The organism is Chitinophaga rhizosphaerae (genome assembly GCF_003958645.1).
GTDB lineage: Bacteria > Bacteroidota > Bacteroidia > Chitinophagales > Chitinophagaceae > Chitinophaga > Chitinophaga rhizosphaerae.
This window is the reverse complement of the sequence record NZ_RXLO01000002.1, coordinates 692,059-749,729: the sequence shown is the minus strand read 5'-3', so window position 1 is coordinate 749,729 and position 57,671 is coordinate 692,059. Positions and strand designations below refer to the sequence as shown.

Genomic DNA, 57,671 nt, shown 5'->3' with positions numbered 1-57,671 from the left:
TATCGTGGAACAGGTCGGCCACTTGCTGTGCGCTTTTGTGCATGGCCGGCGTAACGATGTGGTAGGGGGGCTCTTCGTCCAGCTGCTGGATGTATTCGCCCAGGTCCGTTTCTATGCTTTCGATATTATGTTCTTGCAGGAAGTCGTTGAGATGGATTTCTTCCGTGGCCATCGATTTACTTTTCACCACGGATTTGCAGTTCTTGGCCTTGCAGATGGCGAGGATCTCTTCCCGCGCCTGTTCCGCCGTTTCGGCCCAGATCACCTTTCCGCCCCTTTTGATGAAATTCATTTCGAATTCCTCCAGGTGCTTGTCGAGGTTCTCGATGGCGCGCCATTTCACGTTTTTCGCCCGTTCGCGGGCGGTGGTCAGGTCAGCAAACTGCATCTTGCCGTTCTTGACCGCGGCGTTGTATTTGCCGATGTTGAAATTGATCGTATTGCGGTGGCCGAGATCCGCCGCTTTAACTTCACTTTCGTTGAGAAATGTGCTGGCCGTTTTATTCATGGCTGTAAATATAGTCAAAATGTCTACTGCTGGACCCGTTACGCAAAGATTGAGCCTATTGTACAGGTCCTTGCAAAGATGCTATCAAAGTTTCATTCTTCCGTGCTGTACTGACCTGTCGCGATCTGGTCGAGGACGTTGTAAAAATCTTCACCGTACTTTCTGACGAGGGCTTCCTTCAGGAATTTGTAAACCGGTACCTGCAGCTGGTTTCCGAGTTTGCAGGCGGGTTTGCAAATACTCCATTTGTCGTAGTTGACGGCCTCGAAGGATTCGTATTTTGTGATGCGGATGGGATAGAGGTGGCAGGAAATGGGTTTCCGGTAATCGGTGGCGCCGGCTTTCCAGGCTTTTTCGATACCGCATCCCACGTGGCCGTTTTCGTCGATATCGGCGTAGGCGCAGATGGCGCCGTTGACGATGGGCGTAACGTGGCCGTGCTCATCGTCCCAGGTATGAAGGCCTGTGGCTTCGATTTCGCGGATGCCTTCTTCGCGGAGGTACGGTTTGATGGAAGGGTATATGCGACGGAGGGTTTCGAGTTCCGGCTCCTCCAGCGGCGCGCCGCAATCGCCCGCTACGCAGCAGGCGCCTTTGCAGGCGTTCAGGTTGCATACAAAATTTTTCTCGACCACATCATCGCTGATGTATTTGTCATCGATCACTATCATCTTGCTCTCAGTTTGGTCTCCATTTCAAAGTGTTCACGAGGTGCCGCATATCTTCTTCCACGAACCGGGTTACCGGTGCCAGGGAGTCCGCATTCGGCTGGGCGTAAAAATACAACGCTCCGCGCAGAAAATGGTTGCTGGAATCCGTCACGAAAAACTGTTTCGCCGAAGCTGCGTTTCCCGCCACTTCGTAAAACAGGCCCGAAACGCCGTTGGGCGTCGTAATGGCTTCTTCTTCAATGGATTCCGCTTTGTAAGTATGTTTGTAGGTGAGTTTGAACGCGTCGTTCACCAGCTTGTCCAGCGAATTATTTTTACCCACCTGCTTGTAGCTGAGGTAGATTTTACCGTCGAATTGGGGGATTTCGATATTGATCCACCAGGGATTTTCCGCTTTTTCGTCGAAAAACAGGGTGTCTTTCACGATCCGGGCATATGTCGGATACTCGAAAGTATACGGGTATCCAGGCTCATTGAACAGCTGGTAATGCTTTTCGGGAAGATCGATCTGGAAATAGCCCCTCGGTTTGGGCGTGTGGCCGCGTTGCTGGCAAGCTGCGAAAATAAAGGCGAAAGTCAGGAGCGGGAGGAGGCGTTTCATTCCGTTTCGATGTCTGATTTGATGCTGACCTGTACCTTCTGGATGCGCATTTTAGTGACTTCCAGGATGGTGAAATCGAAGTTGCCGTAGCTGATGACGCTGTTCTCTTCCGGGAATTTGCCCGAAAGCTCGAGGATGAGGCCTCCGATGGAATCGCTTTCGCCTTTTACCTGTTCAAAGGTATCGGGCGCGATGTTCAGGATGCGGCACACGTCGTTCAGCATGGTCTTGCCTTCGAACACATAGGTATGGTCGTTGACTTTATTGTAGTTGAATTCTTCTTCGTCGAACTCGTCTTTGATATCCCCGATCACTTCCTCCATGATGTCTTCCAGGGTCACGATGCCGGAAGTGCCGCCGAATTCGTCTACCACCACGGCAAAATGCATGTGGCGGGTCTGGAATTCGTTGAGGAGGTCTTCGATCAGCTTGTGTTCATGGACGAAAAACGGCTGGCGCATCACTTCGTGCCAGTCGAACGAGTCCCCTTTCCCCAGGTGCTGCAGCAGATCTTTGGTGTGGATCACGCCCACGATGGTGTCGAGGTTATTTTTATACACGGGAAGCCGGGAATAATGAAGGTCGGCCACGTGTTTGGTGACTTCGCTGAAAGGGAGGTCGAACTCCAGTCCGTTCACATCGAGCCGTGTGCGCATGATCTGTTTCACGGCGATGTTGCCGAATTTGAGGATGCCGCGGACGATGTTTTTCTCTTCCTGCGACGCGCCTGGCTCCACGCTCATCTCGATCACTTCGTCGATCTCGCGGTAATTGATGGGTTTGGTGTTGCGGTGGAAGAGGCGTGCCTCGATGCTTTCGCTGAGGTTGACGAAGAAATTGCTCACCGGTTCGAACGTGGCGTGGATGAGATGTACCAGCCAGGCGAAATAGGTGGCGAAGCGCATGTTGTTCTGGGTGGCCCACACGCGGGGGAGGATCTGTCCGAAAAAAAGGAGGACCAGGGTGATGATGGCGATGCGGACCACGAAGGAAACCACGGCCAGCTCCTGGAGCGACTCTACCTGGTAAATGAGGTAATTGGCGATGAAGATGAAAGCGATATTGAAAAGGACGTTGGCGATCTGGAGGGATGCCAGCAGCGATTTTGGCTTTTCGAGCAGCCGCGTGATGGTGCGGCCGGCATTGTTCTGCCTGGTTTTGAGGACGTTAAGGTCTTTGTAATTCAGTGAAAAGAAGGCAACTTCTGCGCCAGACACGATGAAGGTGAGCAGGAGCAGAATGAAAATGACCAGCAGGAACACCAGGACATTCACATCGGGGGCGGCGGCCGGCGCCGGGTTTTGCAGGAAAACATTCAGTAACGGTAGCATGCTAGCCGAAAAATAAGCCAAGATGATGAGCTTTGGTCAAAAATAAGGGGAAAGTAATTCAGGTCTTGGAGAGGTGAATCGCTTTCCCGCGTGCAAATATAAAGAATGTCCCGATACGGCAAGGAAAAGGAGCGGGCCTTGCCCCGGGGTGGTTTTTCAAAACGGTAGATCGTCGGCAGCCTCGCCCATGGGCGGGATCTCGATGCCGGGGAAACCTTCGCCATGGTGGCCGGGGCCGCTTTGTTGCGCGGAGGAGGAGCCGGAGCCGTGGGAAATGGCATGGTCGCCATTGCCGACGTCCATCCGCTTGTCGAGCATCACGAGGTTATCGCCCACTACTTCGGTGGCGAATTTCTTGTTGCCTTCCTTGTCTTCCCAGCTACGGGTGCGGAGGCGCCCCTCGATGTACACGAGGCTTCCTTTGTGGAGGTATTTCTGGGCCAGCTCTGCCAGGCCCCTCCAGAGCACGACTGTGTGCCATTCTGTCTGGGAAATCAGCTTGCCGGCGCGGTCTTTGAAAGTTTCCGTAGTGGCCAGTGAGAATTTTGCCACTGCTATGTTGCCTTCCAGGAACTGAACATCGGGGTCTCTGCCAAGATTGCCAATCAGGATTACTTTATTAACACCTCTCATAATTGTAGGTTTTAATTCTGTCCTATGTTTAAAAAATCATCTCACGGTCAACCTTATTAAAGTTAATGTTTTTTCTAATCGGGTACACAAAAAATTATCGGCCGAGGGCACGAATATTTTTTATAAGTCGTTATAAATGAATGGTACCGGAGTGCGGCCCGTTCGTCATCCTTTCAGGAAATCGACGATGATCTTCGGAAAAGCCAGCAGTTCGAGTTCTGCTGCGCTCACGGCGCGGAAGCCTTCGGGGGGCGAAATGGCCTTTTCCGGCCCGATCCGCAGGAAGCGGGCGTGGATGGTTTGATGGGTGAGCTGCTGTTTCCTTTCCGGGAAGGCCTGCTCTATTGTAACGGCGCCGGGGCCTACCAGGGCGCGGAAAGCAGGGGAGGCGAGCAGTTCGGCATCGGTGACGGGTGCGGGGGTCTCGATCATGGGGAATTCGTGGAGGTTTTCCCAGATGTCTTTGCCGGTCCGCTTGCGGACGTACCGCAGTGAGCCTTTGCCTAGCAACAAATAATAGAAATATCTTTTTTTTATGCGTAATTTTTTGGATTTTACAGGAACGAGATCTGTTAATCCTTTTTGAAAAGCTACGCATTGGGAGGATAACCGGCAAGATTTGCAGAGTGGAGTCTGTGGTTTGCAGACGACGGCCCCGAAGTCCATGATCGCCTGATTATAAGTGCCGGCCTGTTGCACGGGAAGTACGTCCTGGGCAAGTTGAGTGAAAAGTTTTTTGCCCGCGGTGGTATCCGTGGGTGTGTCGATACCGAAGAACCGCGCCAGTACGCGGTACACGTTGCCGTCGAGTACGGCGTGCGGGAGGTTGTACGCGAAAGAGGCGATGGCGGCGGCGGTGTAGGCGCCTACGCCTTTGAGTGCGGAGATGCCTTCGTAGGTGTCGGGGAAGCGGCCGTTCTGGTCGCGGGCCACGGTGCGGGCGGCGGCGAGCATGTTTTTGCAGCGGGCGTAGTATCCGAGGCCTTGCCAGAGGCGGAAAACTTCTTCGTCGGGCGCGTCGGCGAGTTCGGTGATGGAGGGGTAGGCGGAAATGAAGCGTTCGTAGTAGGGGCGGCCCTGTTCCACGCGGGTTTGCTGGAGGATGATCTCGGAGAGCCAGATGCGGTAGGGGTCTTTTTCCTGCTTCCAGGGCATGGACCGGTCGTTCTGCAGCTCATTCCAGGCCAGGATACCCGCGGTAAAAAATTGCTTCATATCGGCCATTTGCACAAAATAATTTATATATGTCGATTGATTTGTATATATTCGCTGTCCCGAAACCTTTGATAGTATTGTGTTGCAATGATTTACGGGTTGGTAAATAACGCAAATAAACGTATTTTTATAACCTGCTATCTATAATAAAAAATATTAAATTTTATTTGCTTGAAAATAGAGCGATTAAAATTTTTTATTTAACTTTGAAAACAAGTAATCCTCCGCTTCATTATGAGAAAAGCTGATTTGATTAACAACATTGCTGAAAAAACCGGCATCCCGAAAGTAGATGTGTTAGTAACACTCGAAGCCATGTTCAAGGAAGTGAAGGAGGCGTTAGCGAATGGCGAACATATCTACATCCGCGGATTTGGCAGCTTTATTACCAAGAAAAGGGCTGCTAAAATCGGGCGCAACATCAAGAAGAATGTGGCCGTGGAGATCCCCGAGCACTACATTCCGGCGTTTAAACCGTCGAAAGAATTTGTTGCAGAGGTAAAGAAGCTTAAAAGTTCATAGATTTGCATCCTAATATTGGAATAGGGTGCAAAGAAATCAACTATTGCTGATTGGCCTCGGCGTTGCCGCAGTTATCGCTTTGTTCGCGTTCGGCCGAATTTCGCCGAAGGTGCATGATCACGACCATGCCGCTACCGGCATGGCTATGCCACAAGGAAATGCCGCTACTGCAGCGGATTTCAAGGACTTATTGCAGAAGGCCAAGGAACGGGTTCCTGCCGAAAGGCTGGGAGAGATCTCCCGGCTGGAAAATGCTGTAGTGCGCGGAGACGTGCAGACGCAGCAGATCAATGCCTACCGCCAGCTTTACCTCCTCTGGGACGGCCTCAACGAGGCGCCCATCGCCGCACATTATGCCGGAGAAGCAGCCAAGTTGGAAAATTCCGGAAAAAATCTCACCTTTGCAGCCAATTTATTTTTAGAGCACCTTTCACACACCCAGGACCCTGCGGTGAAATTGTGGGAAGTTTCATCCGCGCTTGAATTGCTCGACCGGGCCATCGCCCTGGAACCCGGCAACGATACGCTGAAACTGAGAAAAGGAGCCCTCATCGTGGATTATACCGGCGAGCCCATGAAAGGCATCGGCATCCTCCGCGAAGTGGCAGAAAAGAACCCGGATTTCCTGGACGCTCAGCTCACCCTGGCAAATTTCTCCATCAAATCCGGCCAGTTCGATAAGGCGATCGAAAGAATGGACAAAGTCCTCGAACGCACGCCCAACGAACCCAAAGCCCTTTTCCTCCAGGCGGTAGCCTACCAGAGCAAAGGGGAAAACGAAAAAGCGGTAGACCTGCTCCGGCAGTGCCGCAAAATGATCAAAGACCCCGCTTTGGCGGCCGAGATCGACGAATACATAAAAAGTATTAAATAGTATTTTATAAAACATTAAAAAAATTACAAGCGTATGCCCTGCGGAAAGAAAAGAAAGAGACATAAAATCGCAACCCACAAGCGTAAGAAAAGACTGAGAAAGAACCGCCACAAGAAAGGCAAGAAATAATTCTCCTGTTTCCCCGCCATTTATACTAAGCATATAGATAGCCGGAGGGGCTGCGCGATAAATTTTTTAATGCAATCCTGCATGATGTTAGCATTAATCATTAAATTGCTAGTGTCATGCAGGTTGTTTTCGTAGTCAGCCCCGCAGACACCACGGATACCTGTATATCACTGAACCCTTTGCAATCCCCTCTAGACGACGTGTAAGCCGCCAACCACCGGCTACAACCGGGAATGCTGTACCCCCTTGTCAACCCACAGAGCACCGAGAGGATGGCATAAAGTGAAAGTATTTATGGATAAAAATTTGACGCTTGAATAAGGAATTGATTATAAATGCAGCACCGTCCGGTGTTGAAATTGCATTGCTGGAAGATAAGAAGTTGGTAGAGCTGCATCACGAAAGCGGCAATCCAAATTTTGCAGTGGGGGACCTTTATTTAGGCAAAGTAAAAAAACTCATCCCAGGCCTGAACGCGGCTTTCGTAGACGTAGGGTTCGAAAAAGACGCCTTCCTCCATTACACCGACCTCAGCCCGTACATCCGATCCATCCTGAAGTTCACCAACCAGGCCATCTCCGATAAATCCGGCGCTTTCGACTTCGGCAAATTCAAAAATGAACCCGAAATCATCAAAACCGGTAAAATCACGGAAGTCCTCGGCGGAAAACCCAACATCCTCGTACAGATCCTAAAAGAGCCCATTTCATCAAAAGGCCCGCGCCTCAGCTGCGAAATCTCCCTCCCGGGCAGATTCATCGTCATCACCCCGTTCAACAATATCGTGGCCGTCTCCAAAAAGATCCACTCCTCCGAAGAACGGAAAAGGCTCCAGAAGATCGTCGAAGCCATCAAACCGCCCAATTTCGGCGTTATCGTCCGCACCGCCGCCGAAGGCAAGAAAACCGCCGAGCTCCACGAAGACCTCACCACCCTGGTGAACACCTGGCAAACCATCCAGGAAAACCTCCGGAACGGTCAGGCCCCGCAAAAAATCCTCAGCGAACAGACCAAAACCACCAGCATCCTCCGCGATCTGCTGAACGAATCCTTCAACAGGATCGTCATCAATGATAAAAATATTTACACCGACACAAAAACGTATATCCAGAAGATAGCGCCCGAAAAGCAGGACATCGTCACCTACTACCACAACGGCGCCCCCATCTTCGACCACTTCGGCGTCACCCGGCAGGTAAAAGCCTCCTTCGGCAAAACCGTCAACCTCGACTCCGGCGTGTATCTCATCATCGAAGCCACGGAAGCACTCCACGTCATAGACGTGAACTCGGGCTACAAAAGCTCCAGCAACAACCAGGAACAAAACGCCCTCGCGTCCAACCTGGAAGCCGCAGCGGAAATCGCCCGGCAGCTGCGCCTCCGCGACCTCGGCGGCATCATCATCATCGATTTCATCGATATGAAACTGCCGGAGAACAAAAAGAACGTATACGAAGCCATGGAGAAATTCATGGCGCCAGACAGGGCCAAACACACCATTTTGCCCATCTCCAAGTTCGGTCTCATGCAAATCACCCGCCAACGGGTGAAACCGGAAATCACCATTTCCGTCGCCGAAGACTGCCCCACCTGCAAAGGCACCGGCAAAATCGGCGCTTCCATGCTCATCGTGGAAGATATCGAGAAGAACCTCCAGTATCTCCTCAACCACCAGCACAAAGGTCTCACCATCCGCGTGCACCCCATCCTCTACGCTTACCTCACCAAAGGATGGCTCCGCAGCCGCCAGTGGAAATGGTACTTCGCGTACAGGAAATGGATCAAGCTCCGTGCAGATTCCAACTACCATCTCACGGAATACCACTTCTTCGATAACAACGACGAAGAAATCAAGCTCTGATATTCGAAAAGGGCGCACCCGGCCGGTTGCGCCCTTTTTTTCCTCCGCCCGCATTCCGGCCCCCGCTTTGCAACATACCCGGCGGAAGATTGTTATACCTCCTAAATGCGACTTCGCTATGCTGAAAAAAATCGTACTGCCCACTTTGCTCGTGGCCCTCGCCGTGGCCTGCCAACAAGGCCAGAAAAGACCCCAGGGCGAAGGCATTAACCGCGACACCACGCACTACACCAAAGAAGAATACATCGCCGAAGCGATGGACAGTAACCTGGTTGTGGCGTTCCTGGACCATCATGCGGAATTTGCACCCTACCGCGAATCCATCCTCGGCTTCTACCGCAAACGCGATTTCCACTTCGCATGGATCGATAGCGCAGGCCTCACCGAACAAGCCGGCGGATTCATGAATATGATGCGGCAAGACGAAGCCTCCGGCATCCGCGATTCCTCGCTCGACAAATCTGCCGCCCTCCGTCTATACGATTCCCTTAGCGCCGAAGGCAGCGAGCTCAGCCGTAAGGATTCACTGTATCGCATCACCGAAATTTCCCTCACCGGGCAATTCTTCGAATACGCCCAGAAAACCTGGGGCGGTATGACCAGCGACAATTCCAAAGACCTGGAGTGGTTCATCCCCCGCAAAAAAATAAACGTAGAAAGCCTCCTCGATTCCGTTATCCGGTACCCGAAAACGGCCATCGCTACCAACGAGCCCGTCAACCGCCAATACAAACTGCTGCGCGATGAGCTGCAACGCCTCGCCAAACTCGCGAAAGATAATCCCGTGCTGGATTCTATCCGGATCGAGAAAAAGAAAACCTACAAATCGGGAGACGATTCCAACGTCATCGCCGCCGTGAAAAAAAGACTGCGGATGTATGGCGATTTCAAGGACAACGATACCACTTCCCGTTTCACGCCGCAACTCGACAGCGCCGTCCGCAACTACCAGGCGCGTTTCGGGCAGAAGGAAGACGGCGTTATCCGCGAAAGCACCGTGGCGTCGCTGAACCGGCCGCTGGAGCACTACATGCAACAGATCCTCCTCAACATGGAACGTATCCGCTGGGTGCCGGTGGAAGTAAATACCGATTACCTGCTCGTGAACATCCCGGAATTCCGGCTGCACGCATACGAAGACGGCAAGCTGGCCTGGAGCTGCAACGTGGTGGTGGGCACGCAGGGCAACAGCACCGTGATCTTCAGCAAAGATTTGAAATACGTCGTGTTCAGTCCTTACTGGAACGTACCCCCGGGCATCCTGAGGAAAGAAGTGCTGCCGGGCATACGGAAGAGCGGAAAAGCTTACCTGGCGCGGCATAACATGGAAATGTCGGGCAGTGGGAACAGCATTTCGGTAAGGCAGAAACCCGGGCCCAGCAACTCGCTCGGCAAAGTGAAATTCCTTTTCCCCAACGAATACAACATTTACCTGCACGACACACCGTCGAAAGGATTGTTCAACGAAACGAAGCGATCCTTCTCGCACGGATGCATCCGCGTTTCCGAACCGAAAAAACTGGCGGAATGGGTGCTGCGGAAAGATTCCAGCTGGACGGCCGCCAAGATCGACGCGGCCATGAACGCCAACAAGGAAAAATATGTTACGGTGAAAGAGAAGATCCCCGTGTTTATCGGGTATTTCACGGCGTGGGTCGACAGCCAGGGGCGCCTCAATTTCCGGGACGACGTGTATGGCCACGATAAGAAACTGGCGGCTTTACTGTTCGGAAAATAATTCAGACGGAACGTTCCGTATGCAGAAGCGGTTTCCCGGGAAGGGGGGCCGCTTTTGCCGTTGATTTGGGGGGAGAAATGCGTAGGAGGAGGAAGTAACCCGCGATGAGGGCGCCTGCGCAGCCGGCTACCATCATATAATACATCACGGGCGAATGCTGGATGAAATGATGGCTGCCCACATTGAGCAGGAGCGCGGAAGCGCCGTTGTAAGCCACGTGTATGAGCATCGACGGACAAAGATCGCGGAAGCGGAGGTAGAACGCGCCGGTCACGAGCCCCAGGAGAAAGGCGCCGGGCATTTGCGAAGGGTCGGGATGTGCGAGCATATACAGCAGCGCGCTCTGCACGAGCGCAACGCCGGGAGAGTAGCGGTGGAGGAGGGCTTCCATGATGATGCCCCGGAACAGTATTTCTTCCATCATCGCCATGAGCATGACCGTGCAAATGATGGAAAACGGCGAGCCGATGCGGATCGAAGTAAAACTCATGTCCGACCAAACCGGCAACGGCAGGATGCTGCCCAACCCGTCTTTCACCATCACCAGCGCGATGGCCATGGAAACGCACAGCAGGAAAAGCTCGCCGGTCATGTACAACCGGGGCATGAACTGGAAATTATCGCGCTTGCGGACGAGTGCGCAAGCGATGACGCTCACTCCGCCCAGGGTGTATAACCAGGATAGCAGTTCGGGAAATTGCAGGAGGTTGATGCCAGATACCAGGAACACGATCGCGCAGGGAATGATCCATCCGGCAAATAGTGCGATCTGCATTTGCCATGCGCCATTCAATGACAGACCATGCCTTGTTTTGACATACATATTAGTGCAGCTAAATTTTCTTCGGGTAGTTGACTAGTCTCGGTTGATACGTTCTGCTAATATAAGCATTTTTGCAGGCGCAAAACCTTATTTTTGCGGCATATGGAAAAACAAATCATCAACTCCACCAATGCGCCGGCACCGATCGGTCCGTACAACCAGGCCGTGCAGGCAGGCAACATGCTGTTCATCTCCGGCCAGATCGCGCTGAACCCGGAAAGCGGGCAGATGGAGCAAGACGATATCATCGCCGAAACCCATCGCGTGATGCAGAACCTCCGCAACATCCTTTCCGAGGCGGGTATGGATTTTTCCGATGTCGTGAAAAGCACCATTTTCATCATGAACATGGGTGATTTCGGGAAGATCAACGAAGTGTACGGGAAATATTTCACCGGTTATTTCCCCGCCCGCGAAACCGTGCAGGTAGCCGCATTGCCCAAAGGCGCCAATGTGGAAATTTCCATGATCGCCGTTAAATAACCGCCGATGGATATTCTCGTAACCGGCGACAGGCAACGGTGGGAAGCTTTTCGCCAGTCCAGGAGCACCGGTGCGCACCACGTTTTGTACCAACCGGAATTGCAGCCGCTGGAAGGCGGGGCAGACCTGGTGATCGACCTTTCGCTCGACGAGCGGCCGGAAAACCTCATGATCTACGCGCTGCGCCCCGAATTGCCCGTGCTGGGCTGCCTCGTGAAAACGCCGGCAGTGGCCTGGGAGGAATACCGGCGCATATATGCCGTGAACTGGCTGCCCGGTTTTTACGGGATGCCGCGGCTGGAAGTAGGCATCCCCGCGGATGGGGACGCCGAAACGCTGCAATCGGTCATGGCCGAACTCGGGTGGGAATACGACACGGTGAAAGCCGCCGCAGGCCTCGTTACGCCGCGGACCATCGCCATGATCGTCAACGAAGCCTATTTCACGGCGGAGGAAGGGACCGCTTCGCGGGAAGACATAGACATATCCATGAAACTGGGCACCAATTATCCTTTCGGTCCGTTCGAATGGTGCCGGCGCATCGGCATCCGCAACATTTACGAAGTGCTTCGCGCCGTGCATGCCGAAACGGGCAACGAACGTTACCGCATCTGCGATACGCTCGAACAGGAATACCATTCATTTATCCAACAACCCGACTAATTCCGGACATTGGCACAGATCCTCCATATCGACACTGCAACCTCCATCGGCTCCGTATGCCTCGCGCGCAACGGGCAAGTGGTGGAAACGATCCATAATACCGACCAGCGCGAACATGCCGCTACCATTACCCGGAACATCGGGGAGCTGATGAAGCGCCATGGCGTGGCGCATACCGACATCGACGCCATCGCGGTGAGCGCGGGGCCGGGGTCGTATACGGGGCTCCGTGTGGGAACGGCCACCGCGAAAGGGTTGTGTTACACCTGGAAGAAGCCGCTCATCGCCATCTCGACGTTACAGATGATGGCGGCGGGGATGCAGGCGCAGCGGCCTTCCGAAGATGTGTTGTACGCCCCCATGATCGATGCGCGAAGGATGGAGGTGTTCACCGCCGTGTTCGATCAAAATCTGGAAGCACTGTTGCCGCCCCAGGCGATGGTGCTGGAACCTCACTCGCTCGACAACTTTATTGCACAGAAAACCGTCATTTTCTTCGGGGACGGCGCCCCGAAATGGCGGCAATTGTTAGGTGAGCCAACCAATACGCTTTTTCCATCCTACGAAATATCGGCCGGACATATGGTCGGCCTTGCCGCGAAAGCCTTTGCGGATAAGGATTTCCAGGATGTGGCCTACTTCGCTCCACACTACCTCAAAGCCTTCTTCCATCCCGGCAAAAAGTAACATCCGTTGATTTTTTAGCAGATTTTTAGCATTTCCCGGCATCATATTACGCATAGAATTACGTTTATATCTGAAAGGATGTCGGCGGACGGCAAATAGCGCCCGGAAGTGTCATGAAAGCGTCAAATTGTGGAAAAAGTAGGGATATTCCGGGCTATATATTAAAAAAGAAGGTATAGAAATTTTTTTTATTGTGACAGATATTATAATTTTGTCTAATCAATATCCGCGATTATTGTCTAATAGTCCCGTTTTACTGTCCGTTGATCCCTGTCATTTCATTATTTTTTAAAACTATTTTGCGATGGAAAAACAATTATTAACTACCTCTTCTAATACTCTTATTATTTCTAGAGGTAACAATGAAAAAGATCAGATCAAATTGGATTACATTGCCGTTAAGAAAGCCGCGATGGTGTTGAGAGCGATCAACCACAAGCTCCGCCAGCAGATGATTAAGCTGCTGGAGGACCATAAGCGCATGACTGTAACGGAGATTTATGTGAAACTGCGCCTGGAACAGTCGGTAGCCTCCCAGCATCTCGCCATCCTGCGCCGTGCCGGGATCGTGATTACCGAAAGAGACGGCAAGTTTATCCATTATACCATCAACAAGCAGCGTATTGCCGAAGTGGCAAAATTCGTGGAAGAACTGGTGGGATAAGCCACACATCTTTCTTTTTCATAACCGTGCCCTGCCCTGGGCCACCTACGATACTCAAAAGACCGCCCCTGAAGGCGGTCTTTTGTTTTTTCGTATTTTTGCCCAAATCAAAAACCACTATGTACATTAAGCAGTTGTATACCGGGTGCTTATCGGAAGCCGCCTATTATATCGAGTCGGAGGGTGAGGCAGCCATCATCGACCCCCTGCGCGACATCGAGCCCTATCTTGAACTGGCCCACGAAAGAAATGCCGCCATTAAATATATTTTCGAGACGCACTTTCATGCCGATTTCGTTTCCGGTCACCTCGACCTGGCCGCTGCCACCCATGCGCCGATCGTTTACGGTCCTGAAACAAAAACCGGGTTCCCGGTGCATATCGCCAAAGACGGGGAAGAATTCCGCATCGGTAAATTGACCGTTCGCGCCCTTCACACCCCCGGCCACACATTGGAAAGCACCTGCTATCTCCTGCTCGACGAAGCCGGCGAACCGAACGCCATTTTTACGGGAGACACCCTCTTTGTAGGAGATGTTGGCCGTCCGGACCTGTTCAGCGGCAACCTCACCAAGGAGCAACTCGCCGGCATGCTGTTCGAATCCCTCAACACGAAAATCAAAGCCCTGCCGGATGGCGTGATCGTGTATCCCGCGCACGGCCCGGGCTCGTCTTGCGGAAAAAACCTCGGTCCCAATACTTCTTCCACCATCGGCGAGCAGAAACGCGACAACTACGCCCTCCTCGCGGATAACAAAGACGAATTCATCCGCCAGGTGACAGAAGGTCTCAGCACCCCGCCGCAATATTTCCCCATCAACGCACAAATCAACAAGGAAGGGTACGACGCCATGAACAAAGTCATGGAGCGCAGCCTGCAACCTTTATCCATAGCCGCTTTCAAGGAGAAAGTGGAACATGGCGCCGTTATCCTCGACACGCGCCACGCCACCACTTTCACCGAAGGCTTCGTGCCCGGCTCCATCAGCATCGGGCTGGAAGGCCGTTTCGCCGAATGGGCGGGCAGCCTCTTGCCGTTCGATAAATCCATGATCCTCGTAACCGCGCCCGGCCAGGAAGAAGAAACGATCGTCCGCCTCGCACGCGTAGGTTTCGACAAAGTCGAAGGTTACCTCGAAGGCGGATTCGACGCCTGGAAGAACGCCGGCGAAAAGATCGATATGATCATTTCCGTGGACCCCGACGAGCTGGTGATGGACATCCCGCACGACGAAAACCTCCAGGTGATCGACGTCCGCAAACCGGCAGAATTCGCCGACGGGCATGTGAAAGACGCGGTGAACCTTACGCTCAGCGAGCTCACAGACCCCGGTACCATGGCCCATCTCGATGAGCACCTCAACCTTTACGTACATTGCCAGGGCGGCTACCGCAGCGTGATCGCCTGCTCGCTCATGAAGCGCGAAGGCATCCATAACCTCCGCAACGTAAACGGCGGATATGCGAAAATGAAGGACGAGAAAGGGATCGAAATCGAGAAAGAAAAGAACGTACTCAACTAGGTTTAACAAACTTTTGCCAGGAGCCGGGGCCCGAGGGTCCCGGCTTTTTCATATCTGGCAGGAGTTTTGCGCGTCAAGCGTACATCGCCCCGTATGCCCGAAACGTTCCAGATCCCCCGGGAAATCGTATCCCTTTTCAATCACACGAGCTGCCGGCCCGCAAGCCTGCAGCTGGAAGACTTTTTCCGGGGCGGAAACCTTTCGCAGCAGGAGATCCTGAACCGGCAGGCGATCCTGAAAACGTTTATCCGCCACTGGGACCACCTCAAAAATTTTACATATTCCCGGTACGATTTCCACGAAGTCAACGAATTCACCCTGCAGGCCGATTACTTTACATATGATGTGCCTGGTCCGCTCGCGGCGCTTTTCCCTTCGGCCACCCGGCAATCTGCCCGCAGCAAGTGTGTACAGCTGCTTTTTTTCTTCGAACATCTCGACGCGTTTTATTTCCCGCTGCCTGCATCCATCGAATTTCCGGAAGCGTTCCGGGAAAAAATCGAACGCATCCAGGGGTTCCTGTCCGTCATGAACATCAGAAAAGGGGTGAAGGCCGTGCACCAGGACCGGTTCGGCGATGGACTCGCGTCTGTTATGCTGCAGATACTGGCGAATATGAAGCAGCGTCAGCAGTTGGAAGCGTTCTGGGAGTCGTTCCACGAATTCGAAATGTATTGGTCGCTGGCGAAAGGGATCATTGCGCTGGGGCTGAAGTTCCCGGAATTCGGCGATGGGCCGGTGCATCTGGAAGGATTTTACCATCCGCTGTTGCCGAAAGCGGTCAGGAATGATTTTACGGGCGGTTCGAATATCGTTTTGCTGACGGGGCCGAACATGGGCGGGAAGTCGACCGTCATGAAAAGTATCGGGCTTTGCGTGATGCTGGGGCACCTGGGGCTGGCGGTTCCTGCGGAGGCATGCAAGCTCCCGGTGTTTGAGGCATTCCTCTCCGCTGTGAATGTGACGGACGATATCTCATCCGGACTGAGCCATTACATGCAGGAAGTGGTGCATTTGAAGGCTGTGGTGGAAGCCGCGCTGGCGGGGAAACGATGCTTCGCGATGTTCGATGAACTGTTCAGCGGCACCAACACGGAAGAGGCGGTGTCGTTACTGGTGCAGACGGTCCGCGGGCTGGGGAGGTTTTCGTCCGGACTGTTCGTAATTTCCACCCACCTGCACGAAATCCGTCCCGCGCTGGACGGCATGGCGTACGATGTTTTGTGCCTGGATGCGACCATCGACGAGGGGATTCCCCGTCATACCTACCGGTTGAAACCCGGATGGTCGGAATTGAAGTTCGGGCAATTGCTTTTCGAAAAATCCGGGCTACATGAAATGCTGGGGAAAAGCCCATCAAATTAATTTCCCCAATCTAAACATCTCCGCTACAGCGTTGTTGTACTAAATACCCTGTTTATCCCCCGTCAGTAGCATGCAGATCAGCAGTAGAGAAGATTCCGCCGCCCGCCGGGCGGTTTTGGAAGCGGCGAAATACCTAACGTATTGAATTTTAAATTTTTAATCGGAGGATGGCTTGCAATTCGGCAAGTATTCCTTTCCATTTCTTTAAATTTTAATCGTATGAAAAAATCCAAATCCTGGTTACTCGCCTGCCTGCTTGGGTTCGGCGTATTCCTGTACGCTTGCAAACCGAGCGATGCCAAACTTCAGAAAGAAGTTAACGACAAGCTGGCCGCCACCACTCCCGGCGTGATCGCGGAGGTGAAAGGTGGTGTGGCCACATTGAGTGGCGAAGTCATGGACGATGCCACCAAATCTGCCGCCGAAGCTTCGGCCAAGGAAGTGAAAGGGATCAAGTCGGTCACTAACAACGTGATGATCACTCCGCCCCCGCCTCCTCCTCCGCCGGTGGTGATCAGTCCTGACGATCTGTTGAAATCGAGCGTGGATTCCGTTTTGAACGCCAAAGGCATTTCGGGCGTTACGGCCACTATCGCCAACGGGGAAGTTACGTTGACGGGCACTATCAAGAAATCACAACTGAAAACGGTGATGCAGGCCGCAGCCGAAGCGAAACCAAAAAAGATCAACAACAAGCTGACCCTTCAGTAAGCCCTGATCATCCATTCCATCACTCAAAAAAAAATCGCATTATGGCATTACAGGAAAAATATGCGGAACTGATCCAGGCCGCCAATGGCGGCGGCGTTTCCGGGCTGCAGGTGGCCGAACAGAACGGCGTGCTGTACGTGACCGGTACCGCACCTTCGGGCGCCGTGAAAGATCAGCTCTGGGGCATTTATGAAAAACTCGATCCCGAAATGCGTGCGGGCGACCTCGTGCTCAACATCTCCCTGGCCGAAGGCGCCGAACAGGAATACGAGGTGAAATCGGGCGATAACCTCAGTAAGATCGCGAAGAAATATCCGGGCCTTACCTGGCAGAAAATATACGAAGCCAACAAAGACAAAATCAAGGACCCCGACGTGATACAACCGGGCTGGAAGCTGAAGATCCCTTCGGCATAAAGACCCGCAACATATCAAAAGGGCGCCCCGACCGGGCGCCCTTTTGATATGTTCGTTTATTTCGGCTGCTCGGCTGCATATTCCGGCTTCCACTCGTGCTTCCAGCGGCGGTGGCTCCAAACCCAGACTTCGGGCTGCTCATAGATATTTTTTTCGAGGTAGCGGACGAACGCTTCCGTGATCTCTCCCTCTTTCGTTAACGTAGGATGTTCGAACGCGAGGGTGAGCCGGGCTTCGTAATGTCCGCGTTTCATTTTGCGGATGTCTGCAAATACCACGGGAATATCGTTGCGGCGGGCGCTCATTTCGGGCCCTTTGTAAAACGCCGTCATTTTGTTGAGGAACGGGTACCAGTAACAGCGGCGCGGATTGCCGGGGTTCTGATCGGCCACCAGGGCCAGCAGGTACTGCTTTCCCATCCAGGGCGCCATGCCGTTGCGCATATCGTTTGCGGGGATGAGCACCGTCCCGAACTTCTCGCGGAAATGGCGGAACATCCGGTTAACGGCTTTGGCGGTGAGGGGCATGTACACAACGAGGAAAGGGAACTGGACACCCTGCATGCAAAACAGGTTGGCCCATTCCCAGTTGAAGTTATGCCCCAGGTGCAACTGGCAGCTGCGCCCTTCGTTGTACAGTTTATGCAGCGGGCTGAGGTCGCAGATGAAACGCTTTTGCAGGGAGGCTTTGCTCATGGTGAGCAGCTTGATGGTTTCCACCATCATATCCGTGAGGTTGCGGTAATACTTACGCGCCATCCGCCGGATGTCTGCCTCCGGCTTGTCCGGGAACGCCTGGCGGAGGTTGCCCAGCACCGTTTTCCTGCGGTACCCGAGAATATGGTACACGAACACATACAGCAGGTCGCTGATAAGATACAACAGCCACAGGGGCAGGATGGAAACGCTGTAACAAAATGCCAGTAAAATAAAATACATAACCTCGCTCTCTTTTCTCTACAGTATGATATTCTGAACCAGTTCGCTTTTTGACGGGTAATCGGTGTTGTAATGTAATCCGCGGCTTTCTTTCCGGAAGGCGGCGCCTTTCACGATGAGATAACCGGCGGTGATAAGGTTGCGCAGCTCGCAAAGCTGGGGCGAAACGGCGGTTTCCCGGTAAAGGGCTTCCGTTTCGAGATGCAGCATATCCAGCCGGCGCATGGCCCTTTCCAGGCGGACGTTCGTGCGCACGATGCCCACATAATCGCTCATGATCTGCTTCAGCTCCTTGAGGCTTTGCGTGATGAGGATCATTTCTTTCGGCGCGGTGGTGCCCAGGGTGTTCCAGTCCGGAACATCGGCCCGGATGCCGGTGTGCTCCAGTGCCGTGATGGCATCGAGGTAGCAGCGGTGGGCAAACACCATCGCCTCCAGCAGGGAGTTGGACGCGAGGCGGTTGGCGCCGTGAAGCCCCGTGCTGGCGCATTCCCCGCAGGCATAGAGGTTCAGTATCGACGTACGGCCGTGCTCGTCGGTTTTAATACCGCCGCAGCTGTAATGGGCCGCCGGGGCAACAGGGATCATGTCTTTCGACACATCGATCCCGATCGACTTGCATTTCTGGTAAATATTCGGGAAGTGATGGATAAACTTTTCGATATCCATATGCCGGCAGTCGAGATAGACGTGCTCGGTACCGGTGATCTTCATCTCACTGTCGATCGCGCGGGCCACAATGTCGCGCGGGGCGAGGGAAAGCCGCTGGTCGTACTTATGCATGAAATCCTCGCCGGCCGCGTTCCGCAGAATACCGCCGTCGCCGCGCACGGCTTCGGTGATGAGGAACGATTGCCCGCTCACGCCCACCTGGTATAATGCCGTAGGGTGGAACTGGATGAACTCCATGTTCTCGATCCTTCCCTTGGCGCGGTACACCATCGCTACACCGTCGCCCGTGGCGATGGCGGGATTGGTGGTGGTACGGTATACCTGTCCGTTACCGCCCGTAGCGAGGAGGGTGAGGCGCGACAGGATTTTTTCGATCCGGTTGGTTTTTTGGTTGAGGACGTAAATCCCGAAGCACTCGATGTCTTGTGTGGATTTGGTGACGAGGTAGCCGAGGTGGTGCTGGGTGATGAGGTCCAGCACGAAGCAATGCGTCACGACTTCGATGTTTTTCTGGCTGCGGACCGCATCCAGCAGCGCGCGTTCGATTTCACGGCCGGTCACGTCCTTGTGGTGGACGACGCGGAATTCGGAATGCCCGCCTTCCTTGCCGAGCGCCAGGTCGCCATCGGGCGATTTGTCGAACTGCGCGCCCCAGGCGATCAGTTCGTTCACCCTGTCTGGCCCTTCCTTCACTACGATTTCGACGATCTTCTCGTTACAAAGCCCATCCCCGGCGATCAGCGTGTCTTCAATATGTTTCTCGAAGCTGTCGTTCTCCAGGTCGTTGACCACCGCCACGCCGCCCTGGGCGTACTTGGTATTGGTCTCGTCTTCCCTTGTCTTGGTAATGATGGTCACCTTTTTGTCCGGGAACCGTCCGGCCACTTTCAGCGCATACGTGAGCCCCGCGATGCCGGAGCCCACCACCAGAAAATCTGTTTGATGCATAGGCTCCAAAATTAGTCAATAATCGGATTACTTGGCCTTTGTAAATGGCACCTTCCGCACCCGGCCAGACGTTACCTCGAGCCCGGTTACACGGTTTTGCCCCTCGCGCAGGAAGCGCACCAGCCCCAATTCCGGTCCCGAAAGCATCTTCATACAGCGGTTTGATCGGGGAACGTAGCCCGGGCGGCCTACCTTGATGACCTGGTTTTTGTTATCCAGCCCGGTCGTCCGGCGGGCTTCCGGGTAGAACGGTTTATCGTCGAAGCAGGATTTTCATTAAATCCTGTTTCTCAAATAGTATAAACTCCCCGACACGATGAGCCACTGTGCCACCCCGTATGTGGCCATAACGATGACGCCGCTGAAAGGGAAATCCGCGTAAAAAAGCTGGAATGCCAGCACGGTGTCGGACACCACGAAAAAGAATGCCCCCAGGATGCAGCGCACCCCATACCAGGGCGCTCCGAAGCCGAATGCGCGGATCGACAATATCAGCATCGACGTGATGACGATGGTATAAAAAACGACGGGGACCTTCATCTCGCCCGCCTCCGGGTACAGCACGGAAAGCACGATGACCGCATATCCCAACACTGCTGCCATGGCCATTTTCTCCACGATCCCCATTGTGGGCCGGGGCTTCGACCAGCCGAAGAACCCGATGTACATCAAATGCGCCGTGAGAAAGCTCACGAGCCCGGGCAGGAAATATTGCGGGAACAGTAAAAACACATCGCCCGACCAGGAAAAGATCACCGCGGCGAAAATGAAATTCCGGGAAGAATATTGCAGCTTTCCCGCCAGCACCCATCCGTATACCCCCAGCAGGATCATGAGCAGGGGCTTGGTGATAAAGCGGGCCTGCGGAACGTCGAAGACGATCATCCCGATATCCGCGAGCAACGCGAGGAAATAAACAGTTATCCAATAGGCAGGTCTCATGTGGTGGAATTATACCCTCAACTTACGCCCTTTTTAATTGGTGAGCAATACATAAAAAGTGGTACCCTTTTCGGGGATGCTGCTCAGTTTTAATTGGCCGCCGTGCATCTGGATGATCTGTTGGCTGAGGCTCAGCCCGATCCCGGAGCCGGTTTTTTTAGTGGTAAAGAAGGGGATGAAAATCTTTTCCTGCGCGTCGGGGTCGATGCCGGGGCCATTGTCGGTGATCTCGATGATCACCTGTTGCCCGTTAAACGAGCCTTTTACGGTGATCAGCGGCTCCCCGGTCTGGTCCAGCGCGTCCATGGCGTTTTTGATGAGATTGATGAGCACCATCTGCAGCTGCGTTTCATCGGCGTGTATCTCGATATTGTCGGGCGACACATGCGCCCGGTACCGGATGCCCTTGGTCTTCATATCGGCCAGCAGGAGGTTGCTGACGGAGTTGATGAGCTGTTTCAGGTTGAGGGTGGTGAACTGCGGCTTGGGCAGCGTCGTGTAATCGCGGTAAGCGTTCACGAAGTTCATGATGCCTTTGCTGCGGCTTTCGATGGTTTCGAGCGCTTCGCGGAGGTCGCCCACGGCATCGTTCTGCTCGTCGGTGGCGGCCAGGTCGTACTGCACGATGTCTTGCATGGTGCCGATGAGGCTCACGATGGGCGTTACGGAATTCATGATCTCGTGGCGGAGGATCTTCGTGAGGTTTTGCCAGGCTTCCAGCTCTTTCTGTTGCAGTTCGGCATGGATGTTCTGGAGGGAGATCAGCTTCACGAGGCGCCCCTGCAGCCGCACGCTCGCCGCGTGGATCGAAAGCTGCTGGCCGTTTTGCGTGGCATAGAGCGTTTTCTGGCCGGCGGGCAATGCCAGTAAAAGTTGTGCGAGATCGGGGTGGACGTTCTTCAGTTCATCGATATACCGCAACCGGTAAATGCCCAGCAGCCGGAAAGCCGCGGGGTTGATCAGTTCTATCTTTCCATCGGCGTCGAAAGAAAAAACGCCGATGCTGATATGCTGGATGATGGTATCGATATACTTGAGATTGGCTTCCCTTTCCGCGCGCGTTTGCCGGAAGGCTTCTAGCACTTCGTTGAACTGATGGTTCAGGGCGCTGAAACTCTTGCCCAGCTTATTGTCTGCGCTGAACCGGATGGAAAAGTCCTCGTACCGGATGGCTTCCAGGAACAGGGTAAGTTTCCGGTTCACGCGGTTCAGATAATGGTAAAGCGATACCACCTGCGCAATGAGGAACGGCACCACCAGCCAGATCAGCAGCGGGTAACCGGCCTGCCAAACTGCAAAACCCGCCGCCACTGTCAGGATCAGCACTATGAGGCGCAGCAGGATATTGACGCTGAAACGGTTCATGTCAGAGATTGTATTTTTCCATCCGGCGATACAGCGCTGCACGGCTCAAGCCCAGTTCCCGAGCGGCATCGGTAATATTCCCGTTACATTGTTTCAACGCCTGTGCGATCATGTTCCTTTCCATATCTTCCAGATTGAAGCCGGTGTCCAGTTTCTCGGAAGACGCGGCCGATTTCACGAACACGTCTTTGGGCATGAGGGTTTTGCCCTGGCACAGAATCACCGCCCGTTCGATGGCGTGCTGCAATTCGCGGATGTTGCCCGGCCACTCGTAATTTTCGAGCTGGGTGATGAGGGTTTCGTGGAGGAACGCCACCGGTCGGTTGTATTTCTTGCGGTACATGCCGAGGAAATATTCGGCCAGGGGCACGATGTCTTCCCGCCGCTCGCGCAGGGGCGGCAGGTGCACTTCGATGGTATTGATGCGGTAAAGCAAATCCTGCCGGAACTGACCGGAAGCGGCCAGCTGCTGGATGTTTTTGTTGGTGGCGGAAATCAGCCTGACGTCGATGGGGATCTGCTTGTTGGAGCCCACGCGCGTCACCAGCCGGTTTTGCAGCACGGTAAGCAGTTTTGCCTGGAAAGGGACGGAAATGTTACCGATCTCGTCGAGGAAAATGGTGCCGCCGGCGGCTTCTTCGAACCGGCCGGCGCGGTCGTCGCGCGCGTCGGTGAAGGCGCCTTTGACGTGGCCGAACAGTTCGCTTTCGAAGAGGGTTTCGCTGATGGCGCCGAGGTCTACGGGCACGATGGGCTTTTCTTTCCGCATGCTGAGGGTGTGGATGTGCCGGGCCAGCAAGTCTTTCCCCGTCCCGTTCTCACCGAGGATGAGGATGTTGGCGTCCGTTCCGGCCACGCGGCCCACGGTTTCGAGGACTTCCTGCATGGCCGGACTGTCGCCGATGAGCACATTGCCGGTATGAAGTGTGGCCCCGCCGGCCTTTTTTTCCTGCTTGGCCTGGTTGGTGGCCACGGCGGTTTGCATGGCGGCGAGGAGTTTATCGTTTTCCCAGGGCTTCAGCACGAAGTCGGCCGCTCCGGCCTTGATGGCGCGAACGGCCATTTCCACGTCGCCATAGGCGGTGAAAAGGACCACGGTGGCTTTGGGATTGATATCGAGGATTTTATCGAGCCATTCGAACCCTTCCTTTCCGCTGGAAAGATCGCGGGTAAAGTTCATGTCCAGCAGGATGACGTCGTATTCGAAATTGGAAACGAGATAGGGGATCTTTTGCGGATTTTTTTCGAAATCGACCTGTGCGAAATGTCTTTTAAGGAGAAGCCTGGCAGCGCGGAGCACGTCCACGTCGTCGTCCACGATCAAAATTTTACCTTGCTGGATGCTCATGAATATAGGATTAATGCGTTTGGGTTGAAGACAGCAAAACGTATTCCGGGATAGCGGCCCTGCCTGCGGCGGCGCCCTCTTTTTCGCCGGATAGCCCTGCCGTGGCAATATTAACAAACATTCGGGATGTGCGGAGGATATTTTAAGACGGGCCGGAATGCCCGTCCGGATGTCCGGAAACGGACACTCCTTGTCCGCTTTGGAACAGCCCCCGCAGGGAGGGGTACTTCTCTGTCCGCCATGGTAGCGGGTTTCGGGGTTTGGCATGGCTTGGCATGTGGATTGACTTCTCCTGTCCAGCAATTTTAGTCATGGACAGACAGATCAAAAAGAAATATTGGACCAAACAGCGTCTATTTCTGTACGGCGGCGGCGGAGCGGTAGTGCTCCTCCTGCTTTGGGGCTTCATCTTCGCCGACAAGCGCAGCAAGCTCAACGTCGAAAAGGAAAAAATCACCATTTCCAAGGTTACCCAGGGAACCTTCGACGAGTACATTTCCGTAACGGCGGTGGTGCATCCCCTCAAAACCATCCGGCTGGATGCCATTGAAGGCGGATACGTGGCCCGCAAGTTCCTCGAAGGCGGCAGCCTCGTGAAAGCCGGCGATTCCATCCTCCGGCTGGAGAACCAGCGGCTCATGATGGAATTCGTGAACCGGGAAACGGAAATGTACCGGCTCATCAACGAGCTCCAGAACACCAGGCTCCGCCTCAAACAGGACCGTTTCGCCCTGGAAAAGACCCTCAGCGACCTCGATTACCAGGTAGATCAGGCCAAAGATCTGTTCGACAGGAATCATAAACTCTTCAAAGACAAAGTGGTAGCCGAGCAGGAATACCTCAAAACCAAACGCGAATACGAACGGCTGAGCCGCCAGCGCCAGATCGAAGTTCAGTCGCAGGAATACCAGCTCGACAATGCCAAAACCCAGATCGTTCAGCTCGAAGGTACCATCGCCCGCACCCAGCGCAACCTTTCGCTCATGAAAGACAACCTGGCCAACCTGGTGGTGCGCGCGCCGGTAGACGGGCAGTTGTCTTCCATCAACGTGGAAGTGGGCACCAGCATCCAGGCCGGCCAGAACATCGGGCAGATCGACGATATGGATGGTTTCAAGATGCGCGCGGAAGTGGACGAGCATTACATCAACCGCATTATGACCGGGCTGAAAGCCAATTTCGATTTCAACGGGAAAGCCAATGAAATGGTGATCTCCAAAATATATCCCGAAGTACGGAACGGCAGGTTTGAAGTGGACATGAACTTCGTGCAGGCCGCTCCGGAAGGAATCCGCCGCGGGCAATCCTCTCCTATCCGCCTTGAACTGGGGAAATCCTCCGAAGCCTTACTTTTGCCTGCGGGCGGATTCTTCTCGGACACCGGCGGTTCCTGGGTGTATGTGGTGGAAAACGGCGGCAAGCGCGCCGTGAAACGCAAAATCTCCCTGGGCCGCAAAAACCCGGTGTATTTCGAAGTGCTCGACGGCCTCCGGCCCGGAGAACAAGTCATTACGTCCTCCTACGAAAACTTCGGGAACAAGGAAGTCCTGGAATTCTGACCTGACCCAAAACCATTATCATCAACTTCAATCCGAAACAATGATCAGAACAGTCAACCTGCAGAAATTATTCACCACCGAAGAAGTGGAAACCACCGCGCTCAACGGCATCAACATGGAAATCCAGGACGGCGAATTCGTGGCCATTATGGGCCCTTCCGGTTGCGGAAAATCCACGCTACTCAATATCATCGGCCTGCTCGACAACCCTTCCCACGGCGAATACCATTTCTGGGGGCAGGAAGTGGCGCGCATGAGCGAACGCCAGCGCGCGCAACTCCGCAAAGGCGCCATCGGGTTCGTGTTCCAGAGCTTCAACCTAATCGACGAACTGACTGTTTTCGAAAACGTGGAACTGCCGCTGCTGTACCTCAAAGTGCCCGCCAGCGAAAGAAAGGCAAGGGTGGAAGAAGTGCTGGAGCGCATGAACATCATGCATCGCCGCAATCACTTCCCGCAACAGCTTTCCGGCGGCCAGCAACAACGTGTGGCCATTGCCCGCGCCGTAGTAGCAAAGCCGAAACTGATCCTCGCGGATGAGCCCACGGGTAACCTCGATTCCACCAACGGCGAAGAAGTGATGAAGCTCCTCCAGGAGCTTAACGACGCCGGCACCACGCTCATCATGGTGACGCACTCGCCGTACGACGCCGGTTTCGCGCATCGCATCGTGAACCTGTTCGACGGTAAGGTGGTAACTGAAAACATCAAGGAACAATTCCACGTATAAACCCATCGATCCGCCAATATGATCCGCCGTATTCAAATCGCCTGCAGAACGTTGTCCAATCGCCCGCTTTACGCGCTGTTAAATATCGGCGGCCTCGCCATCGGCCTGGCCGTGAGCGCACTGCTGTTCCTTTGGGTGCAGGATGAACATGGCAATGATGGATTCCATCAGCATGCAGATCATATCTACAAGGTAAACACCTGGTTCGAGTCTGGCGGGAAGAAGGAATATTGGGACGAAGCAGCCGCCGGAGACGGTTTCCAGGCGATGCTCCTGTTGCCGTCTATGCTGCTGCCGCTTTTGCTGGTGCTGCTGGCCGGACTTTTCCTCCTGAACCGGTACCGCCGCCATCTGAGCGGCGGGCCTCAAACGCCAATGAACCTTTAACCGCTTAACGACCATCAACATGCACATGCTTCGAAACCATCTCAAGATCGCCTGGAGAAACCTTTGGAACAATAAGGTGTTCGGCGTCATCAACATCACCGGTCTCACCATCGGGATGACGGCCTGCATGTTCATTTTACTATGGGTAGCCAACGAATACAGCTTTAACCGCTATCACGAAAAGCTGCCCAATATTTACCAGGTGTACGAGCATCAGTATTATTCGCATGGCGATATGCTTACCACCACGGCAACGCCCGGGCCGCTGCTGAACAAGCTCAAAACCGAGGTGCCGGGCGTCCGCACCGCCGCTTCCGTGAGCTGGAACGTCGAAAAGCTGATATCGGCAGGGGAGAAAAACCTCAAGTTCAGCGGCCACAATGTCGATAACGAATTCTTCTCGATATTTTCATTCCCCTTCCTGGAAGGCAATCCTTCCCGCGCGCTCACACAACCGGGCAGCGTGGTGCTGACCGATAAAACCGCCGAAGCCCTCTTCGGTAGCGGGAAATCGCTCGGAAAAATCGTCCGGCTTGATAACGCTAAAGACTATACGGTGACTGGCGTGGTGAAAGCCCCGCCGGAAAACAGTTCCCTCAAATTCGCATTCCTGCTGCCCATGCAGGAGCTGAAGGCGGAAAATCCCTGGCTGGAAAACTGGGGCTCCAACGCACCGCGGACCTACGTGCTGCTTGACGGCAAGGCCGATGTCAACAAAGTGAACGCCAGCGCGAAAGACATCATCAAGCGCAACGCGGAAGGGTCTTCCACCGAAATTTTCCTCTATCCCTATTCCGATATTTACCTGAAAGGTTCGTTCAAAGACGGGAAGTTGTTGCCCGGCCGGATGGAATATGTGCGGTTGTTCATCATCGTAGCGGTGTTCGTATTGCTGATCGCATGCATCAACTTCATGAACCTGTCTACGGCACGGGCGGTACAACGCAGTAAGGAAGTGGGTGTGCGCAAAAGCATCGGGGCGGGACGGTTCTCGCTCGTGTCGCAGTTTTTGGGCGAATCGTTCGCGCTGGTGATGATCGCTTCGGTATTGTCTGTTTTGTTGGTATGGCTGTTGATGCCGGCATTCGAATCGATGGTGAATACCACGATCGGCGTGCCGCTGTTCACCTGGTACAACTTGCTGGCGATCTTCCTGCTGGGGCTCTTCACCGGTTTTGCGGCGGGCAGTTACCCCGCCTTCTATCTTTCTTCCCTGAACCCCGTTTCCACCCTCAAGGGCGGGATGCTGCGATTGAAATCTTCTGCGGTTTGGCTGCGGAAGGGATTGGTCGTTTTCCAGTTCGCGATTTCCACCGTGCTCATCGTGGCGGCGGCGCTCGTGTTCCTGCAAATTCAATTCATCAAAAACCGGAACCTGGGATTGAACAAAGACCAGGTCGTTTACTTCACCCGTGAAGGCGGGTTGGCCGAAAACCTGGAAACGTTCCGCCGCGCGCTGGAAGGCAAGCCCGGTATTATGGCCTCTACGGTTGCCAACCAGTTGCCCATCGATGTGGGGAACAGCGGGCAGGGTGTGTCGTGGCCCGGGAAATCCGCCACGGAAACGGTTTTGTTCGATAAAATTACGGTGGGAGACGGCTTCGGGGAAACCATGCAGCTCGAAATGCTGGAGGGGCGTACCTTCTCGGCAGATCATCCTACGGATAAAGACGCCGTCGTTATCAATGAAACGGCCGCCAAGCTCATGAAGCTGCAAAAGCCCTGGGTAGGGCGCGTTATCACCGTCGAAGATAAGCAAACGCCCATCATCGGCGTGGTGCGCGATTTCGCGAGCTCCCATCTTTCCAAGAAATCCGCCCCCATGATCCTGGAATCCTTCAATGAACCGGGCGGCAAAGTGATGGTGCGCATCAAACCCGGCCAGGCAGACGAGGCTTTGGCCAGCATCGAATCCGTATACAAGGAATTTAACCCGGAATACCCGCTGGAGCTGAAATTCATGGACGTTTTCTTCGAGAGAATGTACAAAAGCGAAGCGGTGATCGGCCGGCTGTCGACCGTTTTTACCATCCTCGCCATCATGATCGCCTGCCTCGGCCTCTTCGGGCTGGCGGCCTTCACGGCGCAGCAGCGGACCAAAGAGATCGGGATCCGGAAAGTGCTTGGCGCTACCGTGGGCCAGATCCTCGTGCTGCTCAGCAAAGACTTCCTGCGGCTGGTGCTCGTTGCCGTTGCCATCGCATTGCCGCTGGCCGCCTATTTCATGCAGGGCTGGCTGGAACAGTTCTCCATGCACATCGAGCTCAGCTGGTGGATTTTCGCAGGAACGGCGCTGCTGTCGCTCGCCCTGGCCATGATGACCGTGAGTTACCAGTCGGTACGCACCGCGCGGATGAACCCGGTCAAATCGCTTCGGGCAGAGTAACACCGAACCTTTAAACCACTATTTTTTATGTGGAGAAATTATATCAAGATCGCATTCCGCAACATCTGGAAAGCCAAACAGGTAACCTTCGTGAACATCGTAGGCCTCTCCGTAGCCATCGCCACCGCGTTGCTGCTGTGTATGACCGTGTACAAAGAGTTCTCGTTCGATAAGTTCCATGAAAACGGCGACAGGATATTCGGCATTTACAAAGATGTGCGCACCGCCGAAAAGGTAACACCCATGAACAATACGCCGCATCCGCTGGCGCCCGCCATCAGGGCGGAAATTCCGGGGGTGAAGGAAGTGGTGCGCCTGGTGAGGAACGGCGTGGCCGTGCGCACGAAAGGCGAACAGCAGGCCATCAACGCCACTTACACCGATCCTTCTTTCTTCTCGATATTCACTTTCCCCCTCCTGAAAGGTGAAACCCGGCTGGGGCTCACCGATATCGTACTGTCCGAAACCACGGCCAAAAACCTTTTCGGGACAGCCGATGTAGTGGGGAAACAGCTGGAGCTGAAGCTGGAAGACACCTGGAGACCCTTTACCGTAACGGGAGTACTGGCCGATCCGCCGGAGAATTCCAGCGTGATGTTTTCTTCCATCGTACGGCTGGAAAATCAGCCCGGCTATCCCGGGAACAAAGACAACTGGTTCAGCTTCAGCCTGGAAACGTTTGTGGAATTGCAGCCCGGCACTTCGCCCGAATCGGTGGCGCGCGCCAGCAAGGCTTTGCTTGAAAAATATTACGGGGAAGACATTGCCCGGCAAAAGAATGCCGGCGCCGCTCCCGGCCCTTACGGAGAATACCAGTTGCTGGGGCTCATCCCCATGCAGGAAGTACACTTTTCGCCGAATTCCAACCTCGGCGGCGAGAAGAAAGGGCTGGTGCTGATGTTGCTCTTTATCGCCGGGTTCCTGCTGTTCATCGCCAGTATCAATTTCGTTAACCTGACCCTCGCCCGCTCGTTCACCCGTGCCCGGGAAGTGGGCATGCGCAAGGTGATGGGCGCGGAGAAATGGCAATTGAGCCTCCAGCTGTGGGGCGAAGCTTTCCTGCTGTTTGTTATTGCATTGCTGACAGGCGGGCTGATCGCATTTTTAATGCTTCCGGCGTATAATTCGCTGTTCCGGTCTGGCGTGAGTTTTTCGCTGCTGCTGGAACCGAAATTCATCGGCGGCATCATACTTACCTTGCTGGTGGTGACGGCCTTCGCCGGCGGATATCCGGCTGCGCTCATGGCCCGCGCGAGCACGTTGCTCGTGCTGAAAGGGAAAATGTCGACCGGGCGGAAAAACTACTTCCGCAATTCGCTCATCGTCACCCAGTTCGTTTTTTCCTGCTTGCTGATCATCGCAACGCTGATCGCCTGGCGGCAGATGAATTACCTGCGGAATAAACCCCTCGGCTACAATACCTCGGAAGTCATCAGCGTGCCCGTAGGCGCCAGGGAAAACGGTTCCGCCCTGCTGGAACGCCTCCGGTCCGACTTGAAAGGCCAGCCCGGCATCCTGTCCGTAACCGGTGCCAACACGAACTTCGGCCGCGGGCTCGACGGTAGCATGAGCACTTCCATCATTTCCTGGGAAAACGGCGGGAAAGACATGCAGGCCCACTGGCAGGGCGTTTCTACCGACTACGTGCAAACCATGAGCCTTCAGCTGACCGGCGGGCGCGATTTTTCCGCGGCCCTCGCCTCGGATTCCAACAGCCTGGTCATCAACGAACAGATGGCGCGGCAGTTCGGCCCCGGGAAAGGGCACGTGGGCTTCCGTTTCAGGATGGACGACCAGGTTGCGGACGCTACGGAATATACCATTATCGGCATCGTAAAAGACTACCATTACAAATCGCTGCATAACCCCATCGAACCGCTCATACTGCATTTGCTGGGGCCGGATCAGCGGCCGGCTTATATTTTTGTACGGGTGGCGCCCGAGGCGCTGTCTACTTCGATGGACAGGCTGGCGGCTTCCTGGAAGCGCGTGGCGCCGGAAACGCCGTTCATCGGTTCGTTCGTGAGCGAGAACACCGAAAGGCAATACCGTGCGGAAGCGACGCTGATGCGGGTTTTCATCAGCGGCGGGGTATTGACCATCATCATTTCCTGCATGGGGCTGTTTGCCATGGCGATGCTCATCATCGGGCAGCGTACCCGCGAGATCGGGATCCGGAAAGTGCTGGGCGCTTCGGCGGCGGGCGTGGCCACGCTCATCTCGCGCGACTTCCTCGTGCTGGTAGGCATCGCGATCCTCATTGCGTCTCCGCTGGCGTGGGTACTGATGCGGCAATGGCTCAAGGAGTTCGCTTACCGGACAGACATCCATTGGAGCATTTTTGTGCTGGCGGGCGGAATGGCGATGCTGGTGGCCGCGCTCACGGTGAGTTTCCAAAGCGTAAGGGCGGCGCTGATGAACCCCGTCAAATCATTGAGAACGGAATAGCATATTTCCAGTACATAAATTTTTTTACATTCAGATCATGATTCAACTGCGTAACATTACAAAGCACTATCCGGTAGGTTTCGGGAAGCACGAGATTTTGAAAGACGTGAACCTGGACATCCAGCAGGGGGAATTTGTGTCGATCATGGGCCCTTCGGGCTCTGGAAAATCGACTTTGCTGCACATCCTGGGGATGTTGGAAGATGCTTCGGAAGGGGAGTACCTGTTCCAGGACGAGCCGGTGCACAAGATGAACGACAAGAAAAGAACGCAGCTGCACCGGGGATCGATCGGGTTTGTATTCCAGGCCTATCATCTTATCGACGAGCTGACCGTATACGAAAACATTGAAACGCCGCTGTTATATAAAAACGTGCCTTCCGGAGAGCGGAAAAGCCGTGTGGCGGATATACTCGACAGGTTTAACATGGTGGCGAAGAAAGATCTTTTCCCCACGCAGCTTTCGGGCGGCCAGCAGCAGCTGGTGGGCATCGCAAGGGCCATCGTGGCGGAACCGGCGGTGATTTTCGCCGACGAGCCTACGGGCAACCTGCATTCCGACCAGGCCCGGCAGATCATGGAACTGTTCGCGGAGCTGAATAAAAAGGACGGCATCACGATCGTCCAGGTAACCCATTCCGACGTCAATGCCGGTTATGGCAACCGGGTCATTCAAATCATGGACGGAAGGATCCAATGACCGGTTGGATATTTTTCCGGAAGCTAAAAACTCATCATATGATGTTTTGCCTTAAATTCGTGGGGCCCCTTGCCGCACGCAGGAAGTTTGTGCCTTTTAATCAGGAAACCGGCATGGTATCACAACATTTCAAATATTTACGACCGGCTATGAAATTTTCGCCCGCTTTTACCGCCCTGATTGTGGCTTTGGTTTTGTCTGTCCGCCCGGCAATGGCGCAGGAAGGGGAGTGGACGTACCAGCGTTGTTACGAGTACGCCCTCAGCCATAACCTGACGCTGCAGCAAAGTGTGCTGAACAAGCGGCTGGCGGAGCTGACCCTGAAGGTAGACCGGATGTCCATGCTGCCCACGCTGTTGGGCAATGGAAGCGCTGGCTATATTTTCGGCCGTTCCATCAACATCACCACCAACCAGTTCGATAACAAGGCCACTTTCAACGCCAGCCTGGGCCTTTCGGCCGGGGCCGACCTGTTCGGCTGGTTCCAGAAACGGAATACGGTGGCTTCTTCCAAATATGAAGTATACGCGCAGAATTACCTGCTGGAAAAAGCGCGGAACGATATGGGGGTGAACGTGGCGAACGCGTTCCTGCAGATTCTCCTGGCCGGAGAACAGGTGAAGATCAGCCGTGCGCAGGTAGACCTGAGCAAGGCGCAGCTGGAAAACACGAAGAAGCTCGTGCTGGCAGGATCCGTGCCGGAAAGCAACCAGGCAGACCTGGAAGCCCAGCTGGCGCGCGACAGTTCCACGCTGGTAACCGCCGAGAATGCCGTCATTTTACGGACACTTCAAATGAAAGCCTTGCTGAACCTGGGTTTTGAAGTGCCTTTCGATACCAAAATTCCTGATAACATCGCCGCCGTTCCCGTGATCAACCTCACGGAAACTTCGCCGGAAATGGTGTTTAGCTCCGCACTTTCGATCCAGCCGCAATACCGGTCAGACGAAATGCGCGTGAAATCGGCAGACAAAACCCTTTCCGCCGCCAAAGGCGCCATGTATCCCCGCCTCCGGGCCAATGCCGGTGCAGATACGCGGCTCGCCGGCGGTATCCGCTACGAACAGTACGGTCCTGATAACTTCGTGACCTATGTTTCCAGCATCGGTTTCCCGAAATCGAACCCCCTCGATACCGTTTTCACCTACGATAAATTCAACAACCGCGCCACCCGGAAATATACCGTGGGTCGCCAGCTGTCGGATAACTTCGGTCAGAATATCGGTATTACCCTCAGCTTCCCTATCTTCAACGGATGGCAGCTGCGCGGACAGGTGGAACGCGCGAAAATAGACCTGGAAAACCGGAAACTGACGCAGGACATCAACCGCCTCCAGCTCCGCCAGGACGTGTATACCGCCCATGCCGATGCGGTGGGCGCTTACCAGAAATACCTGGCGTCCATCACCACGGAACGGGCTTCCCAGAAAGCGTTCGACTTCGCGACGAAACGCTTCGAAGTGGGGCTCATGAACACCGTGGAATACGTCACCACGCAAACGAATCTCTTCAAGGCGCAGATCGAACGCGTTTCCGCCTTGTACGACTATATTTTCAAGGTTAAACTACTGGAATTCTATCGCGATCAGAAAATTACGCTGTAGTGTTCCAAGACACAGTAATACAAAGCGTATATGAAGAAAAGAAAAAAACTTTTTTGGTGGATAGGGGCCCTGGTGGCCCTTATCGTCATTGTAGCCATCGTCCGCGGATCAGGGAACGACGAAGGGTTGAAAGTAGCTATAGACAAGGCTTCCAATAAGGATATCATCGAGATCGTTTCCGCCTCCGGCAAAATTTATCCGGAAGTGGAAGTGAAAGTAAGCTCCGACGTTTCCGGTGAAATTACCAAGCTGCTCGTGAAAGAAGGCGACTCCGTGATGAAAGGACAGACGTTGGCGCACATATACGCAGACATCTACGCCTCCAACCGCGACCGGCAGGTAGCCGCCGTTTCCCAGACGCAGGCGGAACTTGCCAACGCCACCGCGGCGCTCGCGGCATTCAAAGCCCGGCTCGACCAGGCCAAGGCTTCCTACGACCGTAACAACCAGTTGTATAAGGAAAAAGTGATCAGCCGCCAGGAATTCGAAACGGCAGACGCTACCTACAAAGCGGCGCTGTCTGACTACAACGCCGCCAGCCAGCGCATCAACGCCAACAAATTCGCCGTGGCCAGCGCCGAAGCGAACCTGGCCGAAGCGAACAAAAACCTCAGCCGTACCACCATTGCTGCGCCCACAGGCGGCACCGTGAGCCTCCTTTCCGTGGAGGAAGGCGAGCGCGTGGTGGGAACAGGGCAAATGTCCGGCACCGAAATGTTGCGCATCGCCGATATGTCTACCATGGAAGTGCAGGTAGACGTTGGTGAAAACGATATCCCGAAAGTAAAGGTCAGCGATTCCGCGCTCATCGAAGTGGACGCTTACACCGGCCGCAAGTTCAAGGGCCTGGTGACCCAGATCGCCAGCTCCTCCAAAGGCGCGGCAACGGCTTCCGCAACCAGCGCCTCGTCCGCAGAGCAGGTAACGAATTACGTGGTGCGCATCCGCATCCTGGTGTCGTCTTACAAAGATCTGCTCGATCCCAAAAATCCGCGCCGGTTCCCGTTCCGCCCCGGCATGTCTGCCAACGTAGACATCCAGACGCGCACCGAGAAGAGCGTGCTTTCCATCCCCATCAACGCCGTTACCACCCGCGATCTTTCAGACACCACGAAGAAGGATAAATCCGCGAAAAAGGCGCCGAAGGAAAACACCGCCAACACCGCCAACGCCGCCGATCAAGAAGGCGGCGGCACACAGCGGCAAGACTTCCAGGAAGTGGTATTCGTGCTGCAGCCCGATAATACCGTGGTGCTCCGCAAGGTGACCACCGGTATCCAGGACGATAACAATATCCAGATCACCTCCGGCCTCAAAGCGGGCGAAAGCGTCGTGAGCGGCCCGTACACCGCCGTATCGCGCGAGCTGGAAAACGGGAAGAAGGTAAAAGTAGTGCCCCGTTCCGAACTGTTCGAAGCGAAGAAGTAATTATGCCTGAAATATAATGCAGGGGCGGCTTTCACGAGCCGCCCCTTTTATTTTCGCATACATCGCAATACAAGGCACCAGCCAGCCGTAACTTTATATTTTCGTACCTTTGCGCCCAACCAAACGGAACAGAAGCGCATGGCAAACCATATCGGGATCATTGGAAGCGGCAGCTGGTCAACAGCGCTCGCCAAAATACTGACAGACAACAATAATCATATTCACTGGTGGATACGCAACGAAGAAACCATCAAACACATGCAGTTGCGCCATCATAACAAACATTATCTCACTTCCGTTTACTTCGACACGAGCCTGCTTTCACTGAACAGCCGTGCTGCGGAAGTAGTGGCCGCAAGCGATATCGTTATCCTTTCCGTTCCGTCCGCATTCCTCCCCGCCGTGCTCGAGCAGCTCCCGGCCGATGCGTTCGATGGAAAGAAAGTGATATCGGCCATTAAAGGCCTCGTTCCCGTCACCAATCAACTCATCAACGATTACCTCGCCGAACGGTTCAACGTTCCGGCGGAAAAATACTTCACTATCACCGGGCCCTGTCATGCAGAAGAAGTGGCCAACGAAAAGCTGTCGTACCTGACGTTCTCCGGTACGGACCTCGAAGAAGCGGAATCGATCGCCGCGCATTTCACGAACAGCTATCTCCAGACCATCGCCAATACCGACCTCAACGGTGTGCAGCTCGCCGCCGTGCTGAAGAACATTTACGCGATGGGCGCCGGCATTGCGCATGGCCTCGAATACGGCGATAATTTCCTCAGCGTGTTCATCACGAACTGCTTCCGCGAAATGCAGGAATTCCTGGAGCAATACGGCCAATATGAAGCCGGCAGCGGCCGTGAAGCCGTAACCCACAACTACAACGCCAGCGCCTATCTCGGCGATCTGCTGGTAACTTGTTACTCGCTCCACAGCCGCAACCGTACCTTCGGCAACATGATCGGCAAAGGCTACAGCGTAAAGGCCGTGCAGCTGGAACTGAACATGATCGCGGAAGGGTATTATGCGAGCCGCTGCATCGCGGAGATCAACGGGCGCATCGGCGCATACATGCCCATCGCACAGAAAATCTACGCGATACTTTGGGAGCAGCTGCATCCCGAAGAGGCTTTCCTCGAGCTTGAAAAAGGACTGATTTAAAAGAAAAGTGCGGCGGCAATACCGTCGGCAAAGAATTTTCCTTCGCGCGTGAGCGTGAGGCGGTCATCGTTTTGCCGCATCCAGCCTTTGCGGATGAACTCACTGCTGGCGGCGAGGAGCGCTGATTTCTTGTCGGCCCCGAATCGCTCCGCCACGGTTTCCAGCCGGCACCCGGCCTCCGTGCGCAGGGAGATCATGATATGCTCGTTGAGCGCCATGCTCTCGCTGAGCATTTCGATCTCGAACGGCACCGTTTCTTTTTTGATGCTCTGGATGTACAGCGGGTTGTTGGCGATGTTCCACTGCCGCGAGGTGCCGTTGAACGAATGGGCGGAAGGGCCGAGGCCGAGGTAATGTTTCCCTTGCCAGTAACTGCTGTTGTGCTTCGAACGATTGCCGGGCAGCGCGAAGTTGGAAATCTCGTAATGTTCGTATCCCGCAGTTTCCAGGGCTTCCATGAGGATGCCGAAATGTTTGGCGGCACGGTCGGGATCGATGGGCGGGATTTTGTGGTGCTGGATGAAGTGATCGAGCGCGGTGCCGGGCTCCACGGTAAGGGCGTAACAGGAAAGGTGGGGGATGTTCAGCTCCACGGCCTGGCGGATATTGGCCTGCCAGCGCTCGTCGGTAAGGGTAGGGCCGCCGTAAATGAGATCGATGCTGAAGTTGTCGAACCCCGCTGCGCGGGCTTCTTTCAAACAATTGATGGACTGTGCCGCCTGGTGGGCGCGGTTCATCCATTTGAGGTCTTCTTCAAAAAACGACTGCACCCCGATGCTGAGGCGGTTGACGCCCGTTTCCCGGAAAGCGCGGAGGCTTTCGGGCGAAAGATCGTCCGGATTGGCTTCCAGGGTGATTTCCGCGTCGGGGAGGATGTCGTAATGCTGGCGGAGAACGTCCAGCAGGCGTTGAACGGCTTCCGGGCCGATGAGGCTGGGCGTGCCGCCACCAAAGTAGACGGTGCCCACAGGCTGGCCCTGGAGGTAGTTGCGCTGGAGGACCGCTTCGGCCGCGATGCCATCCACCATCTCGCCCCGCAACTGCAGCGAAGTGGAGAAGTGAAAGTTGCAGTAATGGCAAGCCTTTTTGCAAAACGGTATATGGAGATAGATCCCGGCCATGCGCGCTTAGAAAAGTTTTAGGGGATTAATTTGCAAACCTCGAAAATACATGTCAGTTTTGTTGATATTTTTGGAACTGGAAAAGTTAAGTTGCATTATAAAATTTTAGCCGTTGCGAACCTGGATGATGATATGGATGCTGATCGTATGTGCCCTCCAAACGATGGCGCAGGCAGACAGTTCCGCGAAAAAGAAGCCTGCAGCCCCCCGGCAAACCCCTGCCGCCGCCGCCACCAGGCCTGCCGCTACGCACAAAGGTAAGCCAGATTCCGCTCAAACCGCGGCACTTCATGCGGCAGACTCGCTGAAAGCCCGGGTGGCAGACTCGCTGCTGGCCGCTGCGCCCAAAGTGCATGCGTACGACACCATCATGCGGTCGCTCCTGGAAAAGAATACCTTCCTCTCCCGCAAAGGCAAGCCCGTATTGCTCGACGTCAATCCCACCCGTAAAAGTACCGGGCAAGACTGGCTGGTGTATCTCGTGGCCGGCGTGGTACTGCTGTTGGGCATCATCCGCAGTTCCTACCTGAAATATTTCAACGATATGTTCCGCGCCTTCTTCAACCCCACGCTGAGCCAGCGGCAGTTGAAGGACCAGCTGTCGCAGTCGCCCTTCCCGAATTTCCTCCTGAATTTCTTCTTCATTATCAGCCTGGGGCTGTATTTATACCTGCTCATGTACCGGCTCGATTACCCGACGGATGCCATCGCCTGGATGCTCATTCCGGGGCTGATGCTGCTGGTGGGGATCATTTACCTGGTGAAATACGTGGTGTTGCGGTTCTGCGGATGGCTTTTCGGGAGTGAGGAACTGGTGGATGCGTACGTTTTCATCCTCTACCTGATCAACAAGGTGCTGGGGATTTTGCTGGCGCCGTTCCTGGTGGTTTTGGCGTTCTGTTCACCGGAAATTGCCAGTATTTGTCTCTATATATCGATATTTTTTATTGTATTACTGGTTGTGTACAGGTACGTAAGGTCCTATTCACTCGTACGTCAATATCTCTCCTTCAGCAAATTGCATTTTTTTCTTTACCTTTGCGCATTCGAAGTAGTGCCGGTTTTAATAATCACAAAGGTACTTTTACTTTGGTTAACTGGTAACCCGTAAGGAAGCCACATTGTTAACACAAGAGCAAATTTCGTATGATCAAAGGCGGGCCAAAAAAAGAGGAAAAACAACTGACGATCCTAATTTCCCAACCTAAGCCAGAAACAGAGAAATCACCTTATTTCGACCTTGCTAAGAAATTCAACGTCCGGTTGGACTTCTTTCCGTTCATCAGGGTAGAAGGTGTGCCTGGTAAGGAGTTCCGCAAGCAGAAGATTGATATTGTCAACCATTCCGCAGTGATTTTCACCAGCCGGAATGCCGTAGATCACTTCTTTCGTATTTGCGAGGAACTGAAAGTTAAGGTATCGCAGGAATGCAAGTATTTTTGCATTACAGAAGCGGTTGCACTCTATCTCCAGAAATTCATCCTTTACCGCAAACGTAAAGTGTTTTACGGGGCAGACGGTTCTACCAAAAGCCTCCTGGAAGTCATGAACAAACACCGGGAAAACGAGAAATTCCTCTTCCCCAGTGCCGACAGCCAGAAAAAAGACATCGAAGAATGGCTGAAGGCGAACAAGTGCGACTATGCCGCAGCAACCCTGTACAAAACCGTTTCGAACGACGTGTCCGAAGTCCTGAAAACGGAATATGACCTTATCGTGTTTTTCAGCCCCTACGGCGTGAAATCCCTCTTCGAAAACGTCCCGAAATTCAAACAGAACGGCACCCGCATCGGCGCATTCGGTCCCACCACCTCCGCCGCCGTGGAAGAAGCCGGCCTGAAACTCGACATCAAAGCCCCCGCGCCGCAAGCCCCCTCCATGGTGGCCGCACTGGAACAATTCCTGCAGGGACTTCAAAAATAATATCGACCTTTACGAAAATTACCGGGGGAGCATCGAATAGATGTTCCCCTTTTTTATTTTCGTAAAAAACAAGGCAAGATGGCAAACAGATTAGCGAAAGAAACCAGTCCATACCTCCTGCAACACGCGCACAACCCGGTAGACTGGTACCCCTGGGGCGAGGAAGCCTTCGAAAAAGCCAGGACGGAAAACAAGCCCGTCCTCGTCAGCATCGGCTATGCCGCCTGCCACTGGTGCCACGTCATGGAACGCGAAAGCTTCGAGAACGAAGCCACCGCCGCCATCATGAACGAGCACTTCGTCAATATCAAGATCGACCGCGAAGAGCGCCCCGATATCGACCATATTTACATGGACGCCCTCCAGGCCATGAGCGGCCAGGGCGGATGGCCGCTGAACGTGTTCCTGTTGCCCGACAGGCGCCCGTTTTACGGAGGCACCTACTTTCCGCCGCAGGCGGTCTACAACCGGCCTTCCTGGACCGAAGTGCTGACCGCCGTTTCGGACGCTTTCAACACCAAACGCGCCGATATCGAACAGCAGGCCGCCAACCTCACCCAGCACCTCGAAAACAGCAACCAGTTCGGGATGGACGCAGTGAATGATCTGCTCCCGCGGGAAGAACAGTTCACCGCCGCCCAGTGCAACGCCATGGCGCTGGCCATTCTCGGGCAGGCGGACAAGGAATGGGGCGGATTCGGCCGCGCGCCGAAATTCCCCGGCACCTTTTCCATCAGCTACCTGCTGCGCTATTACCGGATGAAAAAAGATGACGCCGCCCTGCAACAGGCGCTCCTTTCGCTCGACAAGATGATCGACGGCGGGATCAACGACCAGCTAGGCGGAGGTTTCGCAAGATATTCCACGGATGAAAAGTGGCTCGCGCCGCATTTCGAGAAGATGCTGTACGATAATGCGCTGCTGACAGACGTGCTCTGCGAAGCCTGGCAACTCACCGGCGAGGCCCGGTATGCGGTAGCCGTGCAGGAAACGCTGGGCTTCCTGGAACGGGAGCTTACATCGCCGGAGGGCGGCTTCTATTCCGCGCTGGACGCGGATTCCGAAGGCGTGGAAGGGAAATTTTATGTTTGGAGCGAAGAAGAAGTGATGGCGCTCCTCGGGGCCGACGGGCCCGCTTTCTGCGCGTATTTCGACGTGAGCCGGCATGGCAACTGGGAAGACGCGAACATCCTCTGGGTGCCGCGCCCCATCGCCACGGTGGCGGCGGAGCAGCATATGAGCGTTGCGGAACTGGAAACGGTTATCCGGCGGAGCAAGCCCAAACTCCTGGAAGCCCGCGCAAAGCGCGTGCGGCCGGGGCTGGACGATAAGATACTCCTGGGCTGGAACGCCCTCATGGTCCACGCGCTATGCAAAGCCGCCGGCGCGCTGGGCGAGGAGAAATACGCCGCGATGGCCGAACGGGCGATGCGGCTGCTGATGGAAAAAATGCGCAGGCCCGGGGAAGCGCCGGCGTTCTGGCATACCTATAAAAACGGGGAGGCCCGCTATCCCGCATTCCTCGACGATTACGCCGCGCTCATCCGTGCGCTCATTGCGCTGCAGGAAGTAACGGGCAACCTGGCCTGGCTCCGCGAAGCGAAAGTGATCACAAACTACGTGACGGCACAATTCGGAGACGAAACCGGACGTTATTTCTATTACACCGAATCCGGGCAGGAAGATGTGATCGTACGTAAGAAGGAGGTGTACGACGGGGCGGTGCCGAGCGGCAATGCGCTGATGGCGCATAACCTTTGGCATCTTTCCATTGTTTATGACGAGAAGGGCTGGGCCGAAAGGGCGCTGGCCATGACGGCGAGCCTGGGGCAGACGGTAATGCGCTACCCCACTTCGTTCGGGGTTTGGGCGGCGATGGTGATGCGCCTGGCGCAGGGAGAACCGGAGCTGGCGGTGGCCGGGCCGGAATACCTGGAGCGGATGAAAGAGCTCAACGCGATGTACCTGCCTTTCAAGGTGATGCTGGGAGCGGATAACGATGTGGAAGACATGCCGTTGCTGCAAAACAGGAGGGTGGAAGGGAAGACGCTGGTGTACGTTTGCCGGGAATACCGCTGCGAGCGGCCGGTAGAATATATATCGGAAATCAATAATTTAATATGAGAATTGTTGTAAATTGCATTCCCTTTGATAAATTAGCATTTCGGAGGAAAATCCTGCGTTGATTATTTCCAAATAAATATTATATTTATTGTAAATGCGTATTTGGACTTGACGGACAGACCTTTACGGAAAGGCGTTATCCCCGGAGCGTACCGGTAAATTGTCGGCGATCGGTGTTGCGACATAATAAAATGTTAAAACCTTCGTTTTACTATATTGCGTAGCCGGGAAATGAGCGGTTGAAAAAGTTGGAAGAAAACATACTACGGATTAAAAAAAAATAATACATTTGCTATCTTTCTGTGATACAACCAGGTGAAAAGCGTGACTGTAGTGTTGTCTTGTCGTTTGGCAAAAGCATCTGGCAGGTTAAAGAAAAAACGTATTCTAATGAAAGTCACCCTTATGAAGCTTAATTATTGTAGTGGGCTATTGGTCGTGCTGCTGGCGGTATTGCTGGCCAGTTGCGGTGGCGGGGGCAAATCCGCCAAGAACGCGCAGGGTCAGCTGATAGGCGTTAGCCCCAGGCCGAAGTACACTCCCCCCGTACCTTATGGAATGGTTTATGTTCCTTCCGGGACTTTTCACATGGGGCCGAACGACGAGGATGTGAATTATTCCTTCACGGCAAGGAATAAGTCGATCTCGATCTCCGGTTTTTACATGGATGCCACCGAGATCACGAACAACGAGTACCGCCAGTTCGTGAACTGGGTGATCGATTCCATGGCGCACGTGCTCATGGGGCATGTGAAGAATGATAACGGGGTAGACTATGTTGATTGGAAACAGAAAATCAACTGGAAAGACAAATCGACTTACGAAAAGCTCGACGCGATGATGTATTCTCCGGAAGACCGGTTGTACGGCCGCGTGGAGATCGACGTTCGTAAATTGAAATACCACGAGGAGCGCTTCAACTGGGACAGGGCGAAGCTGCGCGAGAACAAGGACAAGCCGCGTTCCCAGTTCATCGACCGGAAAGACGTGCCCATTTACCCGGACACGCTCTGCTGGATACGCGACTTCTCGTACGCTTACAACGAGCCCATGACGCGTATGTATTTCTGGCACCCGGCGTTCGACAACTATCCGGTTGTGGGCGTAAACTGGCACCAGGCCAATACCTTCTGCGAATGGCGCTCCAAGTTCTGGGACGACTACCGTTCTTCCAAGAAGCTTTTCACGGAAGACAAATTCCAGCTGCCGTCTGAAGCGCAGTGGGAATATGCCGCACGCGGCGGTCGGGAACAGGCGCCGTACCCCTGGGGCGGTTATTATATCCGCAACAAGAAAGGCTGTCTGCTCGCAAACTTCAAGCCCGGCCGCGGTAACTATCCGGAAGACGGTGGTTTTTATACCGTGCGCGCCGACGCTTACTGGCCCAACGATTACGGATTGTACAATATGGCCGGCAACGTAGCCGAATGGACGCAGGACATTTATTATCAGAACGCCTATTCCTTCACCTCCGATATGAACCCTTATCTGCGGATGGACGTTGCCGACAACGCACCGCCGAAGATGAAGCGGAAAACCATCCGCGGAGGCAGCTGGAAGGATATCGGGCACTTCCTGCAAAACGGGACGCGTTCGTATGAGTACCAGGACAGTGCGAAGTCTTACATCGGCTTCCGTTGCACCATCGCGTTCCTGAGCCGGTCCAAAAACGATTTCAACAAAAGGAAATAGGAATAAATAGCTGAAATCCTGGTGATAAAACCTCACGTCTTAAAATCTATCATTATGAGCACAGCAAGCATGCATCGAGCTTTTTACCTTTTAATCACCCATAAAATTAAATTTTAACCTATGGCTATGAATCCTAACACAGCGAAATGGCTTAATTTCTTTGTATGTATCGCCGCATCGGTGGTGATCATCGGGGCGCTCTTCAAACTGCAGCACTGGCCTGGCGCAGACATTGCACTGATCCTGGGTCTGAGCGTAGAAGCCCTTATCTTCTTTGTATATGCATTCGTTCCCGATAGCAGCCCCGCACCTGCAGCTGGTGGCGTGGTAGTTGCCGGCAGCCCCACCCTTGCCAAAATGGACAAGATGCTGGAAGAAGCCGACATCACTCCTGCGAACCTCAGCCGCCTGAGCGACAACTTCTCCAAACTGGGTACCACTGTCGACAAAATGCGCGACATCTCCGATGTAGTAGCCGCCACCGGCGATTACACCGCCAAAACCCGCGAAGCTGCCAACGCTATCGGTTCCGTGACACAGGCTTACACCAATGCAGCCGCAGCCGTATCTACCTTCAACAACGCTTCCGAATCTACCCGCAACTTCCACGAGCAGGTTCAGTCCATGACCAAAAACCTGGCCTCCCTGAACGCTATCTACGAACTGGAACTGCAGGATACCAATAACCACCTGAAAGCGATGAACAGCTTCTACAGCAACCTGCTTACTGCTTCCAAAGCTATGAGCGGCAGCGTAGACGATGCCAAGAAAACGCAGGAACAAATCACGCTGCTGGCCCGCAACCTGAGCAACCTGAACACCGTTTACGGCAACATGCTCACAGCCATGCAAGGCAGATAAGGTAACGCAATAGTGAAATAACAAGAGACATTCAATTCTAAAACTTGTAGACTACTATGGCATTACCAAAAGATCCCAGGCAGAAGATGATCAACTTCATGTACCTGGTACTTACTGCAATGTTAGCGTTGAACGTATCCGCCGAGATCCTGAACGCATTCGATATCGTAAACATATCCATCACCAATTCCAATGAATCGATCGCCAGCAAGAACGCTAAAACTTATAAGCAGTTCGAAAAACTGATGGCGTCTGATGAAGCGAAAGTAAAACCGAGAAAAGAAAAGGCGGACCAGGTTCGCCAATTGTCCGAACAAACCTATACCTACCTTGACTCCCTCAAGGAAAAAATTATTAAGGCCGCCGGCGGCCGTAACGAGGAAGGCGAAATCAAAAGTAAAGATAACCTCGATGCGCCTACCCGTATAATGGAAAACCAGAAGGAAGGCCCGGCGCTGGAGAAACAACTGAATGCATATCGCAATCAATTGTTGGCGCTGATCAATCCGAAAGACAGGGCCGCATTCGATACGAGCCTCCCGCTCCATATCGGATTGCCCCCTCAGAAAGGCCCGGTTAAGAAAGACTGGACGGCTTACCATTTCAACATGGTGCCGACCATCGCTGCCGTAACCCTGCTCAGCAAGTTCCAAAACGATATCAAGAACTCCGAAGCCATGATCATCGATAAACTGATGAAGGAAGTTTCGGAAGACGACTTTACATTCGATAAACTGGAAGCATTCGTTTCCCTCAACTCGAAAAACTTCACACCCGGTCAAACACTTAAAGCTACCGTGGTTATGGGCGCATACAGCAGCACCGTAAATCCGAATATCGTGATCAACGGGGCTTCGGTACCTGCGTCTGATGGGAAAGGCACTTACGAATTAAAAGTGGGCAGCACCGGGGAATTCAAAATCGCCGGTATCATTGAGCTGACCAAGCCTAATGGGCAAGTTGTAAGATCTCCTTTCGAGGAAACTTATAAAGTGAGCTCCGCAGCCACTTCCATCTCGGCCGATAAAATGAACGTGATGTACGTAGCCCTCCAAAACCCGATCTCCATCACCGCAGCAGGCGTACCGTCTGACAAGGTGAATGCTACGATCAGCGGTTGCGGCGGTCAGATCACTAAAAAAGGCCCGGGCGAATTCGTAGTAACCGTCAGCTCTACAGGTAAAGCCGTGATCACGGTTTCCGCAGAAGTTGATGGCCAGGTAAAGACCCTCGATTCCAAAGAATTCCGCGTGAAGAACGTACCCGACCCGTCTATCAAGGTAGGCCTCACCAAAGGCCCCACCATGAAAGCCGCCGAATTCAAAGTACAGCAAGGCCTCCGCGCCGACCTGGAAGACTTCGTGTTCGACGGTGTCCGCTACGCTGTAGTTGGCTACCGTATGGGTATCGAATCGCGCAACCGTCCGTATGCCGAAGGAGACGCTACTTCCGAGCTCTGGCCTAACAACCCCGAGCTGCAGGGCGCCATCCGTAGCATTAAACCCGGCGACCAGGTGTATTTCGACAACATCAAGGTGAAAGGTCCGGACGGAAGGGTTCGTTCCATGCCCAACGTAAACTTCAAGATCAATTAACGTAAAAAACCGTTACTGGCTATGCAAGCAGTAATATTGAAAAGGATCAGCCTGAGCGCATTGTTGCTGGTTTTCATCGCTTCCACCGCCGACGCACAGTCGCGCCGCAGAAGAGGTAATACCGATCCGCAACCCGAGCAGCAGCAACCCGCACCCGTGACCAACCCGGCCACCGGCAACCCGGTAAATGTGCCCGCCGCCCCGGCAGGCACCGCGCCCACATCGCTCCGGCAAGACGGGGTAGGCACACCGGTAGACACGCCGCGTAAATCGCTGCGGGTAGACGGGGTTTCCGAAAAGAGCCCTATCCGCGACCGCGTGCCCATCGCTTACGATCACATCCGTGAAGACGACAAGTTCTGGGAAAAACAGATCTGGCAGATCATCGATGTGCGCGAGAAGATGAACCTCCCCTTCCAGTACAATGTGGAAGATGAGACCGGCATCAACCAGCTCCTCATCAATATCCTGCTTGCGGCGATCAAGAACAAGGAAGTTGAGGCTTTCAGCCCGATCGACGACCGTTTCAGCACCCTCATGAACTACGACGAGATCATGACCAAGCTCTCGGGCGAGGAAAGGACCGTTCGCAGCATCGACCCGGTTACCGGGGAGGAAAAGAACGTCACGATCCGCGACGAGTTCAACCCCGAAACGATCAAACAGTACAAGATCAAGGAAGTTTGGGTGTTTGACCAGGAAGCCTCCGCGCTGAAGGTCCGCATCCTCGGCATCGCCCCCATGGTATCCCGTATCAACGACGACGGTACCGTGCGCGCCACCATCCCCCTGTTCTGGCTCTATTACCCCGATCTGCGCCCCGTTCTGGCCAAATACGACGTATATAACCAGAATAACGACGCGTCTACCATGACCTGGGAAGACCTCTTCGAAATGCGCTTCTTCTCCAGCTTCGTTGTGAAGGAAAAGAACGCGTTCAACCGCGAGATCAGCAATTACATCAAAGACGGTGTAATGCGCCTCCTGGAAGGCCAGGCCATCAAAGACAAGATCTTTAACAAAGAACAGGACCTGTGGGAATACTAATCTCCCACGCGCTCAAATCCTGCGAACAATAATGAGAAGCCGCTCCGGGTAATCTGGGGCGGTTTTTTTTATATCTTACAGCCATGCAGCAACTCCGTTCCGCCATAGATGCCGTTGTTCCGCTTCCGGAGGATGCCTGGGAAGACCTTTCCGGCTGCTTCCTCCCGCTGGCCTGCAAACGGAAAACGGTGCTTACGGCCGCGGGAGACACCGAGCGATACTGCTATTACGTGACCGAGGGGCTCCAGCGCGCGTTTGCCCTCGCTGAAGGACAAAAGGAAGCCACCCTGATGTTCTCCTATCCCGGTTCCTTTTCCGGCATCATCGATTCGTTTTTCCTGCAGCAACCATCGCGGTATTACCTGGAAACCCTTACCCAGAGCGCCTTTTTACGGATTTCGTACAACGATATTCAGCGGCTCATGCAGCAACATCCTTCCATAGCCCGATGGGTGCATATCGGCACCATGGCCGCCATGGCGGGTGTGATGGAACGGCTGATCGAAATACAGACGCTGGGCGCGGAGCAGAAATTCAGGCGCCTCCTCGCCAGGAGCCCGCACGTCCTCCAGCTCATCCCCCACAAATACCTCGCATCCTACCTCGGCATCGATCCTGCTACGTTCAGCAAGCTATTAGGTGGGGTCCGATTGTAAATCTTGGCGCAGACAAAGATTTCGTGTAAATAGCCGGATTACCTTTGCATCGGATCATTAAATCTCTTCACATGCCTACCTTTCACTCAGAAACCCTGCTCAGCGGGCTGCAGCAAGACGTGAACAATCTTCGCGCGGCGGCAGACCGTTACCTCGCCTCCCAGCCCCACGACCTTCTCCTGCAACCGCCGGCGCCGGGCAAATGGTCTGCCATCCAGTGCCTGGAACATCTCAACGGCTACGGCCGTTTCTACCTGCCGGCTTTCGACGAGGCCTTCCGCAAATTCCTTTCCCAAAAACGACCCGTACCGGAGCAATTCCGCAGTGGCTGGCTGGGCAATTATTTTACGCAAACGATGTTGCCGAAGAACGACGGCAGCCTGAAAATGAAAATGTCGGCCCCGAAAAATCACCATCCCGCTCCCCGGTTAGACGCGGCGCAAACGCTCGACGAATTCCACTCGCAACAGGAATGGATGTTGTCGCTCCTGCAAGCCGCCAAGCAGATCGACATCGGCGGCATCCGGTTGCCGACCACGCTGTCGAAACTCGTGGCGCTGAAGGCCGGCGATACGTTCCGGTTCCTCATCGCGCACGCGCAAAGGCACATGCTGCAAGCTATCCGCAGTGTGGAAACTGCACGGGGCGCAGATGTGGCTGCGGTCAATTTGCAGTACCTCTCCGAGACCGCCCGCTAACAAATTCCCAATCCCGATAGATCGTTTGAAACTCAATGCTGTTGCAGGTTACAGCTAACAGCTATTTCGTGCCGATAACAAATACTTAACAACGGCACAGCCACATACGCATTACTTTAGTAATGTGATAAAACACGCTTGCATGAACGTGTAATTGTCATGTTTTAACAACGAAGATCCACCGGCGGCCTGCCGGTCATCAAAAATAAATCTGTGTCTTTTAATGGTTAACTTGGGGAATAGAGCCTGGTTCTCAAACCGGGCTCTCTCTTTTGTAGGAAGCCGTGATTTTTTGACGGGATTTTAGTCAGTACCATGAAAGTGCTCCCAGATCAGCGTCGCCTTTTTCAGGCCCACTTCCTTCACCAGTTCGTCTTTACTTAACGCCTTCACCTTATTGACCGACCGGTGTTGCTGCAACAGCTGCGTAGCCGTGTTTTCACCAATCCCCTTGATCGATTCCAGCTCGTTCCTGAACGTGCCCTTGCTGCGCTTCTGCCGGTGGAACGTAATGCCGAAACGGTGCACCTCGTCGCGGACGCGCCGGATCAGCTTCAGGCTCTCACTGTCGTACGGCAGCTTGATGGAATCCTTGTCGCCCGGGAAGAAAATCTCCTCCTCGTTCTTCGCCAAACCCACCACCGTCATGCTGCCGATGAGATCGAGCTTGCGGATACTTTCCATTGCCGCGCCCAACTGGCCTTTACCACCGTCGATGATAACCAGCTGCGGCAATGGCTGTTCTTCTTCCAGCAGGCGCTTGTAACGGCGGTACACCACTTCCGTCATGGACGCGAAGTCGTTGATACCTTCCACCGTTTTGATATTGAAATGGCGGTAATCCTTCTTCGACGCCACACCGTCTTTAAATACGACGCAGGCCGAAACGGGATAGCTCCCCTGGAAGTTGGAGTTATCGAAACATTCGATATGAACGGGCAGTTCCTGCAGCTCCAGGTCGGCCTGCAGCTGGTACAGCACCTTCCTCACTTCCATATCGCTCTTGCCTTCGAGGTGCAGGATCTTTTTCTTGCGCAGCTCTTCGCGGAAATAGTCGACGTTTTTGGTGGAAAGATCGAGCAGTTTCTTTTTGTCGCCGCCTTTCGGGACGATCACTTCCACATTCTCCTCCGGAAAATCGACGTGGAAGGGCAGTACGATCTCGCGCGCCAGGCTTTGGAACGCCTCGCGTAGGTACCCGATGGCGTATTCCATCACTTCTTCGTCCGTCTCTTCCAGCTTCTTTTCCAGCGTCACGGTCTTGGTATCGGCGATGGTGCCGTTGAGCACGCGCAGGTAGTTCACATACGCGAAATTGCCTTCAGACAGGATGGTGAACACGTCCACGTTCCCGACGCGGCTGCTCACGATGGTAGACCGGGCCTGGTAATCCTGCAAACTGGCGATTTTCTTCCGTTCGATTTCCGCTTTCTCGAATTCCATGTTCATCGCATGTTCCTGCATTTTCGACTTGAACACGTTGAGCACGGGCGAGAGGTTGCCGCGGAGGATTTCCTTCACGGATTGCAGCCCTTCCCGGTAATCTTCGGCAGATTGCAGCCCTTCGCAGGGGCCTTTGCAGTTGCCGAGATGGTATTCCAGGCACACCTTGAACTTCCCTTTTTTGATGTTCTGTTCAGACAGGTTGAGGTTGCAGGTGCGCAGGGGGATGTTGTAGCGGATCACTTCCAGCAGCTCGCGCACGCGGCCTACGGAGGTGAAGGGGCCGAGGTATTCCGACCCGTCTTTGATCACGCGGCGGGTGAGGAAAACGCGGGGGAAGGATTCGTGCTTGATGACGATGAACGGATACGTTTTATCGTCTTTCAGATCGATGTTGTATTTCGGGCGGAACTGCTTGATGAGGGCGTTTTCCAGCAGGAATGCGTCTTTTTCGTTGTCTACGATCGTGAACTCGATGTGGTGGATATTGTCTACCAGCTTCCGGGTTTTATAGTTGTCGTGGTTCTTGACGAAATAGGAGGAAACGCGCTTGCGGAGGCTTTTGGCCTTGCCGATGTACAGCAGTTCCCCGCCGGCGTCGAAATATTTGTAGATGCCGGCCTGGGTGGGAATGGTATGCGATATCCGGGAAAATTCCGCTGACGTCATTGCTGCGCTGTTAATGGGCGGAAAAGAGCGATGGTTTCCATGTTTTCCGCTTTCATGAAGATAATTTTCTGATGGGAGCTGATGGAGAGCTGGCGATCGCGCTCATATACGATCTCCTGGCGGTATTCGTACACAGGGTTCTTTGTGTGGGAAGAAGCCTGGACGGATTTGATGCGCCGGCTGCTGTCGATCTCCACGATCAGCTGTGCAGGCCAGGTCTGTTTGCCGCGGGTGCGGTGGATGAAGGTCGTATCTCCCGAAAAATGATTGGGAATGGTATCGATGTCGTACGCGTCCGCCAGCGACGGACGGCTGATATCGGCGTCCATCAGGGGGCGGAAGAGCGCCTCCAGCCCGGCGCTGTCTTTCACCGGAGAAGAAACCGTTTGCCCGTTGAGGCGGATGGTTTTGGTGATCTGGAAGGGCGATTTCCGCATCCGGGCGATCTCGTCCCAGCAATAGTTCCCCAGCGCCCTGTAGCTATGGTCCCGCAAGGCAACGGGCGCGCCGCCTTTGGGCTCGGGCAGCCGGCATCCGGTCATCAACAACGCAAAAAGCCCAGCAAATACGATTCTCATACCCACAAATTTAATGGTGTAGCCTTAATCGGCCTATAAAAAAAATGCACCGTGAATACGGCGCATCTGATGCATGAGCAAATCTGTCGAGAGCACTAAAAAACTTATGGTAATAGTAGAATAATCGGTTTCGGGAGAAGCCTTCCGGCTTCATCACGTGTTAAACGGGAAGCGGCCCGGGAAAGTTACAGGCGGCGCAAAATAAAAAAGGGGCCGCGGTTGCAGCCCCTTTCGATGTATCCTGTTGAGGTTTATACAAGTACGTTGCCGGTCATCTCTTTCGGGATGGGCAGGCCCATGAAGTGGAGGATGGTAGGAGCGAGGTCGCCCAGTTTACCGTTTTTGATCTCACCCTTGAAATCGTTGCTGATGATGAAGAAAGGCACGGGATTGAGGGTGTGCGCGGTGTTGGGCGTACCGTCTTCGTTGATCATGAAGTCCGCGTTGCCGTGGTCTGCCGTGAGGAAGATGGTGTAATCGTTCAGCAATGCGGTGGATACGACCTTGGATACGCAGGCGTCTACGGTTTCCACGGCTTTGATGGCCGCCGGCCAAACACCGGTGTGGCCCACCATGTCTGCGTTCGCAAAATTGAGGACCACGAAATCGGCTGTGCGCTGCTCCAGTTCGGGGAGGATGGCGTCTGCCAGTTCGGGGGCGCTCATTTCGGGCTGCAGGTCGTAGGTGGCTACCTTCGGGGAGGGCACGAGAATGCGTTTTTCGCCTTCGAAAGGTGTTTCACGGCCGCCGGAGAAGAAGAAGCTCACGTGCGGATACTTCTCTGTTTCCGCGATGCGGATCTGCTTTTTGCCGTACTTCTCCAGAACTTCGCCGAGCGTCATGGAAAGATTATCGTTCTCGAAAATGACATGCACGCCCTTGAAGGCTTTGTCGTATTCGGTCATGGTCGTATAATGCAATGCCAGGGGCTGCATGCCGAAGTCGGGGAACGCTTGCTGGGTGAGCACTTCCGTGATCTCGCGGCAGCGGTCCGTGCGGAAGTTGAAGCAGATCACCGCGTCGCCCGGCTGAATGTTGCCGATGGGCTGCTGTTGCGCGTCGGTAACGATGATGGGCTTGATGAACTCGTCGGTCACGCCTTCCGCATAGGAGGCTTTCACGGCGGTCAGCACGTCGTGCGTAGGCGTACCGGTGCCGTTCACGAGCGCATCGTAGGCGAGTTTCACCCTTTCCCAGCGCTTGTCGCGGTCCATGGCGTAATAGCGCCCGGTAACGGAAGCGATGCGGCCGGTGGTGGCGTTCAGGTGTTGCTGGAGATCGTCGAGGTAGCCGAGGCCGCCTTTGGGATCGGTATCGCGACCATCAGTGAACGCATGTACAAACACGTTTGTGAGCCCGCGATCTTTCGCGATAGTGGCGAGGGCTTTGAGGTGGGAGATATGGGAATGCACGCCGCCATCGCTCACCAGGCCGATGAAGTGGAGGGCTTTATTGTTATTGCGGGCGTAGTCCATAGCGTCTTGCAGCACCTTGCTGGCGGCGAGCTCGCCATCTCTTACGGCCACGTTGATGCGCTGAAGTTCCTGGTAAACGATCCTTCCGGCCCCGATATTGAGGTGCCCTACTTCGGAATTGCCCATTTGCCCGTCGGGGAGCCCTACGTCTTCTCCGCAGGTGATGAGGTTGCTATGGGGGAATTGTTCATAGAGACTGTCTACGAAGGGGGTGTTTGCATGTGCGATGGCGTCTGCGGCGGGCACCTGGCCCAGGCCCCAGCCATCCATGATGATCAGGATCGCTCTTTTAGTTTCCATACTTTATACTTTAAATCCGGTTGTGCGTTGTGAATGAATCGGCCCGTGAAATTAATAATACTATCTTTCCCGGTGTTTAAATTTTTTTAGGGAGTGGTTATATTTCAAGGGATTTTTGTATATTAAATTATTGTAATGCGCAATCTTGGGAAGTATAGCACAATAATGGTATATTTATTGAAAGTCAGCAATTTGGCATAGTTTTCGTGTCTACTACGGTTGATAAATGTATTGCGATCAAAATAACGGATAATGAAAAAGTTAATCGTAGTGTTGGGGGTGTTCCTGCTCGGAGGGATGCTGACGGCTTTTACGCTGGCGGGTCCTTTCGATGATGTGGTCAACGCCCTGAAAAAGGGGGACTCCGGTAACCTGAGCAAACTCCTGGACAACACGGTCGAGATCAACATGGCTGGCAGATCCAACTCCTACAGCAAAGCCCAGGCGGAAATCATCCTGAAAGACTTCTTCGGGAAAAACACCGTCAAAAATTTCGAGCTGCTCCACAAAGGCGGCCCGGAAGGCGGTTCCCAATTCGGTGTGGGTAACCTCACCACCTCCGGCGGCAATTTCCGCACCTCGTTTTTTCTCCAGAAAAAAGGGAACGCATTCGTGCTGAACGAACTGCGCTTCGAAAATAAATAGCACATCGGCAAGAAGAACACATTGAAAGGCTATCCGCTCCTAGGCGGATGGCCTTTTTGTTTGTAACTTGCCCTTTCATTCCCGATTGCGTTATGTTACAGAAAGAAGCATTGGAACAATTCATCAAAGCCGCGCTGGCGGAAGATATCGGCTCGGGCGACCATTCCACCCTCGCCTCCATTCCCGCCGAAACCACCGGCACCGCAAGGCTCAAGATCAAGGAAGACGGCGTGCTCGCCGGCATGGAAGTGGCCGAAGCCATCTTCCGGCTGCTCGACGATTCCACCCGTTTCATCCCCTTCAAAAAAGACGGCGAGCCCATGCAGGCCGGAGAAGTGGCGTTTGAAGTCTCCGCCCGCGTACGCACCCTGCTGAGCGCAGAAAGGCTCGTCCTCAACTGCATGCAGCGCATGAGCGGCATCGCCACGCTCACCCGCAAATACACCGACCGCCTCAAAGGCTATCATACCCGCGTGCTCGACACCCGCAAAACCACCCCCAACTTCCGCATGCTCGAAAAAGAAGCCGTGCGTATCGGGGGCGGCGTCAATCACCGGACCGGACTGTACGATATGGTCATGCTCAAAGACAACCACATCGATTTCTCCGGCGGCATCACCCCGGCGGTAGCACGCGTGGTGGCTTATCTGAAAGAAAAACAGCTCGACCTGAAAATCGAAGTGGAAGCCCGGAATATCGACGATGTGAAGGAGATTTTGCAGGTGGGACAGGTGCATCGCATCATGCTCGATAATTTTTCGCCGGAACAGATCCCCCCGGCACTGGCGCTCATCAAAGGCCAATACGAAACCGAAGCATCCGGCGGCATCACGATCGAAAATGTGGAGGCATATGCCAAAACAGGAGTCGATTTCGTGTCTGTCGGCGCCATCATACACCATGCCGTGAGCCTGGACCTCAGTCTCAAGGCCGTTATCCATTCCTGAGTCAATCCTGTTACCATTGCGGAAAATACTGATCATCATCAACCGGAAAGCCGGCACCGACCGCGAGAAATCTCTCGGCGCCGCCATCGCACGGCAATTGCCGGAAGACCGCTTCCAGGTTGAGACCACTTATCTCCAATACCTCGGTCACGGCACCGACCTGGCCATTTCGGCCGTTGGCCGCGGCGTAGATACCGTTGTAGCCGTGGGGGGCGACGGTTCCATCAACGAGATCGCCCAGGGCCTCGTAGGCTCGAGAACGGCGCTGGCCATCGTGCCCCTCGGCAGCGGAAACGGCCTGGCGCGGGCGCTCAACATCCCGCTGGATGTGGATAAAGCCCTGGCCATCGTGGCCGGAGGCCATAAAAAGCCCATGGATGCCGGGTATGCCAACGGGCACCTCTTCCTCAGCAATGCGGGCGTGGGTTTCGATGCGGTGATCGCCGACCGGTTCCGGCACAGCAAAAAGCGCGGGCTCATCAATTACGCGCGGCTTGTGGTGGGCGGATTTTCGACCTACAAACCCGCGGTATACAAGATCCGGATGGATGGGAAGGAAACCGAAGCGCCGGCGTTCCTCATGACGGTGGCCAACGGCAACCAGTTCGGGTACGATTTCAAACTGGCGCCGCAGGCCAGCCTGTTCGACGGGCGGCTGGACATCTGCATGGTACGCCCGCTCCGCTTCTGGGACCTGCTGCCATTGACCATCAGTTCGCTGCGGGGCAACATCGGCGAAAGCCGCTACATGCAACATTTTACCGGACAAGAAATAACAGTGGCCAGCCCCGATCTGTCCTGCCTGCAGGTGGATGGCGATGCGGTGCCGCTGACGCAGGGAAAAACCGTTCATTTTAACGTGGTGCCGGGCGCGCTCCAGATCCTGGTGCCCAACGGTCACTAAAAAACGCAAGTTATGAGCAAGAAAAAATCCGCCTCCAACGGGATCGTTTATTCTACTGATCCCAACTTTTCGTACCCGCAGGAACCCACCCGGGAAGCCGCTACGCTGGCGCCTGCGGAGCAGCGCCTCCGCGTGAAGCTGGACACGAAGCAGCGCGCCGGTAAAACGGTGACCGTGGTGGAAGGGTTCGTGGGCACGGAAGCCGATCTCGAAAAACTCGGCAAGGAACTGAAAACGAAATGCGGCACCGGCGGCGCTGTGAAAGACGGGCTGGTGCTCATCCAGGGCGATTATCGCGACAAGGTGCTCCAGTGGCTGAAAGGCTGGGGGTACAATGTGAAATAGATCATTCTGATCGAACGAAAAAGGGAGCGCCCCGGCCGGGGCGCTCCCTTTTTTATGGACGTTACCCAAGGCTTACCGTATGGGTATAGTACAGCTTCAGTAGAGATACCGTACCGGAACCGTAGTAAGACCGTAGTAACTTTACGGATTTGTGCAGTGGGGGCTTCTATCGGTGTAGACCAGCTGCGGGACGTGGCCGACCGGCTACCGGTTCACCAGTTTCATCGCCCCTTCGCTGTAGCGTTCGCCTTCGATCTTGTAACCGGAAAGCGTGGTTTCGATGCGGGCAACATCGTCGGCAGTGAGCGCGATATCGGCCGCTGCGGCATTTTCCTGCAGGTATTTGCGGCGTTTGGTGCCGGGGATGGGCGTGATGTTGTCGCCTTTTGCGAGGAGCCAGGCCAGGGCCAGCTGCGGCAGGGTGATGTGGCGTTCGGACGCGATATCTTCCAGGGCGCTCACAATGCGGAGGTTCTTCTCGAACGCTTCCTGTTGGAACCGGGGAAGGTTGCGTCGGAAATCGGTCGGGTCGAAGTCTTTGACGTCGCGAAGGCCGGACGTGAGGGCCCCGCGGCCGAGGGGGCTGTAGGGGACGATGCCGATGCCCAGTTCGCGGCAGGTGGGAATGATGTCGGATTCGATGTCGCGGACGAAGAGGGAATATTCGCTTTGCAGCGCAGCGATGGGGTGCACGGCGGCGGCTTTGCGGATCGAGTGCGCGGCGGCTTCCGACAGGCCGAGGTAGCGGACTTTCCCTTCTTTCACCAGTTCGGCCATGGCGCCAACGGTTTCTTCGATGGGCACCTGATCGTCTACCCGGTGGGCATAATACAGGTCGATCACGTCTACGCCGAGCCTTTTGAGCGACGCTTCGCAAGCCTGCTTGAGATACGCGGGCGATCCGTCGAAGTAGGTGGAATTATCTTCGCGGTAGCGGAAGCCGAATTTGGTGGCGAGGAAAACGTCTTTCCTGCGGGTGGCGAGCACTTCGGAGAGTTGTTTTTCATTGAGGCCCTGGCCGTACATGTCTGCGGTGTCCCAGAAATTAACGCCGAGGTCGAGTGCGAGCTCAAGCGTAGCGCGGGATTCGGCATCATCGCGCTGGCCGTAGGCGAAGGCCATGCCCATGCAGCCGAGGCCGATCGCTGAAACTTTTTCGCCGGTGTTTCCCAGAGTTCTGTAATGCATGTCTGAATAGGATTTTAAGTGGATAACAAAGCTACGCTGCGGATGCGGGAGCGAAATTGCAATCTTCAAGCGTTTCCTTGCAAATATCCAATAATTTGTTGCAACGGGCAACAGCGGGCGTTTGCAGCGAATTGCAGCAAATGTTGCAAATTTTTATTTGGATAAGCGGAAAAGAAGTTCCATCTTGTAAACCTCCATTTATCGACCAAAATCATGGGCTCAGACCCGTGGCTGGCATTTTTGGAGAAGCTTCAGATGTTTGTCTTTACAAATTCCACTTCTCCAAAAAGCCAGTTTTTACTGGCTTTTTCCAGTTTTACCGGGCGAAGATGAATTCCACTTCGCCGAATCCCAGTTCCAGTATTTCCTTGTTCTTTTCCAGGCACAGCCTGCCGTCGGGCAATACGTCGCGGATAACGCCCTGGAAGATTTCGCCGCCGATGCGGTAGAGCGCGGGCTCGTGGAGGCGGTACAGATTGTCTTTGTACTCAGCGAGCATGGCGGGATAGGTGTCTACGCTGAGTTTGCTGTAACGGTTTTCGAGATGGGTGCAGAGGTCTTTGGCCAGTTCGAGCGTATCCCATTCGCGGCCGGTGATCTGGCGGAGGGAAACGGGGTTCTGGAGATGGTCGGGGAAATGGGGGGTGTTGATGTTGATGCCCATGCCCGCTATGGCATATTGCCAGACGCTTCCGCGCAAAACGTTCTCGATAAGTAGGCCGCCTGCCTTTCTGTCACGCCAGTAAATATCATTGCTCCATTTGATGCGGGTTTCGTCGCCGGCGTATTTCCGGAAGAAATCGAACGCGCCGAGGGCTACGGCTACGCTGAGCATGAACTGCTGATGCAGGCCCAGTGCGGGTTGGAGAACGGTGGTGAGTATGATGTTCTCTCCGGGCGTGGAGAGCCACTGTTTGCCCCGCTGTCCTTTCCCTGCGGTCTGCTCCATGGCGAACCATGTGTACCCGGGCGCCACGGGGCCTTCGGCGACCCTTGCCATGGCATAGTTATTGGTGCTGTCTACCGTGTTGAGCACGTGAAACGGATGGCCTATCACAAATCCTGATTTAACTGTAAAATGAGCAAATTTCCATCATTTTAACAATATTTTACCGACCCATTCGTCTTCCAGCATATAAGCCGGCGTTATATTTTGGCCCCGGTTTAGTAATTTTGGAGATTAAAGACTATTTTTAACAAAAACAGCACTTATTGGCACCCTTAACCATACTGAACAGCAGGAAAAAGGCGGTAACACGCATCAACAGGAACAGCAAGATTTTTACTTCCATCATAAAGGCCATACAGGAGAAAAAAGGGGAGAATATCGTTTCCCTTGATCTGCGCAAGATCCCTGAAGCGGTAGCTGATTTCTTCATCATTTGTGAGGCCAATTCCAGTAACCAAGTTAAGGCTATAGCGGATTTTG

General features: G+C 54.3%; 54 protein-coding genes (2 of these 54 only partly in view). 35 read left to right on the top strand and 19 right to left on the bottom strand.

Going from position 1 to position 57,671, the window contains the following annotated elements:
- The 6 genes from EJ361_RS06760 to mutY all read right to left on the bottom strand — a co-directional run.
- A protein-coding gene (locus EJ361_RS06760) for a LutB/LldF family L-lactate oxidation iron-sulfur protein (RefSeq protein WP_126244592.1) crosses the window boundary here: on the bottom strand, positions 1-508 show its 5' end (the start). 872 nt of this gene lie to the left of the window's left edge; only the first 508 of its 1,380 coding nucleotides appear in the window; the start codon lies at positions 506-508; its stop codon lies beyond the left edge, outside the window.
- Between the two features lie 92 nt (positions 509-600).
- Positions 601-1,179 carry a DUF3109 family protein gene (locus EJ361_RS06755; RefSeq protein ID WP_126244591.1) on the bottom strand — a complete coding sequence of 193 codons (579 nt, stop codon included), beginning with the start codon at positions 1,177-1,179 and terminating at the stop codon, positions 601-603.
- 7 nt (positions 1,180-1,186) lie between these two features.
- Positions 1,187-1,780 carry a gliding motility lipoprotein GldD gene (gldD, locus tag EJ361_RS06750; RefSeq protein ID WP_126244590.1) on the bottom strand — a complete coding sequence of 198 codons (594 nt, stop codon included), beginning with the start codon at positions 1,778-1,780 and terminating at the stop codon, positions 1,187-1,189.
- Positions 1,777-3,111, bottom strand: a complete 1,335-nt coding sequence (gene gldE, locus EJ361_RS06745; RefSeq protein ID WP_126244589.1) for a gliding motility-associated protein GldE — start codon at positions 3,109-3,111, stop codon at positions 1,777-1,779. Before gldE ends, gldD begins: the two co-directional genes overlap by 4 nt.
- Before the next feature lie 156 nt (positions 3,112-3,267).
- Positions 3,268-3,744, bottom strand: a complete 477-nt coding sequence (locus tag EJ361_RS06740) for a single-stranded DNA-binding protein (protein WP_126244588.1) — start codon at positions 3,742-3,744, stop codon at positions 3,268-3,270.
- Positions 3,745-3,909: 165 nt separating this feature from the next.
- Complete coding sequence (gene mutY, locus EJ361_RS06735) at positions 3,910-4,959, bottom strand: A/G-specific adenine glycosylase (RefSeq protein WP_126244587.1); 1,050 nt, start codon at positions 4,957-4,959, stop codon at positions 3,910-3,912.
- 234 nt (positions 4,960-5,193) lie between these two features.
- On the opposite strand from mutY, the gene EJ361_RS06730 reads away from it, so the two are divergent.
- The 4 genes from EJ361_RS06730 to EJ361_RS06715 all read left to right on the top strand — a co-directional run bounded on the left by EJ361_RS06730 (position 5,194) and on the right by EJ361_RS06715 (position 10,083).
- Entirely contained in the window at positions 5,194-5,481 is a 288-nt protein-coding gene (locus EJ361_RS06730) for an HU family DNA-binding protein (RefSeq protein WP_029464490.1), read from the top strand.
- 25 nt (positions 5,482-5,506) lie between these two features.
- Positions 5,507-6,355 carry a tetratricopeptide repeat protein gene (locus tag EJ361_RS06725; RefSeq protein WP_126244586.1) on the top strand — a complete coding sequence of 283 codons (849 nt, stop codon included), beginning with the start codon at positions 5,507-5,509 and terminating at the stop codon, positions 6,353-6,355.
- A 442-nt stretch (positions 6,356-6,797) separates the two neighbouring features.
- On the top strand, positions 6,798-8,345 hold the full coding sequence (locus EJ361_RS06720; protein ID WP_126244585.1) for an Rne/Rng family ribonuclease: 1,548 nt from the start codon (positions 6,798-6,800) through the stop codon (positions 8,343-8,345).
- Between the two features lie 118 nt (positions 8,346-8,463).
- On the top strand, positions 8,464-10,083 hold the full coding sequence (locus tag EJ361_RS06715; RefSeq protein WP_126244584.1) for a L,D-transpeptidase family protein: 1,620 nt from the start codon (positions 8,464-8,466) through the stop codon (positions 10,081-10,083).
- A gap of 1 nt (position 10,084) precedes the next feature.
- Here the strand turns inward: EJ361_RS06715 and EJ361_RS06710 are convergent, their stop codons facing one another.
- Complete coding sequence (locus tag EJ361_RS06710; RefSeq protein ID WP_164714116.1) at positions 10,085-10,858, bottom strand: CPBP family intramembrane glutamic endopeptidase; 774 nt, start codon at positions 10,856-10,858, stop codon at positions 10,085-10,087.
- 150 nt (positions 10,859-11,008) lie between these two features.
- Here EJ361_RS06710 and EJ361_RS06705 point away from each other — a divergent pair, with 150 nt between their 5' ends.
- The 8 genes from EJ361_RS06705 to EJ361_RS06670 all read left to right on the top strand — a co-directional run bounded on the left by EJ361_RS06705 (position 11,009) and on the right by EJ361_RS06670 (position 17,418).
- Positions 11,009-11,389, top strand: coding sequence for a RidA family protein (locus tag EJ361_RS06705; protein ID WP_126244582.1), 381 nt, complete (start codon positions 11,009-11,011; stop codon positions 11,387-11,389).
- A 6-nt stretch (positions 11,390-11,395) separates the two neighbouring features.
- Positions 11,396-12,052: a 3-hydroxyacyl-CoA dehydrogenase family protein gene (locus tag EJ361_RS06700; RefSeq protein ID WP_126244581.1), complete on the top strand. Its 657-nt coding sequence runs from the start codon at positions 11,396-11,398 to the stop codon at positions 12,050-12,052.
- Positions 12,053-12,061: 9 nt separating this feature from the next.
- A complete protein-coding gene (gene tsaB / locus EJ361_RS06695; RefSeq protein ID WP_126244580.1) occupies positions 12,062-12,739 on the top strand; it encodes a tRNA (adenosine(37)-N6)-threonylcarbamoyltransferase complex dimerization subunit type 1 TsaB in 678 nt (225 codons plus the stop codon).
- Between the two features lie 304 nt (positions 12,740-13,043).
- Positions 13,044-13,403: an ArsR/SmtB family transcription factor gene (locus EJ361_RS06690; protein ID WP_074241384.1), complete on the top strand. Its 360-nt coding sequence runs from the start codon at positions 13,044-13,046 to the stop codon at positions 13,401-13,403.
- A 119-nt stretch (positions 13,404-13,522) separates the two neighbouring features.
- The gene (locus EJ361_RS06685; protein WP_126244579.1) at positions 13,523-14,926 is read left to right on the top strand and encodes an MBL fold metallo-hydrolase; all 1,404 of its coding nucleotides are present in this window, start codon (positions 13,523-13,525) and stop codon (positions 14,924-14,926) included.
- A 93-nt stretch (positions 14,927-15,019) separates the two neighbouring features.
- Entirely contained in the window at positions 15,020-16,291 is a 1,272-nt protein-coding gene (locus tag EJ361_RS06680; protein WP_126244578.1) for a MutS-related protein, read from the top strand.
- Positions 16,292-16,510: 219 nt separating this feature from the next.
- Positions 16,511-17,002 (top strand): BON domain-containing protein, encoded by a 492-nt coding sequence (locus EJ361_RS06675; protein WP_126244577.1) that lies wholly within the window; start codon positions 16,511-16,513, stop codon positions 17,000-17,002.
- Positions 17,003-17,043: 41 nt separating this feature from the next.
- Entirely contained in the window at positions 17,044-17,418 is a 375-nt protein-coding gene (locus EJ361_RS06670) for a LysM peptidoglycan-binding domain-containing protein (protein WP_126244576.1), read from the top strand.
- A gap of 56 nt (positions 17,419-17,474) precedes the next feature.
- On the opposite strand, the gene EJ361_RS06665 is transcribed toward EJ361_RS06670, so the two are convergent.
- The 6 genes from EJ361_RS06665 to EJ361_RS06645 all read right to left on the bottom strand — a co-directional run bounded on the left by EJ361_RS06665 (position 17,475) and on the right by EJ361_RS06645 (position 23,631).
- Complete coding sequence (locus EJ361_RS06665; RefSeq protein WP_126244575.1) at positions 17,475-18,356, bottom strand: lysophospholipid acyltransferase family protein; 882 nt, start codon at positions 18,354-18,356, stop codon at positions 17,475-17,477.
- 18 nt (positions 18,357-18,374) lie between these two features.
- A complete protein-coding gene (gene nadB / locus EJ361_RS06660; RefSeq protein WP_126244574.1) occupies positions 18,375-19,976 on the bottom strand; it encodes an L-aspartate oxidase in 1,602 nt (533 codons plus the stop codon).
- Between the two features lie 27 nt (positions 19,977-20,003).
- Positions 20,004-20,129 carry a hypothetical protein gene (locus EJ361_RS25995; RefSeq protein WP_262707062.1) on the bottom strand — a complete coding sequence of 42 codons (126 nt, stop codon included), beginning with the start codon at positions 20,127-20,129 and terminating at the stop codon, positions 20,004-20,006.
- A 123-nt stretch (positions 20,130-20,252) separates the two neighbouring features.
- A complete protein-coding gene (locus tag EJ361_RS06655; protein WP_126244573.1) occupies positions 20,253-20,918 on the bottom strand; it encodes a lysoplasmalogenase in 666 nt (221 codons plus the stop codon).
- A 33-nt stretch (positions 20,919-20,951) separates the two neighbouring features.
- Entirely contained in the window at positions 20,952-22,283 is a 1,332-nt protein-coding gene (locus tag EJ361_RS06650; RefSeq protein ID WP_126244572.1) for a sensor histidine kinase, read from the bottom strand.
- Position 22,284: 1 nt separating this feature from the next.
- Complete coding sequence (locus EJ361_RS06645; RefSeq protein ID WP_126244571.1) at positions 22,285-23,631, bottom strand: sigma-54-dependent transcriptional regulator; 1,347 nt, start codon at positions 23,629-23,631, stop codon at positions 22,285-22,287.
- A gap of 311 nt (positions 23,632-23,942) precedes the next feature.
- On the opposite strand from EJ361_RS06645, the gene EJ361_RS06640 reads away from it, so the two are divergent.
- The 9 genes from EJ361_RS06640 to EJ361_RS06600 all read left to right on the top strand — a co-directional run bounded on the left by EJ361_RS06640 (position 23,943) and on the right by EJ361_RS06600 (position 36,031).
- Positions 23,943-25,190: an efflux RND transporter periplasmic adaptor subunit gene (locus tag EJ361_RS06640; protein ID WP_126244570.1), complete on the top strand. Its 1,248-nt coding sequence runs from the start codon at positions 23,943-23,945 to the stop codon at positions 25,188-25,190.
- Between the two features lie 40 nt (positions 25,191-25,230).
- Positions 25,231-25,920 carry an ABC transporter ATP-binding protein gene (locus EJ361_RS06635; RefSeq protein ID WP_126244569.1) on the top strand — a complete coding sequence of 230 codons (690 nt, stop codon included), beginning with the start codon at positions 25,231-25,233 and terminating at the stop codon, positions 25,918-25,920.
- An 18-nt stretch (positions 25,921-25,938) separates the two neighbouring features.
- Positions 25,939-26,307, top strand: a complete 369-nt coding sequence (locus EJ361_RS06630; protein WP_126244568.1) for an ABC transporter permease — start codon at positions 25,939-25,941, stop codon at positions 26,305-26,307.
- Between the two features lie 19 nt (positions 26,308-26,326).
- Positions 26,327-28,693 carry an ABC transporter permease gene (locus EJ361_RS06625; RefSeq protein ID WP_126244567.1) on the top strand — a complete coding sequence of 789 codons (2,367 nt, stop codon included), beginning with the start codon at positions 26,327-26,329 and terminating at the stop codon, positions 28,691-28,693.
- 27 nt (positions 28,694-28,720) lie between these two features.
- Entirely contained in the window at positions 28,721-31,141 is a 2,421-nt protein-coding gene (locus EJ361_RS06620; RefSeq protein ID WP_126244566.1) for an ABC transporter permease, read from the top strand.
- A 37-nt stretch (positions 31,142-31,178) separates the two neighbouring features.
- Positions 31,179-31,841, top strand: coding sequence for an ABC transporter ATP-binding protein (locus EJ361_RS06615; RefSeq protein WP_126244565.1), 663 nt, complete (start codon positions 31,179-31,181; stop codon positions 31,839-31,841).
- 149 nt (positions 31,842-31,990) lie between these two features.
- Entirely contained in the window at positions 31,991-33,445 is a 1,455-nt protein-coding gene (locus tag EJ361_RS06610; protein ID WP_164714115.1) for a TolC family protein, read from the top strand.
- 30 nt (positions 33,446-33,475) lie between these two features.
- Complete coding sequence (locus tag EJ361_RS06605) at positions 33,476-34,873, top strand: efflux RND transporter periplasmic adaptor subunit (protein ID WP_126244563.1); 1,398 nt, start codon at positions 33,476-33,478, stop codon at positions 34,871-34,873.
- A 138-nt stretch (positions 34,874-35,011) separates the two neighbouring features.
- Positions 35,012-36,031 (top strand): NAD(P)H-dependent glycerol-3-phosphate dehydrogenase, encoded by a 1,020-nt coding sequence (locus EJ361_RS06600; protein ID WP_126244562.1) that lies wholly within the window; start codon positions 35,012-35,014, stop codon positions 36,029-36,031.
- Here the strand turns inward: EJ361_RS06600 and hemW are convergent.
- The gene (hemW, locus tag EJ361_RS06595) at positions 36,028-37,152 is read right to left on the bottom strand and encodes a radical SAM family heme chaperone HemW (RefSeq protein ID WP_126244561.1); all 1,125 of its coding nucleotides are present in this window, start codon (positions 37,150-37,152) and stop codon (positions 36,028-36,030) included. The genes EJ361_RS06600 and hemW overlap by 4 nt on opposite strands.
- Before the next feature lie 112 nt (positions 37,153-37,264).
- Between hemW and EJ361_RS06590 the strand changes: the two genes are divergently transcribed.
- The 9 genes from EJ361_RS06590 to EJ361_RS06550 all read left to right on the top strand — a co-directional run bounded on the left by EJ361_RS06590 (position 37,265) and on the right by EJ361_RS06550 (position 47,748).
- On the top strand, positions 37,265-38,263 hold the full coding sequence (locus EJ361_RS06590) for a DUF4271 domain-containing protein (RefSeq protein WP_126244560.1): 999 nt from the start codon (positions 37,265-37,267) through the stop codon (positions 38,261-38,263).
- A 152-nt stretch (positions 38,264-38,415) separates the two neighbouring features.
- Positions 38,416-39,075, top strand: coding sequence for a uroporphyrinogen-III synthase (locus EJ361_RS06585; protein ID WP_240646561.1), 660 nt, complete (start codon positions 38,416-38,418; stop codon positions 39,073-39,075).
- Between the two features lie 78 nt (positions 39,076-39,153).
- Complete coding sequence (locus EJ361_RS06580) at positions 39,154-41,199, top strand: thioredoxin domain-containing protein (RefSeq protein WP_126244558.1); 2,046 nt, start codon at positions 39,154-39,156, stop codon at positions 41,197-41,199.
- Positions 41,200-41,589: 390 nt separating this feature from the next.
- Positions 41,590-42,891 (top strand): T9SS ring complex lipoprotein PorK/GldK, encoded by a 1,302-nt coding sequence (gene porK / locus EJ361_RS06575; protein ID WP_240646560.1) that lies wholly within the window; start codon positions 41,590-41,592, stop codon positions 42,889-42,891.
- 126 nt (positions 42,892-43,017) lie between these two features.
- On the top strand, positions 43,018-43,752 hold the full coding sequence (porL, locus tag EJ361_RS06570) for a type IX secretion system motor protein PorL/GldL (protein ID WP_240646559.1): 735 nt from the start codon (positions 43,018-43,020) through the stop codon (positions 43,750-43,752).
- 56 nt (positions 43,753-43,808) lie between these two features.
- Complete coding sequence (porM, locus tag EJ361_RS06565) at positions 43,809-45,347, top strand: type IX secretion system motor protein PorM/GldM (protein WP_126244556.1); 1,539 nt, start codon at positions 43,809-43,811, stop codon at positions 45,345-45,347.
- 21 nt (positions 45,348-45,368) lie between these two features.
- Positions 45,369-46,394 carry a type IX secretion system ring subunit PorN/GldN gene (porN, locus tag EJ361_RS06560; protein WP_126244555.1) on the top strand — a complete coding sequence of 342 codons (1,026 nt, stop codon included), beginning with the start codon at positions 45,369-45,371 and terminating at the stop codon, positions 46,392-46,394.
- A gap of 83 nt (positions 46,395-46,477) precedes the next feature.
- Positions 46,478-47,050: a Crp/Fnr family transcriptional regulator gene (locus EJ361_RS06555; protein ID WP_126244554.1), complete on the top strand. Its 573-nt coding sequence runs from the start codon at positions 46,478-46,480 to the stop codon at positions 47,048-47,050.
- Positions 47,051-47,121: 71 nt separating this feature from the next.
- Positions 47,122-47,748 carry a DinB family protein gene (locus EJ361_RS06550; RefSeq protein ID WP_126244553.1) on the top strand — a complete coding sequence of 209 codons (627 nt, stop codon included), beginning with the start codon at positions 47,122-47,124 and terminating at the stop codon, positions 47,746-47,748.
- 303 nt (positions 47,749-48,051) lie between these two features.
- Here EJ361_RS06550 and uvrC read toward each other — a convergent pair whose 3' ends face one another.
- From uvrC to gpmI, 3 genes are all read right to left on the bottom strand, one after another.
- Positions 48,052-49,860 carry an excinuclease ABC subunit UvrC gene (uvrC, locus tag EJ361_RS06545; RefSeq protein ID WP_126244552.1) on the bottom strand — a complete coding sequence of 603 codons (1,809 nt, stop codon included), beginning with the start codon at positions 49,858-49,860 and terminating at the stop codon, positions 48,052-48,054.
- Positions 49,857-50,438 carry a hypothetical protein gene (locus tag EJ361_RS06540; protein WP_126244551.1) on the bottom strand — a complete coding sequence of 194 codons (582 nt, stop codon included), beginning with the start codon at positions 50,436-50,438 and terminating at the stop codon, positions 49,857-49,859. Before EJ361_RS06540 ends, uvrC begins: the two co-directional genes overlap by 4 nt.
- A gap of 251 nt (positions 50,439-50,689) precedes the next feature.
- Entirely contained in the window at positions 50,690-52,213 is a 1,524-nt protein-coding gene (gene gpmI, locus EJ361_RS06535) for a 2,3-bisphosphoglycerate-independent phosphoglycerate mutase (RefSeq protein WP_126244550.1), read from the bottom strand.
- A 252-nt stretch (positions 52,214-52,465) separates the two neighbouring features.
- Between gpmI and EJ361_RS06530 the strand changes: the two genes are divergently transcribed.
- From EJ361_RS06530 to EJ361_RS06515, 4 genes are all read left to right on the top strand, one after another.
- Positions 52,466-52,858: a DUF4783 domain-containing protein gene (locus tag EJ361_RS06530; RefSeq protein WP_126244549.1), complete on the top strand. Its 393-nt coding sequence runs from the start codon at positions 52,466-52,468 to the stop codon at positions 52,856-52,858.
- A 92-nt stretch (positions 52,859-52,950) separates the two neighbouring features.
- Positions 52,951-53,805, top strand: coding sequence for a carboxylating nicotinate-nucleotide diphosphorylase (gene nadC / locus EJ361_RS06525; protein WP_126244548.1), 855 nt, complete (start codon positions 52,951-52,953; stop codon positions 53,803-53,805).
- A 16-nt stretch (positions 53,806-53,821) separates the two neighbouring features.
- Positions 53,822-54,709, top strand: a complete 888-nt coding sequence (locus tag EJ361_RS06520) for a diacylglycerol/lipid kinase family protein (protein WP_164714114.1) — start codon at positions 53,822-53,824, stop codon at positions 54,707-54,709.
- Positions 54,710-54,721: 12 nt separating this feature from the next.
- Entirely contained in the window at positions 54,722-55,054 is a 333-nt protein-coding gene (locus EJ361_RS06515; protein WP_126244546.1) for a translation initiation factor, read from the top strand.
- Between the two features lie 204 nt (positions 55,055-55,258).
- On the opposite strand, the gene EJ361_RS06510 is transcribed toward EJ361_RS06515, so the two are convergent.
- Positions 55,259-56,242, bottom strand: a complete 984-nt coding sequence (locus tag EJ361_RS06510) for an aldo/keto reductase (protein ID WP_126244545.1) — start codon at positions 56,240-56,242, stop codon at positions 55,259-55,261.
- Positions 56,243-56,558: 316 nt separating this feature from the next.
- On the bottom strand, positions 56,559-57,299 hold the full coding sequence (locus tag EJ361_RS06505; protein WP_126244544.1) for a biotin--[acetyl-CoA-carboxylase] ligase: 741 nt from the start codon (positions 57,297-57,299) through the stop codon (positions 56,559-56,561).
- 155 nt (positions 57,300-57,454) lie between these two features.
- Between EJ361_RS06505 and rsfS the strand changes: the two genes are divergently transcribed.
- Positions 57,455-57,671, top strand: partial view of a ribosome silencing factor gene (gene rsfS, locus EJ361_RS06500; protein WP_126244543.1) — the 5' portion only. 188 nt of this gene lie beyond the right edge of the window; the window shows 217 of its 405 coding nt (coding positions 1-217); it begins with the start codon at positions 57,455-57,457; its stop codon lies beyond the right edge, outside the window.

Bases quoted from the DNA above. Each gene is read 5' to 3' on its own strand.
- uvrC (WP_126244552.1), bottom strand. From the start codon at position 49,860: ATGACGTCAGCGGAATTTTCCCGGATATCGCATACCATTCCCACCCAG.
- EJ361_RS06680 (WP_126244578.1), top strand. From the start codon at position 15,020: ATGCCCGAAACGTTCCAGATCCCCCGGGAAATCGTATCCCTTTTCAAT.
- EJ361_RS06620 (WP_126244566.1), top strand. From the start codon at position 28,721: ATGTGGAGAAATTATATCAAGATCGCATTCCGCAACATCTGGAAAGCC.
- porK (WP_240646560.1), top strand. From the start codon at position 41,590: ATGAAAGTCACCCTTATGAAGCTTAATTATTGTAGTGGGCTATTGGTC.
- EJ361_RS06655 (WP_126244573.1), bottom strand. From the start codon at position 20,918: ATGAGACCTGCCTATTGGATAACTGTTTATTTCCTCGCGTTGCTCGCG.
- EJ361_RS06715 (WP_126244584.1), top strand. From the start codon at position 8,464: ATGCTGAAAAAAATCGTACTGCCCACTTTGCTCGTGGCCCTCGCCGTG.
- mutY (WP_126244587.1), bottom strand. From the start codon at position 4,959: ATGAAGCAATTTTTTACCGCGGGTATCCTGGCCTGGAATGAGCTGCAG.
- EJ361_RS06685 (WP_126244579.1), top strand. From the start codon at position 13,523: ATGTACATTAAGCAGTTGTATACCGGGTGCTTATCGGAAGCCGCCTAT.
- EJ361_RS06710 (WP_164714116.1), bottom strand. From the start codon at position 10,858: ATGCAGATCGCACTATTTGCCGGATGGATCATTCCCTGCGCGATCGTG.
- EJ361_RS06530 (WP_126244549.1), top strand. From the start codon at position 52,466: ATGAAAAAGTTAATCGTAGTGTTGGGGGTGTTCCTGCTCGGAGGGATG.
- EJ361_RS06670 (WP_126244576.1), top strand. From the start codon at position 17,044: ATGGCATTACAGGAAAAATATGCGGAACTGATCCAGGCCGCCAATGGC.
- EJ361_RS06740 (WP_126244588.1), bottom strand. From the start codon at position 3,744: ATGAGAGGTGTTAATAAAGTAATCCTGATTGGCAATCTTGGCAGAGAC.
- EJ361_RS06605 (WP_126244563.1), top strand. From the start codon at position 33,476: ATGAAGAAAAGAAAAAAACTTTTTTGGTGGATAGGGGCCCTGGTGGCC.
- EJ361_RS06665 (WP_126244575.1), bottom strand. From the start codon at position 18,356: ATGTATTTTATTTTACTGGCATTTTGTTACAGCGTTTCCATCCTGCCC.
- EJ361_RS06630 (WP_126244568.1), top strand. From the start codon at position 25,939: ATGATCCGCCGTATTCAAATCGCCTGCAGAACGTTGTCCAATCGCCCG.
- gldE (WP_126244589.1), bottom strand. From the start codon at position 3,111: ATGCTACCGTTACTGAATGTTTTCCTGCAAAACCCGGCGCCGGCCGCC.
- EJ361_RS06615 (WP_126244565.1), top strand. From the start codon at position 31,179: ATGATTCAACTGCGTAACATTACAAAGCACTATCCGGTAGGTTTCGGG.
- EJ361_RS06550 (WP_126244553.1), top strand. From the start codon at position 47,122: ATGCCTACCTTTCACTCAGAAACCCTGCTCAGCGGGCTGCAGCAAGAC.
- porM (WP_126244556.1), top strand. From the start codon at position 43,809: ATGGCATTACCAAAAGATCCCAGGCAGAAGATGATCAACTTCATGTAC.
- EJ361_RS06730 (WP_029464490.1), top strand. From the start codon at position 5,194: ATGAGAAAAGCTGATTTGATTAACAACATTGCTGAAAAAACCGGCATC.
- nadC (WP_126244548.1), top strand. From the start codon at position 52,951: ATGTTACAGAAAGAAGCATTGGAACAATTCATCAAAGCCGCGCTGGCG.
- EJ361_RS06510 (WP_126244545.1), bottom strand. From the start codon at position 56,242: ATGCATTACAGAACTCTGGGAAACACCGGCGAAAAAGTTTCAGCGATC.
- nadB (WP_126244574.1), bottom strand. From the start codon at position 19,976: ATGCATCAAACAGATTTTCTGGTGGTGGGCTCCGGCATCGCGGGGCTC.
- EJ361_RS06640 (WP_126244570.1), top strand. From the start codon at position 23,943: ATGGACAGACAGATCAAAAAGAAATATTGGACCAAACAGCGTCTATTT.
- gldD (WP_126244590.1), bottom strand. From the start codon at position 1,780: ATGAAACGCCTCCTCCCGCTCCTGACTTTCGCCTTTATTTTCGCAGCT.
- EJ361_RS06650 (WP_126244572.1), bottom strand. From the start codon at position 22,283: ATGAACCGTTTCAGCGTCAATATCCTGCTGCGCCTCATAGTGCTGATC.
- EJ361_RS06540 (WP_126244551.1), bottom strand. From the start codon at position 50,438: ATGAGAATCGTATTTGCTGGGCTTTTTGCGTTGTTGATGACCGGATGC.
- EJ361_RS06610 (WP_164714115.1), top strand. From the start codon at position 31,991: ATGAAATTTTCGCCCGCTTTTACCGCCCTGATTGTGGCTTTGGTTTTG.
- EJ361_RS06705 (WP_126244582.1), top strand. From the start codon at position 11,009: ATGGAAAAACAAATCATCAACTCCACCAATGCGCCGGCACCGATCGGT.
- EJ361_RS06675 (WP_126244577.1), top strand. From the start codon at position 16,511: ATGAAAAAATCCAAATCCTGGTTACTCGCCTGCCTGCTTGGGTTCGGC.
- EJ361_RS06580 (WP_126244558.1), top strand. From the start codon at position 39,154: ATGGCAAACAGATTAGCGAAAGAAACCAGTCCATACCTCCTGCAACAC.
- EJ361_RS06555 (WP_126244554.1), top strand. From the start codon at position 46,478: ATGCAGCAACTCCGTTCCGCCATAGATGCCGTTGTTCCGCTTCCGGAG.
- porL (WP_240646559.1), top strand. From the start codon at position 43,018: ATGAATCCTAACACAGCGAAATGGCTTAATTTCTTTGTATGTATCGCC.
- EJ361_RS06635 (WP_126244569.1), top strand. From the start codon at position 25,231: ATGATCAGAACAGTCAACCTGCAGAAATTATTCACCACCGAAGAAGTG.
- gpmI (WP_126244550.1), bottom strand. From the start codon at position 52,213: ATGGAAACTAAAAGAGCGATCCTGATCATCATGGATGGCTGGGGCCTG.
- EJ361_RS06700 (WP_126244581.1), top strand. From the start codon at position 11,396: ATGGATATTCTCGTAACCGGCGACAGGCAACGGTGGGAAGCTTTTCGC.
- porN (WP_126244555.1), top strand. From the start codon at position 45,369: ATGCAAGCAGTAATATTGAAAAGGATCAGCCTGAGCGCATTGTTGCTG.
- EJ361_RS25995 (WP_262707062.1), bottom strand. From the start codon at position 20,129: ATGAAGATGCTTTCGGGACCGGAATTGGGGCTGGTGCGCTTCCTGCGC.
- EJ361_RS06755 (WP_126244591.1), bottom strand. From the start codon at position 1,179: ATGATAGTGATCGATGACAAATACATCAGCGATGATGTGGTCGAGAAA.
- EJ361_RS06515 (WP_126244546.1), top strand. From the start codon at position 54,722: ATGAGCAAGAAAAAATCCGCCTCCAACGGGATCGTTTATTCTACTGAT.
- EJ361_RS06645 (WP_126244571.1), bottom strand. From the start codon at position 23,631: ATGAGCATCCAGCAAGGTAAAATTTTGATCGTGGACGACGACGTGGAC.
- hemW (WP_126244561.1), bottom strand. From the start codon at position 37,152: ATGGCCGGGATCTATCTCCATATACCGTTTTGCAAAAAGGCTTGCCAT.
- EJ361_RS06690 (WP_074241384.1), top strand. From the start codon at position 13,044: ATGGAAAAACAATTATTAACTACCTCTTCTAATACTCTTATTATTTCT.
- EJ361_RS06600 (WP_126244562.1), top strand. From the start codon at position 35,012: ATGGCAAACCATATCGGGATCATTGGAAGCGGCAGCTGGTCAACAGCG.
- EJ361_RS06625 (WP_126244567.1), top strand. From the start codon at position 26,327: ATGCACATGCTTCGAAACCATCTCAAGATCGCCTGGAGAAACCTTTGG.